The sequence below is a fragment of the Stenotrophomonas sp. YJH_SMC_91 genome, from assembly GCF_059368495.1.
This window is the reverse complement of sequence record NZ_JCAFRT010000019.1, coordinates 1-57,671: the sequence shown is the minus strand read 5'-3', so window position 1 is coordinate 57,671 and position 57,671 is coordinate 1. Positions and strand designations below refer to the sequence as shown.

Genomic DNA, 57,671 nt, shown 5'->3' with positions numbered 1-57,671 from the left:
TGATTTCGACGTGCGAAATTCTTGCATCGCACTGCCGCATCCGCCATTGCACCGTGGTACAGCGCGGCTATACGCAGGTATCGTCCTGTCCGGTATCTTCAGATACCCGATTCCAGATTGGCAGGAGCCTTGATGACCCGCTGGACCACCTGGAAAGCAATAGCCAGCGTTGGCATGATGTTGCTTTCGTGCATGGAAACTGCGCTATCGCACGACAGAGTTGAAGTGCGTTCCCCACAGCGTCTGGATGCCCTGATCGACGCGCTCGTCACCACGCCGTCGCCGATCAGCCCGGCCCAGTTGCATGAGCTGGGCATCATCGCGCCGTTTTCATTTGAGAAGGATGCAGGACCGCGCATCTACCGGTCACAGCCGATGCTGACCGCCGATGGCTTTGCCATCGATAACGTGGAGTATCGCGTTATACGCGGCGAGGACGATGAAATCCGCCTTCTGTTCGTCACGTTCGTGGATACGCCATGCTTCCCACTGGAGCGGTTGGCTAAGCGTTACACCCTGCAGCCATTCATCTATCCACCCAGCCATGGTGCGCCATTGATCGCGCGGAACCACGAGCAGCACCATTCGCTCACCGTAGGAGCGCAGGAGATCATCGTCCGCAGCCAGCGCGATGCTCCGCACTGCGTGCTGGGCCTGAGGCGCTGAGCGCCGCTTGGCGCCTCAACGCAATACGTAGGCCTCAATGGCGCGCGCCACGCCGTCATCAGCATTGCTGCTGGTCTCAAACCGCGCCACCGCCTTCACTGCATCAATGGCATTGCCCATCGCCACGCTGGTACCGGCGTACTGCAGCATGGTCAGATCGTTTTCCTGGTCGCCGATGGCCATCACGTTGGCGCGGTCGATGCCCAGATGCTCGGCCAGCTGCTGCAGGCTCGGGCCCTTGCCTGCGCGGTGGTCGAACACTTCCAGGAAGTACGGCGCGCTCTTCAATACCGCGAAGCGCTCGGTCAGCGCGCTGGGCAGGCGCGCGATGGCGGCATCCAGTACCTCGGGCTCGTCGATCATCATCAGCTTGATGAAGGACATCGACGGGTCCATGTCTTCCACGCGGCGATAGGACAGCGGCATCCGCGAGAGATGCGAATCGGCCACGGTGTAGTAGCTGATGTCCTGGTTGGGTGTGTACATGCGCTGGCTGTCGAGCGCCTGGAAGTGCACGCCCACTTCGCGGGCCACCTGCTCGCAGAACAGGAAATCGTCGAAGCTGAGCGGATACTCGACCACGGTTTCGCGCGTGCCGACGCGCTGCACCAGCCCGCCATTGCAGGCGATGCAGTAGTCGTCGTTGCCGGTGATGCCGAGCTCGTGCAGGTACGGCGCCAGGCCCGGAACCGGGCGGCCACTGGTCAGCACGATGTGCACGCCCAGCGCCCGCGCCTGCGCGATGGCCTTCCTGGCGCGGGGGGTGAGCTGGTGCGACGGGTCCAGCAGGGTGCCATCCATGTCGATGGCGACCAGTTCGATGGTCGATTGCCTGCGGCCCATGTCCATTGCGTTCAACTCGTGCGGGGCACGCCAGTTTACCCCCTCATGGCCGGTTCACCTCTCTGCCCACGTTGGCCGGGATACTGCAGGAGCCTGTGCGTTCCCCACCGCAGGACGGCCCATTGACCGCCCTTCCCTGGAGAAGCTTGCGACGCATGACCTACCGTGCCCCCGAAACCGACGACAGCGCCCCCCTGGCCCAGCAGATCGAGCAGATGATCGACGAGCTGCCCGGCGACCAGGTGAGGGTCGGCACCCTGCTCAGTGCGCTGGGCGATGAAGGCCTGTTGCTGATCGTGATCCTGCTCTCGGCCATCTTCATCATTCCGGTGTCGATTCCGGGGCTGAGTACCGTGTTTGGCGCCTCGATCCTGCTGATCGGCCTGAGCCGGGTGCGCAACCGCCCGCTGTGGGTACCGCAGAAACTGGCGCGCCGCGAGATCGCCACCGACAAGCTGAAGGCCAACCTCGGCCGTGCGCTGAAGTGGGTGCACCGCATGGAGCGGTTGTCGCGGCCGATGCGGCTGGCGGTGATGGTGCGCTCGAAGAAGATGATGCGCCTGAACAACCTGATGCTGGTGTTCGCCACCTTGCTGCTGATGGCGCCGGCCGGACCGATTCCCTTCAGCAACACGCTGCCGGCATTGGCGCTGATGTCCTTTGCGATTGGCTTCATCCAGCGCGATGGTGCGGCGGTAGTGGCCGGTTATGGCTTCTTGGTGGCCACGGTGGTGTATTTCGGCGTGCTGCTGGGTGGCGTGGGGTTTGCTGCCGAGTCGGTGTTCAGCGGGTTCCGGGCACGCTGAACCCGGTGGCAGAACCGGCAGGGCGGAGTCGACAGGGTAGTGTCGACTGCCCTTCGCTGCTTACCGGGGAAGCACGCGCTGCGCGCTCGAGTCGACTGACAGTCGACTCTACCGGATGTTCTTCGGCCATGGCTCGACGCTACACAGCTACTTGGCCGACACCCGCCACACCACGTCGCCTACGTCGTCGGCCACCAGCAGCGCGCCTTCGGCGTCCATCGCCATGCCCACCGGCGCACCCATCAGCTTCTTCTCGTCCTTCGAGGCGAAGCCGCTGACCACGGTCTGCGGCCGCCCGGTCGGCTTGCCGTCCTTGAACGGTACGTAGACCACTTCGTAGCCGCTCAGTGGTGAACGATCCCAGCTGCCGTGCTCGCCGATGAAGGCGCCGCCGTGGTACTGCGCCGGCAATGCCTGGCCGGTGTAGAACAACAGGCCCAGCGGTGCCACGTGCGAGCCGATGGCGTAGTCCGGTGTGATCGCCTTGGCCACCAGGTCCGGCCGCTGCGGCTGCACGCGCTCGTCCACGTGCTGGCCGTAGTAGCTGTAGGGCCAGCCGTAGAAGCCATCCTCCTTCACCGAGGTGAGGTAATCCGGCACCAGGTCGGCACCGATCTCGTCGCGTTCGTTCGCCACCGCCCACAACGTGCCAGTGCTCGGCTCCCAGTCCAGGCCGGTCGGGTTGCGGATGCCCGACGCAAAGATACGGCTGCCACGGGTGGCTACGTCCACTTCCAGCACCACTGCGCGGCGGTACTCGACGGCCAGACCATTTTCGGTGATGTTGCTGTTGGAGCCCACGCCAACGTACAGCTTGCGGCCATCGCGGCTGGCCAGCAGTTCCTTGGTCCAGTGGTGGTTGATGGTGCTGGGCAGGTCGGTGAACTCGCGGCCCTTGTCGGACATGCGGGTTTCACCAGGCACGTAGTGGTACTGCACGATGTTGCCGGTGTTGGCCACGTACAGCGTGTCGCCGATCAGCTGGATGCCGAACGGCGAATGCAGGCCTTCGATGTAGACATGCTGGGTCCAGGTGTTCGTCCCCGGCGTGCGGCGCAGCAGGGTGACCCGGTTGCCGCCCTTGCCGGCCTTGCCCGAGCGCGCCTTCACCTTGCCGGCGATCCACTGCTTGGGCGTGGTGACCGGTTGTTCGCCGGGGCCGTTGCCTTCCACCACCAGTACATCGCCGTTGGGCAGGGTCAGCAGCCGCCGCGGATGCTGCAGGTTGGCGGCGATGCGCTCGATCTTCAGGCCCTCGGCCACCGTGGGGGTCTGTCCATCAGCCCAGCCAACGCCCTTGGGCACCTGCATCGGCGGCATCAGGAAGTTGGCCGGCTTGGGCAGCGGCGGCTGCGGGCCCGACTGGTCGGCCGGATGGTACTCGGCCTTGCCGGCGCAGGCCGACAGGGCGGCGGCCAATGCCAAGGCGGCGACGGTGGGCAGGATGTGCTTAGCCATGACGACCTCCCTGCAGCACCGGCGGCTGCAGTGACAGCAGGATCAGGCCCAGCGCGATCAGGGCCACGGTCAGCGCCGACAGGATCGTGCCCGGCACTGCAACGGCATACGCATCGCGGCTGTGCACGAAGGCGTTCCAGATGGCCAGCACCACCGCGACCAGGTTGAGGAAGAAGTCGATGCGGTCGATACGGGTGGCCGTGCCGTTGCGGCGCCAGACCGCGAACAGGTTGATCAGGCGCGGAAGGATGGCGATCAGCAGGCCGAAGGTTATCAGCCAGGCGGCGGCCTTTCCCCACATCACCTCGGCGCTGTTGAGGTAGATCGCGTCGAAGATCAGTGCACCGACGAAGAAGCCGAAGGGTATCGGGTTCAACAGGCTGAACAGCGTGGTGCCGAGGCCGCGATGGGCCTGGGCGAGCGGATTGACCATCATCGTGCTCCGATGCGGAAGGGTGCACGGGCTGTAGTAACACAGCGCGATGTGAGGGCGCGCGATGATACCCGGCGGGGCTGCCACACCCACCGCGCAGGCACCCCGCTACGCGGATTCGTCCTCGCGCACCTCGTGGAAGGGCAGCATCGTCTCGAAGCCGAATTCGTGTTCCATGCTGGTGCGGACCAGGCCGCCGATGGCGTAGCGGCTGGTGTTGGCATGCACGTCTATGCCACCGAGCCGCCACTCGGTGCGCAGATGCAGCGTCTCTGCGCGGCGCATGACGATCCGTTCCTCCTGCAGCAGCGCGCGTCGGTGCCTCTTCATCAACAGCCGCAGCGGTTTCACCGTGGTGATGCCGAAGGCGGCCAGCTCGGGCAGCAACTCGGCGATATCGGCATCGTCGCCATAGTCGTGGCTGCGCGTATGCACGGACAGCACCACCTTGCGGATGGCGGCAACCGAGAGCGGGGTCTGGTCTGCGCGCGCACGTGCACGCTGGCGTCCATTCTTCATGCGTGTCTTCATCTGCATGTGATTACCACGTTTCCGGCCCTCGAAGCAGACGCGCGAAGATGGCGTGAAGGCATTCGAATGCCCTGTCATAACCTGACGTACTAAGCGTTTGTGACGCAATTGGCACATTCGCAGATTGTTTGTGTGAAGAGGTAGGGGGTTGTTCGTTGTGTCGCGTTTGGCTCGTTGCGATGGGGCAGTTCCGCCCCGCCGTCCTGCCATGCCGATTCACAACAGAAGGATTCGTGTATGAAGCGACACACGCAACGCTCCGCGCCACCGCGCTCTGCGCGCCTGGCCCTCGCCACTGCCCTGGTGCTGGGCAGCCTGGCCGTCACCGCCCAGGCCCAACAGGCCGATCCGCTGGCGGGTATCCAGTGGCACCTGCTCAATACCGGGCAGACGGTCCCGGCCGACACGCTGCCGGTAGCCGGCAACGATCTGAACGTGGATGGCCTGTTCCGCAATGGCATCCGCGGCCAGGGCGTCACCATCGCCATCGTCGACGATGGCCTGCAGATCGCGCATCCGGACCTGGCGGCCAACGTGGCCGCGGTGGCCGGCAAGAACTTCACCAATGGCTCGAACAACCCCACCCCGACCAACCCGGATGTCGACAACCACGGCACCATGGTCGGTGGCATCGCCGGTGCGGTGGGCGCCAACAACCTGGGCGTGCGCGGTGTGGCCCCGGCGGCGACGCTGAAGGGCTTCAACCCGATTTCGCGCTCAGCTCTGGGCAACCAGCAGAGCAACATCGAGTACGCCTGGTGGGACGGCGCGGAGTCGGCCGACGTGCAGGTGTTCAACAACAGCTGGGGCGCCGGCCCGGGCAATCCGAACCTGCCGTTGGCGTACAGCGAAAACACGATTCGTTCGTATGAGCAGGCCCTGTCGGGGACGCGCGGTGGCCGTGGCGGCATCTACGTGAAGTCGGCCGGCAACAACTTCAACAATGCCTCGATCAGCCAGACCCAGGATGTCTGCACCACCGACACCAAGAACCGCAACACCGGCTGCGTGCCGGCTGGCCGCGACCCGCGCAACAACCTGTTCAACGTCATCACCGTAGGCGCGGTGCGCGCCGATGGCGTGCGCTCGTCGTATTCCTCCACCGGCTCGGCGCTGTGGGTGTCGGCCTTTGGCGGCGAGTACGGCCTGCAGGCGCAGTACGCCCCGGGCCTGGTGGCACGCGCCTACGACCCGGCCATCGTCACCACCGACGTGACCGGGTGCGCGCAGGGCAGCAACAAGAACACCAACCGCCAGAACAAGCTGGACAGCAACCTGTCGGCCATCGACAGCACCTGCAACTACACCGCCAAGATGAACGGCACGTCCGCGTCGGCACCGATGGTGTCGGGCGTGGCCGCACTGGTGCTGGAAGCCAATCCGAACCTGTCCTATCGCGATGTGAAGTACATCCTGGCCACCACCGCCACCCGCAACCACCCGAACCAGCCGGCGGTGACACTGGCCGACGGGCGCACGCTGGTGCCGGGCTGGACGGTGAATGCTGCCGGCCGTGCCTACAGCAACTGGTATGGCTTCGGCGTAGTCAACGCTGCACGTGCAGTGCAGGTCGCCGAGAACTTCCAGTCGCTCGGTGCGCTGGTCGACAGCGGCTGGCGCAACACCACGCGTACCGTGGCCATCGGCAACACCTCGGCTGCCGCCGCACGCCTGACCTTCCAGTTGGCCAACGGCGCGCGCAACATCGAAAGCGTGCAGCTGGGCTTCCGGGTCAACCACCGCAACACGCGCCAGCTGCAGTTCGTGCTGGTGTCGCCCAGCGGCACCCGCAGCGTGGTGCAACCGGCGTTCACCGCGATCGGTTCGGGCACGGGTGGCGCGCAGAGCAACTTCACCAGCTGGGACCTGCTGTCCAGCAATGCCTTCCTGGATGAGAGTGCCAGCGGCACCTGGACGCTGGAAGTGACCGACATGGGGCAGGCCGCGACCGCTGCATCGCGTGGCAACCTCGAATTCTTCAAGATCCGCGTTCTGGGGCACTGATGATGAAGACCACCATTCTGTTGAGCACGCTCGCCTTCGCGGCGATGACCTCCCCTGCCTGGGCACAGAGCTCGGGGCAGACCCCTCCAGCCAGGACCCTGTCGACCGTGGATGCGCAGGAACTGAAGGCGTCCGCCACCGGCCGCTCGTTCGATGTGGGCGGCACGCGCTTCCAGCTGTCTCCCTCGACCACCGTGAAGCAGGCCAGCGGCGGTCAGTTCACGATCACCCCGCAGGCGGCGGCGACCACCAGTTCGCGTACCAAGCGTTCGCTGGATGGCGCAGCGGCCGCGCCTGCTGATGCCGGTGCCGGCAAGTTCGCGGCGGCGGTCTCCCGTGACGGGGCGCCGGTGGTGGCGACCTCGCGGGTCAAGGTGTTCTTCACCGATGCGGCCTCGGCCCAGCGCGCGGCTACGGCCACCGGTGGCACCGTGGTGAAGGTGTCGAAGGCTTCGGGCCAGGCCATCGTGGAGTATCCGTCGGTGAACGCGGCACTGGATGCGACCACCAGGCTGCTGTCCACCGCCGGTATCCGCGCCACCGAGCCGGACGTGGTGCAGTGGGAAGAGACCAAGTAAGGCGTTGAGTGGTGCCCCGGCCGGCTGGCTCTCCTGGCCGGCCGGGGATTGGTGTGGGGGTGTGCCGACCAACGGTCGGCACCCACCGCGGTGGAGGTGACGTCAGCGCGCGGCGAGTGTGCCGCTGTGCTTGCGGCTGCAGCTGGCCAGTGCGTCGTTGCCGGCGGCGGGATGAGCGGGCTCCAGCAGCAGGCGCTGCACGTCGGAAAACAGCTTGTCCACCGGCATGCCATAGGGCGCGAACAGGCGCAGTCGCCCCTGGCGGTCGAACACGTAGCCACCGGCAATGTGGCTCATCGTGTAGGTATCCGGTACCTGACCGGGTTCCTTTTCGTAGAACGCCTTGAAGTCGCTGGCCATCGCCGCCAGCTGCGCTTCGTTGCCGACCAGTGCGATTGCCTTGGGGTCGAACGCTTCCACGTAGGTCCGCGCAACCTCCGGGGTGTCGCGGGCCGGGTCAACGCTGACGAACACCACCTGCAGCTGGTCGGCATCCTTGCCCATCAGGTGCTTGACCTGGCTCAGCTCGACCATGGTGGTCGGGCACACGTCCGGGCAACTGGTGAAACCGAAGAACAGATAGGTCACCTGCCCCTGCAGGTCCTTCGGGCCGCGCACGGTGCCGTGGCTGTCGGGCATCGACCACTGCTGGCCGAGCTCTTCGCAGGCGATGTCCTTGGAGTAGAAGTCCATGCGCGACTGCGCACTGCAGCCGGCCAGCAGGCCGAGCAGCAGGCCTGCGGCCAGCCGCAGGCCACGTTGGGGGAACGCAATGCCTCTCACGGTTCGCAGGCTCAGTTGATCATCATGTGGTAGTGCATGCTCCAGATGATCCAGACCGACAACGCGACGATGATGAACAGGATCACCAGGGTGAACACGAAGCTGGCCAGGTTCCAGCCACCTTCGGACTTGCGGTCCATGTGCAGGAAATAGACCAGCTGCACCAGGATCTGCGCCACCGCGAAGCCGACCAGCAGGAACAGCGTGAGCGGCCGCGACAGCACCGGGTTCATCACCAGTGCGAACGGCACCACGGTCAGCAGCGCGCACAGCACGAAGCCGATCAGGTAGGACTTGGTGGAGCCGTGCGCATTGCCGGCGCGCGAAGTTTCGACGTGGGCCATGTCAGAAGGCTCCAATCAGATAGACGAAGGTGAAGACGCAGATCCACACCAGGTCCAGGAAGTGCCAGAACAGGCTCAGGCACGACACACGGGTGATGTTGGTCGGGGTCAGGCCACGGCGGTAGACCTGGTGCATGACCACCGCCATCCAGATCAGGCCGCTGGCCACGTGCAGGCCGTGGGTGGCGACCAGCGCAAAGAACGCCGACAGGTAGGCACTGGTGCTGGGGCCTGCGCCTTCGTGGATCAGGTGCGAGAACTCGTAGATCTCCATGCCGATGAACGAGGCACCGAGCACGAAGGTCACGCCCAGCCAGCGCAGCACCGCCGAGGTGTCGTGGCGATGCATCGCCAGTACGGCCTGGCCGTAGGTGATGCTGGAGACCAGCAGCAGGAAGGTCTCGGCCATCACGAACGGCAGCGAGAACAGCTCCTTGCCGGTGGGGCCGCCGGCGTAGGCGGTGCTGAGCACCGCGTACGAGGCGAACAGCGAACCGAACAGCACCAGGTCGGACATGAGGTAGACCCACATGCCGAACACCTTCATGCCGCCCTGTTCGTGGCCATGGTCGTGCTCGTGGTGGTCCTCGCGCGCCTGCGTGTCGCTTGCCAGCTCGGGGCGGGTCAACAGGTTCATGCGCGTACCTCCTTCAGCTTGGCAAGGTTGGCCGCTTCGGTGCGCGCCACCTCTTCGGAACTGACGTAGTAGTCCACGTCCTCGTCGTAGGACCGGACGATCAGGGTGACGATCATCGCGATGAAGCTGGCCGCGGCCATCCACCAGATGTGCCAGACCAGGGCGAAGCACAGCACCAGGATCCAGATGTTGAGGATCAGCGGCACGCCGGTGTTCTTCGGCATGTGGATCGGTGCGTACTTCTTCGGCGGCGGCGGCAGGCCGCGCTTCTTCGCTTCGTGGAAGGCGTCCAGCTCATCGGCCTTGGGCACCACGGCGAAGTTGTAGAACGGCGGCGGCGACGGCGTGGCCCATTCCAGCGTGCGTGCATTCCACGGGTCGCCGGTCAGGTCCAGGTTGCGCTTGCGGTCGCGCACGCTCACGTAGATCTGCACCAGCATCAGGATGATGCCCGCGAACACGAACAGCGCGCCGATGAAGGCGGCGATCAGGTACGGCGTCCACGCCGGGTTGTCATACTGGTTCATGCGGCGGGTCATGCCCATGAAGCCCAGCATGTACAGCGGCATGAAGGCCAGGTAGAAGCCGATCACCCAGCAGGCGAACGACCACTTGCCCAGGCGCTCGTTGAGGGTGAAGCCGAACACCTTCGGGAACCAGTAGGCGAAGCCGGCCAGGTAGCCGAACAGCGCGCCGCCGATGATGGTGTTGTGGAAGTGCGCGACCAGGAACAGGCTGTTGTGCAGCAGGAAGTCGGCGCCCGGGATGGCCAGCAGCACGCCGGTCATGCCACCGATGGTGAAGGTGACCAGGAACGCGATGGTCCACAGCATCGGCACGCTGAATTCGACGCGGCCACCGTACATGGTGAACAGCCAGGTGAAGATCTTCACGCCGGTGGGGATGGCGATGATCATCGTCATGATGCCGAAGAAGGCATTGACGCTGGCACCGGAGCCCATGGTGAAGAAGTGGTGCAGCCAGACGATGAACGACAGGATGCCGATCGCCAGCGTGGCACCGACCATCGACTTGTAGCCGAACAGCTTCTTGCGCGCGAACGTGGCGGTCACTTCGGAGAAGATGCCGAACGCCGGCAGCACCAGGATGTACACCTCCGGATGGCCCCAGGCCCACACCAGGTTCACGTACATCATCGGGTTGCCACCCAATGTGTTGGTGTAGAAGTTGAAGTCCAGGTAGCGGTCCAGGGTGAGCGCACCCAGCGCCACGGTCAGGATCGGGAAGGCGGCGATGATGATCACGCTGGTGACCAGCACGGTCCAGGTGAACACCGGCATCTTCATCAGGGTCATGCCCGGCGCACGCATGCGCAGGATGGTGATGAACAGGTTGACGCCGGTCAGCAAGGTGCCGACACCGGACGCCTGCAATGCCCAGATGTAGTAGTCCACGCCGACGCCTGGACTGAACTCGATGCCCGACAGCGGCGGATAGGCGACCCAACCGGTCATGGCGAATTCGCCAACGCCCAGCGAGATCATCATCAACGCTGCGCCGACCACGAAGATCCAGAAGCTGAAGGCGTTGAGGAACGGGAACGCCATGTCGCGCGCACCGATCTGCAGCGGCACGATGATGTTCATCAGGCCGACCACGAACGGGGTGGCCACGAAGAAGATCATGATCACGCCGTGCGCGGTGAAGATCTGGTCGTAGTGCTCCGGTGGCAGGAAGCCGTCACTGCCCGGCCCGGCCGCCGCCAGCTGCGCGCGCATCATCAGCGCATCGGCAAAGCCACGCACCAGCATGACCAGCGCCACCACCACGTACATGATGCCGATCTTCTTGTGGTCCACGGTGGTGAACCAGTCACGCCAGAGCGGACCCCACAGCTTGAAGTACGTCACCGCGCCGAGCAGCGCGAGGCCGCCCAGCACCATGGCCGCCAATGTGACCACGACGATCGGCTCGTGCAGTGGCACGGCCTCCCACGTCAATTTACCCAACATGTTCGTTACTCCTGGGAAACCTGGGCACCGCCGGCAGCGCCCGCCGGGGTAGCAGCAGCGGTGTTCTCACCGACGCCGATGAACTGGTCGATGACCTTCTTGAACAGCAGCGGTTCAACACTGGAGAAGTGCTGCACCGGTACGTTCTTCGACGGTGCGGCCAGCGCCTTGAACTGCGTGAAGCTGAGCGCGTCCGGCGCGCTGCGCACCTCGGCCACCCAGCGATCGAAGTCTTCGTTGCTGCTGGCAGTGGCGATGAACTTCATGTTCGAGAAGCCATGCCCGCTGTAGTTGCCGGACATGCCACGGAACTGGCCGGGCTCGTTGGCGATCAGGTGCAGCTGCGTGCGCATGCCGGCCATCGCGTAGATCTGCCCTCCCAGCTGCGGGATGAAAAAGGTATTCATCGTCGAGTTGGAGGTGATGTTGAACGCCAGCGGGCGGTTGGCCGGGAAGTTGAGCTGGTTGACCGTGGCGATGCCCAGATCCGGATACACGAACACCCATTTCCAGTCGGTGGCGATCACGTCCACGTGCAGCGGCTCACCGGCCACGTCCAGCGGCTTGTACGGGTCCAGCTCGTGGGTCGACTTCCACACGATCACCGCCAGCACCGCGATGATGATCAGCGGCACGCCCCAGACCACGATCTCCACCTTGGTGGAGTGCGACCAGTCAGGCATGTATTTGGCTTTGGTGTTGCCGGCGCGGTAGCGCCACGCGAACACGAAGGTCAGCACGATGGCCGGTATCACCACGATCAGCATCAGGCCGATGCAGATCAGGATCAGGTCGCGCTGGGCGAGCCCGACCATGCCCTTCGAATCCAGCAGCACCCAGTCACAGCCCGACAGGCCGACGCAGGCCAGGGCGACCAGCGCCAGGCGGATGCGGTTCCAGCAGATATTCATTGGAGGTCAACCCTGTTGAAGAAGCGCGCTTGACCGGCTCGCCTGCGCGCAGCGCCCGGGCGTGGAGCGGCTACACTGTGGGTACGAGGTCGCCTACAAGCAGGCGAACCACTCCAATCAAGCCCATACAAGATACAGCATTGTATGGACTTGTGCATCTGCACGTATGGAAAAAACTGACCGATGACGCCACCTGCCGCCGGCCGCCGCCTGAAACACCCCAATCGCACCTGGGTTCGCCCCTTCCGCGAGGGCGCCGGCCCGCTGTACCTGCAGATTGCCCAGCAGGTACGCGAGGCGGTGGATGACGGCGTGCTGCGCCCGGGCGACCGGCTGCCGCCGCAGCGCGACCTGGCCCAGCAGGTGGGCGTGGACCTGACCACCGTCACCCGTGCCTTCGCTGAGCTGCGCCAGGCCGGCCTGCTCGACGCGCAGGGCGCCGGGGGCACCTTCATCGCGCTGTCGGCCGGCAACCGCAGCACCTCGGTGGACCTGAGCATGAACATCCCGCCGCTGCTGGGCAGCGCGCCGTTCGCACAGGGCATGGAGGCCGGTTTCCAGCACGTGGGCCAGCAGCTGGGCCAGGGCGAGCTGATGAGCTATCACGTCGGCGCCGGCACCCGCGAGGACCGCGCCGCCGCCGTGCAGTGGCTGGCGCCGATGCTGGGCACGGTGGGTGCCGACCAGGTGGTGATCTGTCCCGGCGCGCAGACCGCGCTGTGTGCGCTGATCCTGGCCCGCACCCAGCCGGGCGAGCTGATCGCCGCCGAGCAGCTGACCTACCCGGGCCTGCTGGCCGCCGCGCGCGTGCTGCAGCGGGGCGTGGTGCCGGTGGCGATGGACGCCGAGGGCATGCTGCCGGACGCGCTGGAGGAGGCCTGCCAGCTACGCCGCCCGCGCCTGCTGTACCTGGTGCCGACCATCCAGAACCCGACCACGGCAACGATGTCGGCACAGCGCCGGCAGGCCCTGCTGGCGGTGGCCAAGCGCCACGATCTGACCGTGATCGAAGACGATCCCTACTGGTTGCTGGCCGGTGACGCCGCGCCGCCGCTGGCCGCCCACCGCGACGCCGGCTGCCCGGTGTATTACATCTCCACCCTGTCCAAGTGCCTGGCCCCGGGCCTGCGCACCGCCTACCTGGTGGTGCCGGCCGGCGAGCCGATGGAACCGGTGCTGGATGCGCTGCGTGCGATCGCACTGATGCCGACCCAGTCGATGGTGGCGGTGGCGTCGCAGTGGATCCGCAGCGGCCAGGCCCAGGACATGGTGCAGCGCTTCCAGCAGGAACTGCGCGAGCGCCAGGCGATTGCCGCGCAGTACCTGCCGTCCCGTGCCCAGGCGCATCCGGCCGGCCTGCATGTGTGGCTGCCGCTGCCGCCACGGCTGGACCAGTACCGGTTGATCCAGGCCGCACAGGAACAGGGCCTGGGCATCGCCAGCTCGGATGCCTTCAGCGTGGAAGAGCCGCCGCCGGGCAACGCGATCCGCCTGTCGCTGGGAGGCGCAGTCGACCAGGGCGCGCTGGCCGGGGCGCTGGCCAAGCTGAACGAGATCCTGTCCGAAGCCCCCGAGGCCCGGCACAACGCCATCGTCTGAACCGGGTGCATGGCGCTTAATCCATACAAGATGATATTTTGTATGCAATGTATGGATGAAGGGACGTGCATCGATGCGCGCCGAGAAACTGAAGTTCCACCTGGTGATGGCCGGGTGCGGTGGCTTTGTGGTGTTGATGCTGGCCGCGCTGGCCTGGGTCTGCCTGCAGCCGCAGACCGTGGACGTGCAGGCCGCCGAGCGCCACGCCATCGAGCAGTGCGTGCAGCGCAGCGAGGATCCCTCGCGTAGCGAGATCCAGCGTCGCGCGCAGGCCGACTCCTGCCGCGAGATGCGCAAGCAGTACGTGCACAAGTTCGGCGGGGAAGCGTCCTGATGGGCGCAGCCGCGCCGCGTCGCCGCTGGCTGCTGCCGACGATGATCGCCCTCGCCTGCCTGTTCATGGCCGGCGTGGCGGCTGCGCTGTGGCAGTACTTCGGCTACAGCGCGCAGTCCACCTTCACCGAACAGGCCATCGTCTTCGACGACTCGCAACTGCGCCTGCCGGCCGATCTGGCCGGTGATACCGGCCGCATCCGCGTGGTGCATTTCTGGGACCCGGCCTGCGGCGTGTGCAACCGCGAGACCGGTGCGCACCTGAGCTACCTGATCAGCATGTACCGCCGCGCCGGCATCGACTTCTATGCCATCCGCCGCCCGGGTACGCAGGGCGAGCTTCCTGAGCCGCTGCGCAACAAGGTGATCAACCTGCCGACCATCGACGGTATCGAACACATCCCGGCCAGCCCCGCCGTAGCCATCTGGGATCGCCAGGGCCACCTCGCCTACGCGGGGCCGTACAGCATCGGCATGGTCTGCAATTCGGCCAACAGCTTTGTCGAACCGCTGCTGGACAGACTGGTGCGCGGCGAGACCGTGCGCCCGAAAGGACTGCTTGCCGTGGGCTGCTACTGCCCCTGGCAGGCCAAGCGCTGAGGACGCGCAATGACATCACTGACGCTGGCCGGTGTGGCCGCCGCAAACAACAACGGCGGTCACCTGTCCGAACCGACCGATGGTTATGGACAGGCTCCCGCCGTTGGAAGCAACGATACGCCCCGACATGCTCCGTACATGCCGCGACCGGATGTCGCAGCCCGCGAATGGGTGCAGGACGTGCTCGCGCACAACGGGCCAATCTACCTGCGCATCGTCAATTCGCTGGAACGCACGGTGCGCCGTGGCGGCCTCGCACCCGGACAGCGCCTGCCCTCGCAGCGCGCGTTGGCGCAGCAGCTCGGCATCGACCTGACCACGGTCACCCGCGCCTTCGATGAAGCACGCAAGCGCGGCCTGATCGAAGCACGCGGGCCACAAGGCAGTTTCATCGCACCGCCCAAGGCCGGCTTCGACCAGGTGGTGGACCTGAGCATGAACGTGCCGCCGGTGCCCGACGCCGATGCGCTGGCCGAGACGCTGCGCCGCGGTGCCGCCGCCGTGCTTGCACGCAGCAACGCGCCCAACCTGATGACCTATCACCTGGGCGGCGGCAACCCGACCGACCGCCACGCAGCGGCGCGCTGGCTGCAACCGATGCTGGGAAAGGTGGACGACGCCTGCCTGTTGCTGACCGAAGGCGCCCAGGTGGCGCTGGCCGCGATCCTGGTCAGCCAGGGCCGCGACAATGATGCGATCCTCTGCGATGCGCTGGTCTATCCGGGCCTGCTGCAGGCCGCCGCCGCACTGGGCCGGCGGCTGGTGCCGGTGGACAGCGACGAACACGGCATGTGCCCCGATGCGCTGGCCCGGCTGGCACGCGAAAGCGGCGCGCGGTTGGTCTATCTCAACCCCACCTGCCAGAACCCGACCGCGCTGACCCTGCCGCTGCAGCGGCGCGAGGCGCTGGCACGTGTACTGGAAGGCGAAGGCCTGCTGGCGATCGAAGACGATCCTTACTGGCACCTCGCCGAGGATGCACCTACACCGCTGGCGGCACTTGCACCGCGTCATGTGTTCTACGTGGCGACGCTGTCGAAGGTGATCAGCCCCGGCCTGCGCACTGCGTTCGTGCAGTGCCCAAGCGCTGCGCACGCGGAGGCGATGACGGCTGCATTGCGGGCGACGCGGCTGATGGGTCATCCGCTGGTCTCGGCGTTGGCCAGCCAGCTGCTGCTGGATGGTTCGGCGCAGTCGCTGCTGGCCCTGGTGCGCACCGAGGCACGCGAGCGCATGCGCATGGCGCGCTACCTGCTGGCGCCATCGCTGCTGCAGCGCGCGGAAGGGCTGCATGCCTGGTGCCGGGTACCAGCGCCGTGGACCGACGCCACACTGGTGCGTACCGCACAGCTGCAGGGGCTGGCGATTGCGCCATCTTCGGCGTTCTGTCCGCCAGGGGTTTCGCACCAGAGCGGCGTGCGTTTGTCGCTGGGGCTGGCGACGGACCGCCGACAGCTGGAGAGTGCGCTGCGACGGATTGATCGGTTGTTGTTGTCCGATGCGTTGCCGACGATCGAGCGGTAGCCCTGGAATGGGATGTGCCGACCAACGGTCGGCACCCACCCGACCGGTAGTGCCGGCCGCTGGCCGGCGGAAGACTCCTCAGCATGGTTGGAATGTGCCAACCAACAGTTGGCACCCACCCGACCGGTAGCGCCGGCCGCTGGCCGGCGGAAGATTCCCCGGCACGGTTGGAATGTGCCAACCAAGGTTGGCACCCACCCGACCGGTAGTGCCGGCCGCTGGCCGGCGGAAGACTCCCCGGCACGGTTGGAATGTGCCAACCAAGGTGGGCACCCACCCGACCGGTAGTGCCGGCCGCTGGCCGGCGGAAGATTCCCCGGCACGGTTGGAATGTGCCAACCAAGGTTGGCACCCACCCGACCGGTAGTGCCGGCCGCTGGCCAGCGGAAGATTCCCCGGCACGGTTGGAATGTGCCAACCAACAGTTGGCACCCACCCGACCGGTAGCGCCGGCCGCTGGCCGGCGGAAGATTCCCCGGCACGGTTGGAATGTGCCAACCAAGGTTGGCACCCACCAGATCGGAGGTAGATCGTGGAATGGGATGTGCCGACCAACAGTCGGCACCCACCCGACCGGTAGCGCCGGCCGCTGGCCGGCGGAAGATTCCCCGGCACGGTTGGAATGTGCCAACCAAGGTTGGCACCCACCAAAGCAGGGTCAGGCCAAGGCGGAGAGGGCCTTCACCAGCGCATCCATCTGCTCCGGCCGGGTGAACACCGATGGCGTCACGCGTACACAGGCACCCGAGTCCAGGCCATCGCGATACGTGGTGAAAATCCGATGCTCATCCAGCAGGCGCTTCTGCAGCGCGAGGTTGTCAGCCACGCTGGTGCGCCCGCGCAGGCGGAAGCTGGCCAGCGCACTGGCCAGCGCCGGGTTCGGCGAAGACAGCACTTCGATGTGCGCCATCTTCCGCGCTGGCACGGTCCAGCGCTCGCGCAGGTAGCGCAGCCGCGCCTGCTTGTTGGCCACACCTACGCGCTGATGCAGGGCAATCGCCTCCGGCAGTGCCAGGTAGGCGGCGAAGTTGACCGTACCGGTGTGCACGCGGCTGCCGACACGGCCATCATCGGTCTCGCCCATGTACGGGTCCAGGTCCGCCACGCGCCCCTTGCGCACGTACATCGCGCCGACACCGACCGGCGCGCCGATCCATTTGTGCAGATTGATGCCCACGAAGTCAGCTTTCAGATCCGGCACGGCGTAGTCGATCTGACCGAAACCATGGGCAGCATCAACGATCACATCGATACCGCGTGCCCGCGCACGCTCGGCGATCTCGGCCACCGGCAGCACCAGCCCATGGCGATGGCTGACCTGGGTCAGCAGCACCAGTTTCAGGCGCGGCAACCGCGCGAACGCGGCCTCGTAGGCCTGCAGGATCTGCGCGTGGTCGGGCACGGCCGGTAGCGCGATACGCTCGACCTGCACGCCGCGACGCTGCTGCAGCCAGCGCATCGCGCCGATCATGCTGTCGTAGTCGATGTCGGCATACAACACCTGGTCGCCGGGCTGCAGGCGGTTGTAGCCACCGATCAGCGCCAGCATCGCCTCGGTGGCCCCCCGCGTCAGTGCGATCTCATCAGCACCCACACCCAGCAGTTCGGCTACCTCTCGCTGCACCGCCATGTATTGCGCCGGAAACGCGCGGCGCCCATACCAAGCGTTGCCACGATTCACTTCAGCGGTGTGGCGCTGGTAGCTGGCCAGCGTCTCACGACCCATCGCGCCCCAGTAGCCGTTCTCCAGGTGGTTCACTTCATCGGTGATGTCGAAGTGGCTGGCCACGGCGGCCCAATAGCCTTCATCGTGGGCCAGCACGTCCGGCGCCACGGTCGTCGAGGGAATCTCCATCGGCGAAGCGTAGCGCGCAGCGGCGCTGGCAGGCAGTGAAGACAGCGCAGCTGCAGCCGGCAGCAGGGTGCCGGCACGCAGCAGGGAACGACGACGAGCGTCCATCAGAAGGTCAGCCGGTACTGCGCGTACAGGTTGGCACCGTCGGTGTCGTACGGCGCGTTGCGCGAGTAGACCAGGCCACGGCTGGCCTGGAACGTGGCCTCATCCGGGTAGCGATCGAACACATTGTCGGCGCCCACGCGCAGGCTGTGGTGCTCGTTGATGCGATAGCCCACGGCCAGGTCGAGGAAGCTCATCGCACCGAAGCGCTGGTAGATGTCGCCCACCGCGTTGCCGCTGGAATCGGTCCAGGCGCCGTAGTAGCGCATGCGCGCCATCAGCGACCAGGCACCGATGTCCCAGCTGCCGGTCAGACTGCCCTTGTGCTCGGGCAGCCGGTCTTCGAACAGCACGCGCTGGGTTTCGTTGGTGGCCACCGAGGTGCTGCCGTTGTCCACGTGGGTGCGGTTGTAGTTGTAGGCCAGGGTCAACGTCATACGGCCGGCGCCGAGGTCGCGCAGGTAGTTGCCGACCACGTCCACGCCGGTGGTGGTGGTGTCGAAGTCGTTGGTGAAGTAGTTCACCGAGGTGTAGCCCAGTGGATTGGGCGTACCGGCCGGAATGGCGAAGCTGGCCGACTGGCTGAAGCGGTCGGTGAGCTTGATCTGGTAGACATCCACCGAGCCGGACAGGCCCAGGTCGGTGCGCCAGGTCAGGCCCAGCGAGGCGGTGCGCGATTCCTCCGGCTTCAACGGCTTGGCTCCAAGCAGCTGCGCCAGCGGATCGTTCGGCGACAGGCGGCCACTGGTGAAGATCTGCAGCGTGCGCGTGTCCAGGCCCTGGGTGGTGCTGGTGGTGTTGAGCTGCGCCGGCGTCGGTGCGCGGAAGCCGCTGGACACGGTGCCGCGCAGGGCCACGTCCGGGGTGATCGCAAAGCGCGCCGACAGCTTGCCATCCAGTGTGCTGCCGAAGCTGGAGAAGTCCTCGTAACGGCTGGCCGCGCCGATGCTCCAGCGCTCGCCCAGCGGCACTTCCATGTCCACGTAGGCGGCCTTGCTGCGCTGGCTCCACTGCCCGGCCTGGCTGGCCGAGAAGCCCGGCGCGCCATTGGAATTGGCTTCCAGGCCCGCGGCCGCGCCCGGACCCACCGCGTACGACGCCGGGTCACCGGCGCGCACCTGGTAGGTCTCCTGGCGGAACTCGCCACCGAAGGCGACGTTGATCGGCTTGGACAGCGCGCCCACCTCCCACTCGTAGTTGAAGTCGGCGTTGGCGTTCTTCTCGGTCTGGGTCAGGCGGCCGAGATCGAAGTCGGTCGGGCTGGCCGGGCCGAGCGAGGCATTGATCGAGTTCTTCAAGCTGTAGTCGATGGCGTTGCGGCCATACGAGGCGCTGACATCCCAGCGCAGCTTCGGCGTGATCTCGCCGCGCAGGCCACCGACCAGCTGCAGGTCGTTCTGGACGTTGCCGTACTGCGGGCTGAAGCCGACCGGATACAGCGAGCGCAGGTTCCAGCCGGGGAAGATGGAGGTGGTGCGGTACGCGCCGGTGGTGGTGTCCGGGTTGCGCCAGTTGAAATCACTGACGCCATCGCTGTGGCTGTACAGGCCGAAGGCATAGAGCTCCAGCGTCTCGCTGGCATTGGCCTTCACGTTGAAGCCGACGCGGCGGCTTTCCAGTTCCGGCTGGCCCCAGCGCTGCACCGGATTGGGCACGTCCAGCTCCGGATGTGCAGCCTGGAAGGCGATCGCGTCCGGGCGCTGGCGCGTGCGCGAGGTGGCGTCGGAGTTGGACGATTCGGCGAACAGCACCAGGCTGCCGTAGTCGCCCAGCGACCAGCCGGTGCGCGCACTGAAATCGCGGGAGGCACCGTCGCCCTGCGCGTACTGCGAATAGCCGGCGGTGATCTCAGTGCCAGGGCCATCCTCGAGAATGATGTTGATGACACCGGCGATGGCGTCCGAGCCGTACTGTGCCGACGCACCATCGCGCAGCACTTCGATGCGCTTGATCGCACTGGTTGGAATCTGTGCCAGGTCGGCCGCCTGCGCGCCACGGTTGCCGAGCAGCGCGCTGCGGTGGAAGCGACGACCGTTGACCAGCACCAATGTCTGATCCGGCGACAAGCCACGCAGGGTGGCCGGGCGCACGAACACCTGGCCGTCCGCCATCGGCAGGCGCTGCACCACAAACGACGGCACCAGCTGCGCCAGCACGTCCTTCAGGTCGGTGGATTCCACCGACTTGATGTCTTCCTTGGTGAAAACGTCCACCGGCGCCATCGTTTCGAACTGGGTGCGGTTGGAGGCGCGGGTGCCGGTGACCAGCATCGCGTCGAGCTGGGTGGGTGCCGCACGGCTGCCCGCCATGGCATCGACCGCATCGGCCTCCGCTGCGATCGCGCCTCCTGCGCTGGCCATGGAAAGGGCAAGGAGGATGGAACGCGAAAGCTTCGAACGATGCACGGCAGGGCTCCGGGAGGACGCGACAGGGCCAGCACCTGTTCGGAAACAACAGGGCTGGACAAGGCGCGCAGTCTCGGCGCGATCTGTGAAGGAGCCATGACGTCAGTGCGACAGCTTGATGCGCCAACCAAGATTGGCCCCTGCCAAGGCTCATCCGTAGATCCACGCCATGCATGGATGGGCAATGCAGACCCACGCCCCATCCCCGCACACAGCGGCTAGCCGTTGGCGTCGTCGCCAAAGCCAAAACGGGCCGGCCGTGCCGTTCGCAGCGGAACGAACATCATCGCAGCGAACACCACCAAGGCGGGGGTGGACATGATCCAGATGCCCCTGTTGCGAATCCCGATCCCCATGAAGTCGACCTGCAGATCGCCGATCCACTGCAGCTGCGTCAGTATCATCACCAGCCCGCCGATAGTCGCGCACGGCAACCCACCGTGACCGGCCCCCAACAACGTCGGTGTCAGAAACCCGCCCAGCAACGCGAAGCCGACACGGTACACCCAGGGATTGCCGCGCCACCGTGGCGCGCCGAACAACATCAGCAGCATCAGCGCCAGGGTCAACAGACTGGGAAGTACCCAGAGGGCAAGCAGCATTTCGATCATCTCGATCATCGGCCGGGCTCCGCTGGCCTGGCATCCCACGTCGTCGATCGCATCTCCCTGCCCCTCATCACGTCCATGAAGCACGCATTGTTGCCGGTACGCGGGCAGACGCAAAGCCCCGGCAGCGCAAGAACTGCTAAACGCCGCGCCTGCCGATCCGCTACTGTGCCCGGCATCGGATTCAAGGAACGGCAGGATGAGCGCGGCAGGCAAGGCGTTGTGGTACATCGAAACCCATGCGGATCGACCGCTGGCACTGGCCGACGTCGCCGCTGCGGCGGGGCTGTCGCCGTTCCATCTGTCACGCCTGTTCCAGGCCCGCACTGGCACCTCGGTGGTGCGCTACCTGCGGGGACGGCGCCTGACCGCTGCGGCGCAGCGGTTGGCCGCCGGCGCAGGCGACATCCTGCAGGTGGCACTAGGTGCGGGCTACACCACCCATGCAGCGTTCACCCGTGCCTTCAGCGAACAGTTCGGACAGACACCAGAGCGGGTACGCGAACAGGGCACCGACGGACTGGCACTGGTGCAGGCGATCCGCGTGGACGAGGCGCCTGTACCCTGCGATGAGGCACCGCGCCTGCTCGACACGCCCGCCTTCCAGCTGGCGGGTATCGGCATGCGGCATACCCGCGACAGCAGCGGCGCGATTCCGGGCCAATGGGCCCAGCTCAACCGCGAGTGGCCGACGCCGGCACCGGTCAGCTTCGGCGTGTGCTGCAACAGTGATGACGATGGTGGCTTCGACTACATTGCGGCACTACCGGCAAGCACGGTGCCGAGCGTGCCTGCGCACTGGCGACGCGTGGACATCCCGGCGCGCCGCTACCTGGTGGCTTGGCACGGCGGACACATCTCGGCCATCCGCTCGACCTGGTTCTGGTTGCTGGATCATTATCTCCCTGCGTCCAACCTGAGCCTTGCCGATGCGCCGGACCTGGAACGCTACGACACCCGCTTTGATGAGCACACTGGCAACGGCGGCGTGGAGATCTGGCTGCCAGTCGACGAACGTCCCAACTGACAAGGAACTGAAGATGCGCATGATGGCCGCTGTGCTGGGAATGATCCTCATGGTCTCCACTGCCATTGCCGAGGGCAGCGAGACGCAGGCGGCCGGCGAGCGCCACGGCGCCACCACGGTGGCCAGCGCGGCTGTACGCGATGCGCAGCACCACGACGCGCTGCGCTACACGGTCTGGTACCCAGCGCTGGCCGGCAGCCGGGAAACCGCCCTGACCATCGGCCCGCCCGACGCACCGCTGTTCGAGGTCGGACGCGCAGCGGTGGATGCTCCCGTCGCGGGGGCTCGCCTGCCGACGCTGCTGCTGTCGCACGGTAACGGCGGCAGCGCACGCATGATGGGCTGGTTGGGCACGGCGCTGGCGCGGGACGGTTATCTGGTGATCGCGGTCGATCATCCCGGCAACAACGGTGCCGACGAGATGACGCTGGCCGGCAGCATGCTGAGCTGGCTGCGCGCGGATGATCTGCGCGCTGCGTTGGCCGCCGTGCAGGCCGATCCGATCCTGGGCCCGCATGTCGATCCAGAGCGGCTGGGCGTGGTCGGCTTCTCGGCCGGTGGCTACACCGCGCTGCTGGCAGCCGGTGCACGGCCCAGCCTGCAGCGACTGCTGGCCTTCTGCGCCGCGCACCCGGATGACGGCGTCTGCCAACCGCAACAGGAGGCGGCCACGCACACGACGCAGGCGCGCCGGGCCGCTGCGGCTTCGCCCGCGCTTGCCCCCTGGATCGCCGAGGCTGACGCACAGCGCGCGATTCCCGGCGTGCGTGCCGTGTTCCTGCTGGCACCCGCCATCGTGCAGGCGTTCGCGCCCGCGCAGCTGTCCGCGTTGCGGCAGCCGGTATCGATCATGTTGGGGGCCGCAGACACCGTCGCGCCACCGGAGACCAATGGTGAGGCCGCACAGGCGCAGATTCCGCGCGCAACGCTGCAACGCCTGCCGGAAGTGGGTCACTACGACTTCCTGGCGGCCTGTACCGCTGTCGGCGGGCAGAGGCTGCCCGGACTGTGCAACACGTCGGTTCCCAGGGCGAAAACCCACCGGCAGGCGGTGGATGCAGCCACGCGATTCTTCGCCGACGCACTGCGCTAGTGGCCGCCGGGTGCGGCCCGGCGCTACAGTGGTCGCGTCCACGGAGGAACGATCATGCGTCTGCTGCACCTCACCCTGCCGGTCTCCGATGTCGGTGCCGTGGCCAGCTACTTCCACGATGTCCTGCAGCAACGCGTGATCGGCCCCCATGTGCACATCGGCTGGAGCACGATCGAACTGCAGCCCGCTGAAGGACGTCCGCTCGGAGGCGTGCACCTGGCCTTCAACGTACCGGACAACCGCTTCGGCGAGGCAATGACCTGGCTGCGCGAACGCACGCCACTGCAACGCAATCCAGCAGGGCTGGATTACTTCGCGCTGGAAAGCAGCTGGCAATCGCAGTCGGTGTACTTCACTGGCCCCGATGGCTTGATCCTGGAACTGATCGGCCGCCGCCGCTTGCCCGACAGTACGCATCAGGGCGCCTTCCACGGCAGCGAACTGACCTGCCTGAGCGAGGTCGGCCTGCCCAGCCACGATGTCGATGCCGTGCGCGAACAGTCCAGTCTGCGGTTTGGCCTGCAACCGATCAGCCCGCCTTCGCCGCAGTTCGCGTCGATGGGCGACGACGAAGGGCTGCTGATCGTGGTCGCTGCGGACCGGCGCTGGTTCCCCGAGCAGAAGGACCTGCCCAATGCGCAGGGGCTGTTGCTGCAGGTCGGCGACGTGGCCGGCCCGGGCGTTGTGGAGGACGCTGCACTCGGCTGGCGTGTGCAGGCGACCTGATCTACCAGCTGCCCGACGCGCCGCCTCCGCCGCTGCGGCCGCCGCCTCCGGACCAACTGCTGGAGCTGCTCGACGACGAACTGCTGGATGACGAACTGGACGCGCTGCGGTGGCCGCCGGATGATCTGCGGCTGCCGCGAGCCTTCTCACCTGGCAGCATGGTGAAGATCCAGGTGAAGTACAGCACGAGCGTGCCGGCACTCCACCCGATCGTCGTGGCGAGGCGCGCAACCGGGCCGGCGCGATCGATGGCCAGCAGTGCGAAGAGCACGTAGCCAGCGGTCAGCAGCAACAGCACTGCGCACCTCACCCCGAAGCTGCTGCGGTCCTTGTGCCAGCGCGCGCGGCACGCCTGTACGAGGAAAAACACCAGCATGGCCATGATGCCTACCGCCAGGTCCAGCGACGTGTGCAAGGCCAGACTGGGTGGCAACTGGCCACGCACCACCATCACCACGAAGAACCCCGAACTGACCCCGAGCATGCCGAGCAGCACCACGCGCACACCGCGGCTACGGCGCCAGCACCAGCCAAGCAGGCTCGCCACCGGTACGCACAACGCCAACACGATGCAGAGCGCTGCCAGTGCCTGGCGTGGCGCCCACATGGCCGCCGCCAGCAGGCCCGCGGCCACCACGGCCGTCACCAGCAGCGGACGGGCCCAGGCCGGCAATCGCTCCGGGTGCGCCTGCGCCGAGGGCGGCGAGCGCCACAGACCCGCAAGGAAGCCGGCCAGCAGCGTCAGTGCAACCACCGAGTCTGCGCTGCGCCAATCGGCCGGCAGCACGTTGCGCATCGATGGTTCTTCCCATGCCGGTAGGTCCTCGCCATCGATCAGCGCCACTATGATCTTCGTTCCGTCCAGCACGCCCTGGTCAAGGTCGCCATCGCGGAAGCGCGGCACGATCGCCTTGTCGATGATGCGGGCGGCATAGGCATCGGGTATCGCGCCCTCCAGGCCGTAGCCGGTCTGGATGCGTACACGGCGGTCCTGCACGGCCACAAGCAGCAGCACGCCATCGTCAACGCCTTCGCGGCCCAGCTGCCACTGGTCGAACACCCGCTGTGCGTTAGCTTCGATGCCTTCGTCGCCAACATGGTTGACTACCATCACCTGCAGCTGCGCGCCGGTGCGCGCCTGCAACTGGAATGCCTGCGTGCGCAGTTTGTCGCGGGTATCCGCCGAAAGTGCGTTGGCGGCGTCCACCACCGGATCATCCAGCGCAGGGACTGCAGCACCGGCCATCACCACCCTCGGCAACAGGCACAACAGCATCAACAGCCATGCCGTGGCCCAGGTGCACGTCATCCTGCGCAGCATCCTCACGTACCCCGCCCTGCCTCGATCCGCGCATGCAGCGCCTGCAGCTGTGCCGCCGTCTGGTTGAACACCTGGAGATCGGCATCCACCAGGGCCGCCCAGTCAGGCGCGTGCCCCAGCAGTTGCGCCACCTGCTCGTTCGGCGCGCGATCGAAGCCCTCGCCAAGCACGGCAAGATAGCGCGCACGGAACCCCTCGGGGTCGCGCTGGTCCTGCACATACAACTGCACGGCCAGCAGACCCGCATACAGGTAGTTCACCAGATAGTTCGGGTCTTCATACATCAGGCGCTTGCCGATCCAGGCGTTGCGCAGCTGCGGGTAGCGCTCCGGTTGCTGGCCGAAGCGTGCGAGCACCCGCCCGGTCAGCGCGTCCAGGTCATCGGCGGTGCCCAGCGTGCCGGCGGCAACGCCCTGGTAGATCGACTGCTCCAGCTGCGCTTCCTCGGATGAGGTGAACAGCTGCAGCACCATGTCGTCCAGCAGCGATTTCAGGTAGTAGGCCTTGGCACGCGGGTCCTGTGCCTGCTGGTACAGCTGGTCGCGGAAGCGCAGCTCGTTGTAGATCGCGAACGCCTCGGTCAGCCACTGGCTGCCATTGCGCTGCAGCGGCGACGCATGACCCCGCTGCATCCACTCGCCGTGCAGGGCATGGCCAGCTTCATGGGCGATCTCGACATCGCTTTCCAGGTCCCCGCTGCGGACACCAACGAACAGCATTGCCGGCACACCGGGAGCGCTCACGGAGAACGCGTCCTGGCTGCGGTCACCGCGTTCGGTGGCCAGATCCATGCGGTGGCTGGCCGGATCGAGCAGCGCGCGCAGTTCAGCGACGTACGCCGGGCCCAGGTGCTGCATGGCATCGGCGGCGTTGTCGCGCAGCTGCGCCAGCGTCAGCATCGGTGGCGTGTAGCCGGCATCGGGCACCGTGGTATCCCAGATCTGCGGCGCGTCGATGCCCGATCGCGCAGCGTGGTGCAGCAGCATCTCCTGGTAGGCGCGGCGGTCTTCCGCATGCTGTTCGATCGCCACCAGCGTTGCATCCACTGCAGCAGTATCCAGGCCCATGCGCTGATAGCCATGTGCCGGCGCCGAGCCGTCACCCTGCAGGCGTGCCGCGGCGTCATTCACCTGCACCAGCCCCAGCAGCACCGACGCCATCGGCTCACGGCGCGATTGCAGACCTTGCCAGTAGCCCTTCCAGCCCGCCTCGCGCAGGGCGCGGTCGGGCTGCCGGGCCAGTGCCTGCCTGTCGCGCCCCGTGTCCCAGTGCCGGCCGCCGTGCTCGATCTGCGGGTACTCGGCGCTGCGCAGGATCTGCCCACGCAGGCGCGCGAAGCTGTCCAGCGCCGGATCGGCCAGTGCCTCCACGGCCTCATCCAGCGCGGCGTTGGCCGGGGCGGCGGCCTCCTTCAACGCGCGTGCGCGCAGGAAGCCATAGGGTGCTGCCCATGGTGCATCCGCGGACGCCTCGCGCAGAGCGGCGCGGCCGCTGCGGGCAATGCGGCTGCACAGCCCCATCACCTGGTCCAGCGCCTGGGCCGGACGCTGATCACGCGCATTGCGGGCGGCCTGCAGGTGCAGGTAGCTGTGATGGCGCAGGCACTGCGCCTCCAGTACCTCGGCCTGCCGGAAGCGTTCCGCGGGTGCAACGGTGGACGCCTGCTGCAGAGCCTCGACGCGCTTGCCCAGTGCGTCACGCGCGGCCTGTTCGGCGGTGGCATTGGCGAAGTAGGCGCGGTCATCGGCATGCACCGACTGTGCCTGGGCGCCGCTGAGGGAGGCTATCGCCAGCACAGCTGCGATGGCGGTGGTGGTGGCGTGCTTCCTGAAAGCCTGCATCGGCGTCTCCCTGCCTGGACCAGGGATCGAGCCTAGCAGTCACTGGCCCGCCGCGCCTGTGCCGGATCAGGTTTCAGATCGACTCGTCCTCACGCTTGACCAGTGTCCAACACGGCGTCTGCGCAAAGGTGTAGGTCTGCTGGTCGCTGCTGTCCGGCATACGGATCTGCACCTGCCGCTGCCCATCGGCCAGGGGGCTGATCTGTATTTCGCGGCCCTGGCCGGCCAACGCGGCAGGATCGGGCATCACCGGCCACTCCACATCGGCCAGCGCCAACCGGCTCTCCACCTTGCGCGGTTCCGGCTCGGCCTCCGCATCGATGTAGCTGTCCAGCAGCGGGTCGGCAGTGGCCTTTTCCTGCAGCGCGATCTCATTGCCGAAATGCTTCAGGAATGCATCGAATTCCGGGTGGGGGCATTCACTGCGTGCAGCCACAGGTGTGGGCTCGGCGGCAGTGATCGCCGGCGCCGCTGCGGCAGGCCCGGCTTCGCCCGCTGTCTGCTGCGGCTGCGGCGCAGGCGTGCAGGCAACCAGCACCACGCCACAGGCGAGCATCAGCAGTGCGGCAGAACGGTATCGACACATGGGCTCATCCTGAATCCGGTCCGGTCGCTCCATGCTACCGCGCGCCCTACAATTCCGGCATTCCGCCTGTCCGAGAGTCCTCATGCATCGCCTCCTGCTCCTGATCGGCCTGCTGCTGCCCGCCCTGTGGCCAGCGGTGGCGATGGCCGTCGATGTCCACGAAGGCGATCTGCTGTTTGTCACCGCCGGCCGCAGCGGCCTCAGTGCCGCCATTGACGATGCCACCGGCAAGCAGGGCGCGCCCAGCTTCGATCACGTCGCCCTGGTCGCTTCCACGCCGAAGGGCTGGGAGGTATTGCATGCGGACGAGAAAGGATCGCGCCGGCAATCGCTGGTCGAGTTCCGCCAGGAGGCGCGCGCCAAGCAGCGGCAGATCGTGGTCTATCGCCTGCATGCGCCGCAGCAGGCGGCCATCAAGGATGCGGTCGCCACCGCGCGCACGATGCTGGGCAAGCCGTACAACACGTCGTATGTGTTGAACGAGGACAGCTACTACTGCTCGGACTTCATCGAACGCGTCTTCCGTGCGCACCACGTGTTCGCATTGCAGCCGATGAACTTCCGCAACCCGCAGACCGGGGAGATCGCCCAGCACTGGGTGGATCTGTACCGCGGCATGGGCATGGACGTACCGCAGGATCAGCCCGGCACCAATCCGAACGACATGTCGGCAGCGCCGGTGCTGCAGCGTCTCGGCGTGCTGGAATAAGCAAAGCCCCGCACGGGGCGGGGCTTTGCATCACCGGAGCTGGTGGCGAGGTCACTCTTCCTCGTCCTGCCCACCCTGCTGCTGGTTGCGCTGGTTGCGCTGCTGCTGTTCCTGCTGCTGTTGCTGCTGCTGGTCGCGTCCACGACCCTGCTGCTGATCCTGCTGGTTCTGCTGGCCCTGCTGCTTCTGGTTCGGGTTCTGGTTCTGCTGTGCCATGTCCGATCTCCAAAGCCACTCGCGGAATGCGGTGGACGTGGCCATCGTCTGCAGCGAATGGTTAATCACGCGTGGGTGCGCGGCTACATCTGCGTGTACGCCTGTGAATGAACGCGCAGAAGCCCTTGTGGCACAAGCGGCTGAAGAATTCATGCGGGTTCGGCATGTGCTCATGCAGTGGTCAGCATGGCGCGCATTCATGGCGTTCTCAGCCGGAAACACGCGCGGAAGGAGGCTGGCTTCCCAACTCACGCAGGCAAGCCAGCCCAGCATTCAGGGCATCACCGGCGGCACATAGGCCAGGGTCATGCCCAGCAGCCACAGCAGGCCCAGCACCAGCGGGATGTGCACCAGCAGCTGGATGAAGGTGAAGCCCACGATGTCGCGTGCCTTCAGGCCCAGTACGCCCAGCAGCGGCAGCATCCAGAACGGATTGATCAGGTTCGGCAGCGCTTCGGCCGCGTTGTAGACCTGCACCGCCCAGCCCAGGTGTGCCTTCAGTTCGTTGGCGGCCTGCATCACGTACGGCGCCTCGATGATCCACTTGCCACCACCGGAGGGCACGAAGAAGCCGAGCACCGCCGAATAAACGCCCATCACCAGCGCGAAGGTATCGGTGCTGGCCACGTGCACGAACAGGCTCGACAGCCGGTGCGCCAGTGTCTGCCCGTCGCCACCGGCAGCGTGGGTGAGGATCATCGCGATGCCACCGTACAGCGGGAACTGGATCAGCACGCCGGTGGTGCTGGGCACCGCCTTGGCCACCGCGTTGAGGAAGCTGCGCGGCCGCCAGTGCAGCAGCAGGCCCAGCGAAATGAACAGGAAGTTGTAGGTGTTGAGGTTGGCGATGGCGGTGACCACCGGCTTGTTGGCGAACTCGTTGAACAGCCAGCCGAACGCCAGCAGCGAGAGCAGCACGGTCAGCAGCGGGCTGTACTCCAGCCATTCGCCCGGGCGCGTGCGGCGCTGCAACGGCTCCGGCTCGGCCTGCGCGGCGCCGGGGAAGTCTTCAGCGGTACGGGCACTGCCGGCGGCCGGGGCGGTCAACCAGGCGATCAGCAGCGAGACCAGGATCAGCACCGCGGTCAGTGCGATCGACTGCCACAGGAAGATGGTTTCGGTGAACGGCAGGACGCCGGTGATCTCGACCAGGCCCGGCGGCATGCTGGCCGGATTGGCCTGCAGCTGTGCGGCCGAGGAACTCAACCCCATCGCCCACACCGCCCCCAGGCCGAGATACGCCGACGCACCGGCCGCGCGGTAGTCCATGCGCAGTTCGGTACGGCGGGCCAGCGCGCGCACCAGCAGGCCACCGAACACCAGCGAGAAGCCCCAGCTGAGCAGCGAAGCGAGCATGCTGACCAGGCCCACGTACACCACCGCACCGCGGCCGGTACGCGGCACCCGGGCGAGGAAATCGATGAAGCGTGCGACCACCGGCGCGGTGGCCACGGCGTAGCCACCGATGACCACGAAGGCCATCTGCATGGTGAAGGGAATCAGGCTCCAGAAACCGTCACCGAAGGCGCTGGCGGTGGCCTGCGGGGTCGAGCCGAAGCCCATCGCGGCCAGCGCGACGATGACCACGCCCAGAACCGCGAACACGTACGCATCGGGGAACCACTTTTCCGCCCAGGCGGCCGAGCGCAGCGCTGCGCGCGCCATCCAGCCGTCCTGTACTGCTGCCGTCGAGGCCATCGCCTACCCTCCCAGGTTCGATGGATCGATTCTGGGCGGTGGGGTGCGGCCTGTCAGCCACCTATTGGTCGTAGGTCGCGGAGGAGGGTAGTGCCGGCCGCTGGCCGGCAACCTTGGGATCGTGCACGGGTGCAGCCGGCCAGCGGCCGGCTCTACCAGATCCAAGCATCATCGCAGGTGGTGGAAGGCGGTAACGCCGGCCGCTGGCCGGCAATTTCCCAATTGGGTTGGTCGTGCAGCCGGCCAGCGGCCGGCTCTACCAGACCCGGGGACGGTCGCAGGTGGTGGGTGGTGGTAGTGCCGGCCGCTGGCCGGCAATCTCGCGATCGCGCACGGGTGCAGCCGGCCAGCGGCCGGCTCTACCTCACCTTGGGCTCAACGCAGTGCCAGATCCACGGCGATGCCGGCAAACAGCGCGGCACCCACCCAGTTGTTGTGCAGGAACGCCTTGAAGCAGGGGCCGCGCTCGCGGTTGCGGCAGATCCAGAACTCGTACACCACCAGCGCGGTAGCCACGGCCACACCGGCCAGGTAGTACCCACCCAACCCTCCACGCACGCCGACCAGCGCCATGGTGGCCAGGAACAGCGCGTACAGCACGCCCTGGATGACCAGGTCGAGGTCGCCGAACAGGATCGCGGTGGAGTGCGAGCCCATCTTCAGGTCGTCCTCGCGGTCGACCATGGCGTACCAGGTGTCGTAGGCGGTGGACCACAGGATGTTGCCGGCGTACAGCAGCCAACCCAGCATCGGCACCTCGCCCTGCACGGCGGCGAAGGCCATCGGGATGCCCCAGCCGAACGACATGCCCAGGTAGACCTGTGGCAGATGGGTGTAGCGCTTCAGGTACGGGTAGCTGGCGGCCAGGAACACGCCGATGAAACTCAGGCCGATGGTCAGCCCGTTCAGGGTCAGCACCAGGCCGAAGGCCACCAGCATCAGCACGGCGAACAACGCCAGCGCGGCGCGTCCGCTGATCGCGCCGGTGGCCAGCGGACGCGCCTTGGTCCGCTCCACGTGCGGGTCGAGCCAGCGGTCGGCGTAGTCGTTGATGACGCAACCGGCCGAGCGGGTCAGCCACACGCCGGCGGTGAACACGAACAGCGTCCACAGCGGCGGCAGGCCGCCGGCAGCCAGCCACAACGCCCACCAGGTGGGCCACAGCAGCAGCAACGTGCCGATCGGGCGATCAGCACGCATCAGACTCCAGTAATGCCGCCAACGCGGCGTCGCCGGCGACTGCGGCGAAGTGAGGGGGGTATCAGCCATGGCGATAGGATACTCCTGCCCCTCCGGCAGGGCTTTGCCGGTGGGGGGAGATTTGTTCGACGAAACTGGATAGAATGCCGGTCCCGCACCGCTTCATGGCGCTGCGATGCCCGCCCCGGCACTGGCCGACGGCGCGGCGGTTCTACAACGCGCCCGTAGCTCAGCCGGATAGAGTAGTGGCTTCCGAAGCCATTGGTCGGGGGTTCGAATCCCTCCGGGCGCGCCATTTTTCCTTCATTGCCTGTACGCAGCGTCCCAACCGGGCGATGCTGCGAAGTCGCAAGGAATCCGGCTCGCCGCCAGGAATGTCAGGGAATGAACGTTGCCGAGCGATGTTCGCAACCGGCAGCGTCCTGTACCACGATGGAGTAATTCGCGCCCGCGCTGGATGCGCCGGGCAGGAACAGGCCATCACCATCGAACAGAACGCTCTGCTGTTCATCCTGCCCGATCGACACCCCGATCGCTCCCGGTGTGATTTCCTCAAGGATCACGTTGTAAGGCCGCCAGGCATCTTCGCCTGTGCGCCTCATCTCTGCGCGAGCGGTCCTTGAGTTCAACCTGCGTCTCTCATCCACCCACAGCTGAAGCGGCTGACCAGCGTTGTGGCTGACCTGGAAGCGCCCATAGGTCAGCCCGTCGATGCTCTCGGTGCCGATGTAAGTGAATTGGGCCGGCTGACACTTCGTCGTGCGGTTCGGATGCGCCGCACAGGATGTCAGTGCGGCCGCGAGGCAAAAGGCAGTCAGGCGCTTCATGGGTTCGAGGCCTGATGTGGGTGGTTGTCGCGGCGGAATGCGGCGGTGAGGGCAACCAGCACTACGCCCCAGAGCGGCGTGAGCAGCACGACGCTGATCACCGTCAGCGAAACCGGTACGTGCCAGAGCAGCGATGGCCTGAATCCGCTGAATCTGTAGGCTTCCAGTACAAGTACCACGACCTGGGCCAGAAGGCCCGCGAGCAGCCCCAAGCCAGCCCCCTTGGCAAGCCGCCTGAACGTCAGGCGGCCAGCGGCGGGAACCCGTGCGCCAATTCCCAGCAACAGAAGGCTGACGGCATACAGCCAGAAGAAAACCTGATGTGAGTCGAAGGCGTAAAGCGCCCTGCCCACAAAGTGCAGGAATAGCCAGAGTGCTCCACACGACACCGCGTAGGCCAGCCCGTACCGAAGAATCTGCCTCGCTTTCATCTTGTACCTCTCCGAGGCGTGCAGGCCGATCGCGTTCTGTTGTGGAGGAGCGCGGGAGCTCATGCACCTTGCCTCCTGCTTGGCGGCCTACTCACGCAGCCCATCGCGCAGCGCTCGAGAGTACCTGCCTGCCCGAGTCACTGTCGACACCGAACCGGGAAAGCAGTTCGCTGAGTACAAGATCCATGATGTTCATCTAGCTGCACGCACGGTAGAGCCCATTGCGTTGGCCCGATGGTGATCCGTCCTGTAATCCATCCCTGCGTCAGCTCCCTGCCGGCCTACATGCCCCGCAACCTGCCCCAGCTCAAGCCAAGCGGTGCGTGCGCCGTGGGGTGATGCCCTCAATCGATCAATGCGCCACAACGGCCAATCGCTCCGCACCCACCATGGATTCGCATGAAAAAGAACAGCCCGTCCCCATCTGGTCTAGCGGTCTACTGTTACGCCTGTGATCGATAGCTCGATCGTCCCGGGAAGCTCTGCTCAAGAGTCATGATTTGACAGGAATCAACCGGCCTTCCCAAGCGCCCTCTACTAGAAGTGCAATCTTCTGCGCCGACAGAGGCCTCAATGAAGACCACGGTGTCGCCAAGCCGCTCAACAGCTGCAATCTATGCCCCCGCCCGCAAACACACCAACAGAGCGCTCGCAAATTAAATTCCCACTTCCCTATTCCCACCTCAGACCCACACACATAAGAATCTTCAAAGCGCTCCTGAACACCCTCCGAAGACCTTGGCAGGCCTCTTACTCAGGCTCACAGCAACCACTCGATGCACTTGCTCCCCACAACTTCCCATTACCCCGTACAAGATGAGAATTCCATTGTCATTTATGTAGCCGACAAAACTCCCGCCTCCTGCACCCCAGGCCGCTCTGACGAGATAAACAGTCTCCCCCTCTGCCGGCACTAACCCATTCAACTGTAGTGGCGCGAATTTCTCAGCCGCATCCGATGCTTGGATGATGCTCAAGTTCTGATCGAGCATCCACTGAGCAATCGATTTTTCGCTCTGCGGATTCAAGGTGGCCAAGCGGTCACTTCGAAGTGTCGTCGAGTTCCCAGGAATGATCTCATCCGATGAAACGTCCACCCAATCTGAGTTCCATTCAATGTGTTTGATCTGGCTAGTGCCACAGCCTCCGAGCAATGGAAGAAGGAGCGCAGCCACGCGTAGACTCACCATCATTTGCACCCCAACCGCTTCTTGATAGCATCCCGAACCCTATCGTCTGGAACGCCAAGATGCTCTGCCATGATGTTTCCCTCCCACCCCGGAACGGGCTTGGTAGAACGAGATGGCGCCTGCGACACCACATCGTACATATCAAAACGACCATCGTACTTGAATTTCATCAAATGCCCTGCTTCGTGCGCAGCCGTCCACTCAGTGTTTCCTGCATACCATTTACCGACACTGCCTCCAGTTACGGTCGCCCCCTCCCCAGCGGAACCTCAACACGGTTTAACCGACCTTTCTCCGGCTGGCTAGCAGTCACTGTAAATCCGGGCGCAGACCAGGTCGATTCAATTGCATTTATCATTTTTCTCAAAGTCTCAGGAGTAGCTCCCTCACCACTGAAGCGAATAGGGATGTCGATATGAACTCCACCGTCCACGCAAGTGCAATTGGCCAGCAGTCCGAGCGGATCAACCGCCTGCACTGGATCAGCTGATACATAGGAGAAGGTAGATACCCCTCCGTCGAATCCCATCGGATCACTCTGCGAATAGCGCCCCGCTGCCGGGTCATACTCCCGCTGGTAGTTGTAGAACAACCCACTCGCATCCGTGGCCTGCTGGCCCGGGAATCGTAGCGCCAGCTCGAACGCCCCACCATCCCCATCCGGATCAGCGTTCGGAATCTGGTTGCCGAACACCTCGCTCTTGTTGTTCCACTCCCAGATCGCCGCATCGCGCATCGGATCGATCACCACGCGCGGCGTACTCAGATGATCCGGCTGCACGTAGGCCAGCTGCGGAACACCGGTACTCGGCACATTGATCAGCGCCACCGGATAGTTGTCCAACCAGATGGCCTGCAACTGCGCCTGGCCCGTGGCCGAGTAGTTGCCCAGCCACTGCCCTGCTTCGTTATACAGGGTGATCTGAGCTGCGCCACCGGCTGGAGTACGCAGCACGCGCTCGCCGCGATGGTTGTAGGCGTAGCTCTCCAGTACAGCATCGCCCTGCTTCACCGCGTTCATGCGGTTGGCATCGTTGTAGGTGAACGTCTTGCTGCCGATGCTGCTGGTATTGCCCGCTGCGTCATGGGTACGCGCCTCGCCATCCACCGCAGTCAGGCGATGGCTGCTTGCGGGATAGGTGTAGCTGGCGGTGCTTGCCGACGTGGTCAGCGCGGTACGATTGCCGGTGGCGTCATACGCATAGGTTTCAATCGGCGTGCCGGTCGTGCCGTCCTGGGTCTGGGTCAGGCGGCCCAGAGCGTCGTAGGCGTACTTGGCCAGCACCGTCGAGCATGTGCCGTTCTTCAGTTCAGAGGTCGTTGCGGCCGATTGAGTCCAAGGATGGCAATTCTACGATTCCGTACCCGCGCAACGCACCGCGTTTTTGGCGTGAATTACCATGGCAGGAGCGAGGACCAAGAGTGCAAACACTATTACAACTGTCAGGGCCAGCCACCATTTATTGCCTGTAACCGCAAGCACGAAGGTAATGCAGCGATGACGGCCAGTACATGAGCATAGAGTAGAAGAAGCACATATCTGTACAGACTCGACGCCGAATCCGCAACGCCCGCAATACTTCCGCACCGACCTGTTAAGTGAATTGAATGTAGAGAAGCTCTGTTCACGTGCCCCGCAGAAGGAGCACGTGAATGAAAGTATCGACCTCACCGGCAAACCTCCTCACCAACTATTGCCGCCGCTGCGACAGCATCAGGATGCTGATAGGTAACTCTAAAGGATGAACATAGACAGCGAGCCGGATACCGGGATCCTTACCGCTGGTGAAAATATATAACTGACACCGAAACCCGAGGCAGCGCGGCTCAGTAGTTGTACGGGATACTTGGATGCTACTGCACTGACTGCCGTCGCGGTCTGACCAGGGGGCGAGGATACCTGGGAGAGCACGGCGTTCAGTTGAGTATGGGTACTGATTGCTTCCTGTTGAGTCCCTTGGCCCCACCAGTGTTCTCGTCCAGTGAGAGCTGCCGCACGCCACACGCCCCCCGTGATCTAGTCGGATACCGAGCTGGTGGGCGGACCGGGTGGCTGCGCTGTGGCCTGCTGATTAAAGCAGGCCCGATGCGGATGTTATGGAACACACGCCGCACATGCGGCGTGTGCTACCGAACAATGGCGATCATGGAGGTAGCGTTCGAGAAGAATCAGCTCGGGTCCGACGCACGGGATGCTAGGGCAGACGGAGCAAACGTAGAGACCCGATGTGGATGGGGCTAGTTCTCCCATAGATGTGTCTTCTTGACCCGCCATACTCCTTCCTCTTTTCTCAAGAACACATCTGCGTTCTTTCCTGTCGGAGGGAATCCGATTTCCATGAAAGCAGCATCGTCATCAAAGTACAACTTCTCAATGGCAATGAATGGCGAAGTGCGATCATATGACGACGACTTTACGAACTGAAATCTCCCGCCGTTGGCTTCGCACAACGGCAATGAAGATGACGATTCATCGCCATCCCATAGAACGTTTATCCGTGAAGATCCCCATCCATCTCCTCCGTATGCAGAAAGCGCTGAATCCGAGGATGCCGCCTGGATGATTGCCACCGGATCATGACTACACGGAGCACCTCTTTCACTGGATGACTTTGCGCATCCAAATAGGGTAAATGCAATTATCAAGCACAAGCCAACGCGAAAGAGGTTAGTGTGAAGCAGGCCTTCTGATCCCATAGACATACTCTTCATAGCTCCAACCCTCCTCGCCCTTGTACTGATTTTTGTTCCAGAAATACTCCGAGAAGTGAACCAACTCGTGCTCCAGTGTTCTTTCCAGCTTCTGCAGGAGTTCTGGGCTTCGGTCACCCGATTCGAAGCGGTCAAAATAGGTCTCATGAATAAATATCTCACCCGAGCCAGGCGCGTAACTACCATCGTCATGCCTCATGTATTTTGGCGTAATGACTGGCCCATCGCATTTCGATAGAAGCTGATCAAGATGCCCCTGTCCGATGTTTCCGTATCGCTGGAATCCATCATATTTGCGACTGGTCATTCGATCTTTCGTTCCATTCAAGAATTCCGTCGTCGCGGGGTACTTCTTGCTGACCCACGAGTGATAGCGGAGAAGTCCTAATGGATCGACAAAGTCTAACGGATCATTTCCTGTGTACGAGTAGATTGAAGCTCCGCCTCTCAAACCGATCGGATCACTCTGCGAATACCGCCCCACCGCCGGGTCGTATTCCCGCTGGTAGTTGTAGAACAACCCACTCGCATCCGTGGCCTGCTGGCCCGGGAATCGCAGCGCCAGCTCGAACGCCACACCATCGCCATCGGGATCGGCACTCGGAATCTGGTTGCCGAACACCTCGCTCCTGTTGTTCCACTCCCAGATCGCGACATCACTCACCGGATCAATCACCACGCGCGGTGTGCCCAGATGATCTGGTTGGACGTAGGCAAGTTCCGGCACGCCGGTGCCCGGCACGTTGATCAGCGCCACCGGGTAGTTATCCAGCCAGATGGCCTGCTGTTGCGCCTGCCCCGTGGCCGAGTAGTTGCCCAGCCACTGCCCGGCCTCATCGTACAGCGTGATCTGAGCTGCGCCACCGGCTGGAGTACGCAGCACGCGCTCGCCGCGATGGTTGTAACCGTAGCTTTCCAGCACGGCATCGCCCTGCTTCACCGCGTTCATGCGGTTGGCATCGCTGTAGGTGAAGGTCTTGCTGCCGATGCTGGTGGTATTGCCCGCTGCGTCATGGGTGCGCGCTTCGCCATCCACCGCAGTCAGGCGATGGCTGGTTGCGGGGTAGGTGTAGCTGGCGGTGCCTGCCGAGGTGGTCAGCGCGGTGCGATTGCCGGTGGCGTCGTAGGCATAGGTTTCAATCGGCGTGCCGGTCGCGCCGTCTTGGGTCTGGGTCAGGCGGCCCAGCGTGTCGTAGGCGTACTTGGCCAGCACCGTCGGACCTGCGCCGTTCTTCAGCTCGGTGATCGAACCGACCGGGTCGTAGCCGTAGCCCAGCGACAGACCGCCCGCAGCCGGGTCGTGCACCGCCTGCGGGCGATAGTCCAAGTCCAGCGGACGCTGCAGCTGCCGCCCATTGCCATAGGCCCAGCCGGTGGCCGGGCCGAAGGCCGCATAGGTCACGTTGTTCACCACGATCTGGCGCGCCTGGCCGGGGCGGGTGAGGCCGATCTGGCTGATGCGGCCCTGGGTATCGCGCACGTAGTCGGCCACGCTGCCGTCGGGGTAGGTCAACGCGGTCAAGCGACCCGACTTGCTGTAGGCATAGCGCAGAGTGGTGGCCACACCATTGACGGTCTGCACCTTGCGGGTGACCTGGCCGAAACGGTCATGGCAGTACTGGGTGCTGCCATTTGCGTGCAGCACCTGCCCCAGGCGGCCCTTGGCGAAGCGCTCGTCGGCGGCACAGGCGGCCGGCGCCACGTCATAGCTGTAGCCCACGTCCAGATTGGGGTCCGGATAGGCGATGCCGATCAGGCGGTTGAGCGCATCGTAGTGATAGGTGGCGGTGACGCCGCGCGCATCGGTGGCGGTCTTGCGGTTGCCGGCGGCGTCCACGGTGAAGCTGCTGGCGCCACTGTCCGGGCTGACCTGGCCGGTCAGATCACCGAAACCGTTGTAGGCGTAGGTGGTATGCAGGCCCTTCGGGTCGGTGACCCGGGTGACCTGGTCCAGCGCGTTGTACTGACTGCGGATCTCCGCCGCGACGCCGCCGACGTCCTGCAGGGTCTGCGCCAGGCGGTTGAGCGGGTCGTACTGCTGGCTGGTCACGCGCTGCAGTGCGTCGGTGATCGTCTGCGGGTTGCCGTTGGCATCGTAGGCAAAGCCGGTGGCGTGGTTGCCCGCATCCTTCAGCGCGGTCAGCTGGCCAAGCGTGTTGAACGTCCGCGCCAGGGTGCGACGCAGCGTGCCGCCAGTATCCAGCGTGTCTTCCTTGAGGCGGTTGCCGGCGTTGTCCAGCGTGTAGTGAATGGTGTTGCCGGCGTTGTCGGCGATATCCGTCAGCCGCTGGGCGGCGTCGTAGACATAGGTAACGCTGCTGCCGTCAGGCTCGGTGACCTGTTGCACCTGGCCGGTCGGCCAGTAGCTGATCTGGGTCACCCGATCCTCGGTCGTGGTCGCGCCGCGCACGGTGATGGAGGTCGGCCAGCCGCGGGGATGGTAGGTGTAATCAGTCACCACGCCGTTGGCGTCCTTGACCGACAATGGCCGCCCGAACGCGTCGTAGGCCAGAGTCTCGACCGTCTGGCCCAGCGCATTGGTCACGCTGCGCAGGTCGCCCTTGCGATAGGTGCAGGCACCATTGGCCGCGCACCCCGCGTCATCCGCGGTGTAGTAGGCATAGGTGGAGACATCCGCCACATCACTACGCGGGCCATCCACGCTACGCAGCAGTCCCATCAGCGGGCACTCCGGGCCCTCTGCCTCACAGTAGGTCTGCGTGGTGACGCGGGTGTCACCGGTCACCATGTCGCGCACGGCGATGGTGGTCGGCTGGAGGCGTGCATTGCGCACGATGCGGATCTCACGGTTGCCGACGGTCTGTTGCACCAGCCGATTGCTGTCCAGAGCCACTCGCGTTTCGCTGACGCGTTGGTCCGGAGTACCGGCCGCTTCAGTGGTGGTGGTCACGCTGATGGCGCCTGCGGCAGCATCGCTGGCCTCGGAATAGGCATACTGGGTGACAACGCCTCGGCGATCGGTCACCGACTGCAGCCGGCGCCGGAAATCAGTGCCCTCGGGCAGATAGGTGCGACTGATGCTGCCGTTGCTCTCGGTGACGCCGTTGACCTTGCGCGGAAGGCCACTGGCGCCGCTGGCGGTCAATGCGTAGGTACTCTGCTTGCCCAGTGCGTCGGTGACGATCGTGGTGCCTGCCAGGGTGTACTCCAGGCGCACGCCATCAATGCCCACGTCGGCCTGACTGCAATCGCCGGAATGGCGGCTGCAGGTGACCCGCCCCTTGGCGTCGTAGCCGTACCAGCTGTAACGCTGGTTGCCCTCGGCGGTAATGCCGGTCAGGTAGCCCGGGAAGCGGGCGTCCTCATAGTGATACGTGCGGCTGGCACCGTCTGCGTAGGTCGCACTGATCAATTCCCCGGCCGGGGAATAGGCGTAGCTCACCACGGGCTGGCCGGCGATCACCAGGGCCGAGATCAGCGAATCGTCACCCGGCGCGAGATACTGGACGTCCACGCGCCGGCCGGTTGAATGGGTGATGCTGAGCAGGCGGCCACGGCTGTCGTGTGCATAGGTTAGCGAGGTTCCGTCTTCGAAATCGCGGCGCTGCATCAGGCCGCCGGCATCGAACTGAATGCGCTCCTGAGCCCGCGACAACAACCATAGGCTCCCCTGTTGAGCCACGCGGTCCCCACTGCCATCCATTGCCTCATACACCGCTCCCACCTTCTTGAAGGCGAGCTGGCCACCCTCAGCGTCAATCAAACCCACCTGGACTTCCGAACTCGGTGGAAAGTCCGTGTCGTCAACGCCGAGCGTCAGGCGAATGTTGTGCGAGTGCGTCCATCCTTGGCCCATGGCTCCGCCGCTGGTGCCGGTCAAGGAATGATACTGGCGATCGAAGCGGACCCACCCGAGATCAAGGTCCGCTTCCGGCTGAGACTTGTCGCCGGTGGTGGGGTCGCACGGATTACCGACTTTGCACTCCTGCGGCGGCAAAGGAGAAGTCCAGTACGCCAGCAGCATTGCCATGTTTGGGTCGTCCTGCTGGATCAGGGCACACATGCCCAGGTTCTCGTCCCACATCATCGTGGGGTGATTCATGCATTTTGCGGTTCTACTCCGATAGGCGTGTTCCCAAAAGACCAGCTCCGAGCAGGCCTTGGTCCCCTCGTAGTAACTGTTTTTGACGAATTTATAGCGTTTGCTCTCGTTGATGACGCTGCCGTCATCTCCCACTCCAAGCCCGCCAACCTCCTCCCAGGCCTCTTCAGTCATGACGGTGGCAGCGCACCGCGGATCGCTCGCATTCTTCGACAGGAACATGCTGCGGACGGCATCCTCCGTGGCGTACTTCTGATGGTTCTGCTCATACACCCAATCCGTGGTGACGATCTTCTCGGGCTTGACGCGATAGTCATAGATCGTCTTGTTAGGAAGGGCCCTCTGGCGCTTGACCTCCCAAACGAAAGGCTTATCGACCTCATACTCGGCGAAGAAGGCCCGTATGTCTTTCTGGACAGCCGCCTCCGTGGAACGGGGCTCTCCCATCGAGAAGTAGCTTTCCCATCTCTTCTCGATCTCCTGCGCCTGCACGCTGGACGTCGAGCACGCCAGCACGAACAGCGCCAGACTGATGAGCGAAGTGCCAGAGTTTGCCTTCAACATCCCTGTTCTCCTTCCTGGACGGACACAGCGCCGGCGGGAACGAGAACGTGGGGCAGCAGCCTCCTCACGTCATGCTTCGGATCGTCCCTGGTCCGGAATGCGGCGTGGCCGCTTGGGGACGTTATCTCCGATGTGGTTTACACATTCAAGTCAAAAACTGTGGAATGGGTCGAATTTCAGAACTTTCTGATGCAGGGGGGGGCGTGTCGGAAATGCAGCCGAGCGTGGGCTCGGCTCTACATGGCGAATGCCCCAGAAACAGACACGCCGGGCATCGCCCGGCGTTTCCGTCACCGCATGGAAGGGGTAAATCTCAGTACTTCCCATCAAACGCAAAGATCGGCTTGCGCTGCTTCCACGCGCCGGCAGTAAAGTCCGGGAACTCCAGGGTCTGGAAGCTGTTGGCGATCGACTGCTCGCTCAGCGGGGTGATCGCGCTCCAGGTCACTGCGTCGTAGATGTCGATCGGCATCGGCGCCTTGGCCTTCAGCGCTTCAACAAAGGCATGGATGACGAACCAGTCCATACCACCATGCCCTGCACTCGCGGCGGTGTCGGCGTTCTGCTTCCACAGCGGGTGCTCGTACTCGTCCTGGTACTTCTTGAACTCTTCCCACTGGTGCGGCGGGCTGCGGCCTTCGATGTGGATCGAATGGTTCACGTCCATCCACAGGCCCTTGGTGCCCTGCACGCGGAAGCCCATCGAGTACGGGCGCGGCAGCGAAGTGTCGTGCTGCAGCAGGATGGTCTCGCCGTTCTCGCAGGCCAGCGTGGTGGTGACGATGTCGCCCAGCTTGAACTTCACCTTGGTGCTGGGGTGGGTGGTGCCACCACTCTTGGCAACGGTGTACTCATGCAGGCCACGCGCCTTGGTCGCGAAGGCGTTGATGTGGGTGAAGCGGTTGCCACGGTTGATGCCGGTGTACATCGCGCACGGGCCGATGCCGTGGCTGGGGTACAGCTCGCCGTTGCGCTGCACCGAATGCTCGGTGCGCCAGCGTGCTTCGCTCCAGCCCTTGGGGCCGAACTCCACGCCGCTGTCATACGGCTGGTTCGGATCGCCGGAATTGAACTTCACCCCACGCAGGTCGTGCTGGTAGCCGGCCTGCAGATGCACCAGCTCGCCGAACAGGCCCTGGCGCACCATCTGCAGCGCGGCCATCACGTCGCGGCGGTAGCAGACGTTCTCCAGCAGCATGTAAGGGGTACCGGTGCTCAGCTGGGTCTTCAGCACGTCCCAGTGGTCCTGCAGGGTGATGCCGGCCACCACTTCGCAGCCCACGGCTACACCGGCCTGCATCGCGGCAATCGCCATCGGTGCATGGTATTCCCACGGCGTGGCGATGATCACGCCATCGATGCCCTTCTGTTCCAGCAGTCGCTTCCAGGCATGGGTGTCGCGGTCCTGGCCGTAGGTCTTCGGGGCCGGCTTGCCGGCCTTGGCCACCATGTCCATGGCGCGACCGAGCATGATCGGTTCGATGTCGCACAGCGCGACCACCTCGACATCGTCGCGGCGCACCAGCTCCTTCAGCAGCACAAGGCCACGCATGCCGGTGCCGATCATGGCCAGGCGCACCTTGCGCCCGCGTGCCCACGCCGGGGTCTGCGGCAGCAGGCTGCTGGCGGCGACAGCGGCACTGGCCGCGATGAATTCCCTACGCTTCATGGCAAACATCTCTCCTCTTGGCAGCGAGCCGGCCGTAGCCGGCCCGCCGGGTCACGCAAACGGAATTACTTGAAACGGTAGCCGATGGTCACACTGTAACCACGACCGAAGATGGTGGCGTAGTCACTGGAGTCACCCAGGAAGCTGTTCGGATCGTAGAACGGCAGGCGGTTGAACAGGTTCTTGACGGTGAAGCTCAGGTTCCACGCGTCATCCGGGCGCCAGGTGACGCTCATGTTGGCAGTCCACCACGACGGCGCACCATCGCACTTGCTCTTCTGCAGGGCCAGGTAGCCGCCGGTGCAGGTTTCCTTGTTGTTGCTCACCTCATCAACCTGGTCGGTGGCCCACTTGGTGCCGCCCACGTAGTTGACGAACATGCTGGTGGTGACCTGCTTGTAGGTCCAGTCGGCATTGAGCGTGGCACGCAGGCGCGGGTTGTTGTAGTAGCCGACCACGTCGCCGTAGTACCAGCCGTTCTCCGCGTCCATGTAGAAGCGGTTGCGGTTGGCGATGGTGGCGGCCAGGCCGATATTCAGGTTGCCCCAGTCGCCCAGCGAGAAGCGGCTGCGCGCATCGATGTCGAAGCCGTCGATCAGGGTCTTGCCCCGGTTCTTGTACTGGCCCACCACGCTGGCCACGTTGCCGGCCGAATAGCCCGGCAGCACCGACGGGCAGCTCACGCCACTGGCCGGGTCGGCACACATGGCCGCCAGCTGCGCCAGGTTGGCGCGGTCGCTGTCGGTGATCGGCGAGCGCGACATCGAGATGATGTCTTCCATGCGGCGATAGTCCGGCGCGACGATTTCGTTGTTGCGGTAGATGAACCAGTAGTCGGCCGACACCGACAGCCAGCTCGCCGGCTCGTAGACGAAGCCGAGGGTGGCGATCTTCGCCTTCTCCGGCTTCAGGTCCTTGTTCGGCTGGGTCATGCGCGCAACGGTGCGGCTGCAGTCGACGTTCAGCATGTTCTTGCCGAGGTCGACATCACCCGGCCGCTGCGACTTCAGCAACAGGTTGGCGATGGCGTTGGTCTCGTTGCAGCGCAGCTCGTCGCGGAAGCCGCCCAGCTGGGCGAACACGCCGCCATTGCCGGACTCGGCCAGGCTCGGTGCACGGAAGCCGGTGGAGTAGGTACCGCGCAGCATCAGCTGGTCGAACGCCTGGTACTTGAAGCCGATCTTCGGTGCTACGTTGGCACTGAAGTTCGGGTACTTGTCCACGCGCACCGCCGCATCCAGTTCCAGCTTGTCGGTGATCGGCGCCACGGTTTCGGCAAACAGCGCGTAGGTGTTGCGCTTGCCGTCAAACCAGGAACCGCCCTGCTGGGTGATCAGACCGTTGGCGGCGTCGGCGTTGCCCGGAGTGTAGAAGGTTTCGCGGCTGGCGTTGAAGCCGAATGCCGCACGCATCTCGCCGGCCGGCAGCTGGAACAGCGGGCCTTCGATCTTGCCGTCGAGGGTGTGCAGGCGGGTCCACGACTGGATGTCGAAGGTCGGGAACGCTTCACGGATCAGCGCGGCGTTGGCTTCGCTGATCTCGCCGAACTTGTACGCCGGATGGTCGGAGATGATCACGCGGCCGGTGCCTGGATCGATCGTGTACGGGCCGAAGGCCTTCTCGAAGCCCTTGGTGTTGACGTTGATCGTCTGGTAGGTGGTGGAGTGGGTGCCGGCGCTGGCGAACGCGGTTTCCCAGTTCCAGTCGCCCCGGTTGCCACGCGCACCGGCCAGCACGCGGTAGCTCTTGTCGGTATTGCGCTGGCCGAAATAGTTCGGGCCGGCATCCTGCAGCAGGTAGTTCAGGCCGACCACACCGCCCATCATCGCCTTCATCTGCGGGCTGGCGTGGTTGTATTCGTTGTTCGGGCCCAGGAACGGGTACAGGAACTGGTTGACGGTGTTGCCGGTATTGCGCGAGAACCAGCTGGTCGGGTTGCCGGTGGTGGTGCCGTAGGTGCGCGGCGTGCCGCCGTTGGCGCGCAGGTCGATGTCGGTGTAGGTCGCCTCGGCGAAGATCTCGGTGCTGTCACCGACCAGGAAGGTGCCGTTGAGGTAGGCGGTGTTGCGCTCGGACTTGGCACCGGCGTCGATCTCGTTGTTCATCCAGGTTTCCCAGACGCAACGCGGACCGGCCGCTTCACTGGTCAGCACGTTCCTGCAACCCGGCGCAGCTTCCTGCACACGGCGGCCGGTGACTGGATCGAAGGCGAAGTAAGTGCCCGGATTGAATTCACCCGGCTTGCTGCCCACGCCCAGGCGCAGGTTGTTGAGGTAGTTCGGATTGTTGACGTAGTACTGGTTGGGCCGCTTGTCGTAGAAATCGCTCAGCGGGATCGCGTCGCGGCGGTACATGTTCACCGCGCCGTAGATGTTGAAGCGGTTCTCGGCCAGGTCACCGAAGCCGGCGGTGATGCTGGCCTGGCGTTCGCCGTAGGAGTCGATGCGCGAAGAGGTGTCGTTGGTGAAGCTGACCTCGGCCCCCTGGAAGTTGCGCTTGGTGATCACGTTGATCACGCCGGCCACCGCGTCGGTGCCGTACACCGCCGAGGCGCCGTCGGTCAGCACTTCCATGCGCTCGATGGCCGCGGCCGGAATCGCATCGATGTTGACGAACTGGGTCTGGAAGCCGGCCGGTGCACCGTAGTACGACAGGCGGCGACCGTTCAGCAGCACCAGCGTGCCCTGGGCACCGAGGCCACGCAGATTGGCCTGCGAGGCACCATCGGAACCGGTGAACAGCGAACGCGCGTCCTGCTGCGCCGGGCGGGCGGCCGGCAGGTTGTCGAGCACCTGCAGCAGCGTGCGCGCACCCATGTTCTGGATGTCCTGCTTGCTGATCACCTGCACCGGCGAGGCGGTTTCCACGTCGGTGCGGCGGATGTTGGAACCGGTGACCTCGATGCGGGCCAGGTCGGTGGCCTTGTCCTTGCTCTCCTGGGCGAAGGCAGGAACGGCGACCGACAGCAGCACGCCGGCGATGGCCAGCGACAGCGGAGCGATCGAACGACAGGGGGGGCGGTGGTGGCGGGCGGGCAACATCGGGGTTCTCTCCTGGCAGGGGTGCAGCGCAATAAGTGAGCGCGTGGGCGTTCGGCGGGCAAAACGCTCCCGGGCCACGGCCACGAGGGCCGTAGTCGGAATGGGCGGGGGGAGGAGCGGTGTTACGAGGGGATCATGGGGCGACGATGCTGGCGGAGTCGCCCTCCTGGCCGATCAGTACGGCATTGGCCCAGTTGGCGCAGACCTGGGCGGGTTGACTGCCCTGCGCACCCAGCGTGCGCAGGCTCAGGATGGAAAGGCCTCGGATGTCCAGCTCCGGCTTGACCACGCCGGGTGCCTTCACCAGGCCGCTGTCATACAACAGGCGGTTGTCACCCCAGACCTGGAACTGCAGGCCACCGGCGGTGCGGCAGGCGTCGTCGATGCCGAGGTCGGCACGCAGCAGGTGCCAGCCGCCCTGCAGGCGCAGGTCGATGCGGCTGTTGGCGCCGACGCCCAGGCCACGGCGGAACTGCAGGCCGTTCATGCGCATGCCGGCGTCGCCACGGAAGGACTGGTCGGTGCGCACCTGGCTGGCCAGCGCGGCCGGCACCGGCAGCTCGGAGAGATAGCGCTGCCGGGCCGGTCGCTCCGGTTCCTGGTGTTCGAGGATGTGGAAGGTGGACAAGGCGATCGGGCCGACGTCGCGTGGCTGCAGTGCATCGAATGCGCGGGCGCTGCCCTGTGCGGCGGTGACCATCGGGTCGGTGCTGCTGGCGCCGTCGCCTTCGGGGTTCTGCACGCTCAGCACGCGGAAGCGCAGCAGGCGCCCGGCATGGGCCGGGAACGCGATGCGCTGCACGCCCTCCTTCAACTGCAGGCGGCCACGTGCGATCGGCTCGCCCCACTCGCCATTGCTATCGCCCAGGTACACCTCGTAGTCGCGCACCTGGCCGTGCTTCCAGTTCTTGTCGTTGCGCGGCGCGATGTCGATGCCGTCGATCATCCTGCGCTCGCCGAAGCCGATCACCCACTCATGCGCACCGGTGCGCACGGCCTGGTTGCGCACACTGCGGAACCAGGTGGCCGGATCGTCGTCGAAGGCATTTTCCAGCGCATGGCCAGGCTCTTCGGCCGGGCGGTTGACCACCAGCAGGCTGTCGGCCGGCAGTTCGCGGCCCAGCACCGGCGCAGCCGGATAGGCATCGTCGGCGGCCGCAGCGGCCACCGCGAAGTCCAGCTGCAGTTGCAGCGGCTGGCGGATGTCCTGGGTAGCGGTACGCACGTGCAGCGTGCCACGGCGCTCCTTGGCATCGAAGTACCAGCCTTCAGCCGCACCGTTGAACGCCGCCGCATCGGCCAGCGCCGGCAACGCGCGGCCACCGGCCTGCACCGCACGCGGCGCCTGGCGGCTGAGCACGCGCAGGCCATAACGGCGCTGCGCCAGCTGGCCATTGTACTGCCCCTGCACCGGATCGATCTGCACCTGCACCGGGCCACTGCCCTGCACCGGCGCCTGCACTCGGATCTGCTGCGTGCTCGACTCACCCTGCTGGTAGCGGCGCGTGTTGCCATCGTCTTCGTACAGCGTGTACTGCGACTCGCCCTGCGGGTACAGGTCGAACGTCACTTCATCCAGCGGCTTCTCGCCGTCGAACAGCATCGACGGGTACATCGGCAGGATCGCACCGGCACGCACGAACACCGGCAACGTGGCCAGGTCCACCTGCCGGTCGAGCTGGCGGCCGTCGGCGCCGGCCTGCACGCGGCGGCCATCCCAGTAGTCGATCCAGCCGCCGGCCGGCAGGTGGATGTCGCGGCGCCAGCCACGGCTGGCGGCCTGGCTGCGGTACACCGGCGCCACCAGCAGGTCGCGGCCAAGCAGGAACTGGTACTTGTAGGTTTCATCCTGCGCATGCGGGTCGCGCGGGTTGTCCCACATCAGGCCGCGCACCGGCGGTGCACCGGTCTGCGCGGCCTCGTGCACCAGCCCGTACATGTACGGGGTCAGGCGCATCTTCAACTTCAGGTAATCGCGGTTGATGCTGCGATAGGGCTCGTCGTACCACCACGGGTGCTTGCGTGCGTTCGACGACCAGCCGCTCATGCCCATCAGCACCGGGGTGAAGGCTTTCCACTGCAGGTCGCGGGTGAAGGTTTCGGCGCTGCCGCCGAAGATCGCATCCACATCGCCACTGGCGTAGGCCATGCCGGACAGGCCCGAACCGACCAGGGTCGGCACGTGCCAGCGGATGTAATCCCAGCTGCTGCTCTGGTCGCCGGTCCACGCTACGGCGTAGCGCTGGATCCCGGCCCAGCCCATCACCGTCCACAGGAACGGGCGCGAATCGGAATTGTCGAGGATGCCGTTGAACGCCTGGCGGTTGGCGTCCATCGCGAACTGGTAGCCCTTGCCGGTCCAGGCCACGTCCAGCTTCTGCACGCGGCTGCCGGCCTTGCCCACTTCCCAGGCGATCTTGTCGACGCCGTTCTCGGTCCACAGGCCGGTGCGGAAGCCGTACTTGGCCAAGCCCTGCACGGTTTCCGGCAGCTTCTTGTAACCGCAGCCGTAGCCATCGTTGGGCAGGATCCAGCCACCGGGCATGTCGTGGGCGCGGTACTGCTTGGCCACCGAGTCGATCACATCCGGAGTGGTGCCGGTCGGGCCGTCACTCCAGCCTTCGGGCACGGTGCCGGGCTTCTTGGCATTGTCACCGTCGTTGTAGCAATCGGCATCGCCGTAGGACAGCGCCCAGCGCGCGACCATGTTCGGGCGGCCGGTCAGCTGGGTGTAGCGCTCGATCAGTTTAGGCAGGTCGGCGCCGACGAAGTAATAGGCATCGAAGCGGTCTTCGCGGTGCAGCAGCGTGGCCTGGTCGGCCTCGCGCAGATCGTAGCTGCCATCGCTCCAGGTGTTGCGCAGCATGCCCCAGCCACGGCTGCTCAGCAGCATCGGTGCAGGGCTGGGGCGGTCGCCCTCTTCCCAGCCGCCGGAGTAGGACACGTCCAGCTCGCGGCCCTTGAACTGGTAACGGCCGTTCTGCTGGCCGCCACCGAAGTAGCCCTCATCGGCCTGCGAGGACAGCACCTGCACGCTCTGCGTGGCATCCAGGTCCAGCGGCTGCAGTTCCTGCCACAGCGCGGTGGGCTGGCCGTTGTCCAGGCGTTCCAGGCGCATGCGCAGCGGCTGCCGCTGTACATGCAGGACCAGTGCATCGGTGCGCACGCGGATTTCCTGTGCGTCTTCTTCCAGCTGCGCCTTCACGTTCGCCTTGGGCTGCGGCAGCACGATCGGTGCGGCCTTGTCGCCGGCACCGGTCAGCGTGCCGTTGCGGCCGGCCTGCACGCGGATGATGTCGGTGGCCGGCAGTTCGATGCGGATGCGCGCGCCCTTGTCGGTCTGCAGGTCCCAGCCCTGCACGCCGTCGCCGCTGGCGCTGGCGGCAACCGAACGCAGGTTGCCGACCGGCTCGGCCTGGGCCGGCATGGACGCCAGCATCAATGCCGGCAACAGGGCCAGCATCAGCGGCGAGCGACGAACGCAGTTTTCCACGCGGACTCCCAACCCGTTCACCGGGCGTTTCGAAAGCGATTGGGCCGACTCTAGGGCAGCGATTCGAAAGATGTCAACAAATTGAAAGTAAAAAGGAAGATATATTCCATTGAAACGAAAGTTGTTGCGCCGCAATACTTTGTGTAATCGCTTGCAGACGCCTGTTAAGCATTGTGCGATACGGCATTTGGCGAATTCTTGCGTTTTCCGACGTGCTCTGGGCAGAGCGAAGTCGGCGTCACATTTTCTTTCTTTTTGCTTTCGCTATTTGACATTTCGAAAGAAAACACAGATGGTGCGCTGGCCCAACTGGAACCTCCGAATGGACGTCACCCTGCTTTCCGATGTGTCCGCCTGGCAGCGCCTTGGCGGAGCCGATACCGCTACCGAAATCGCCCAGCAGCCTGCGCTGTGGGAAGCCCTCGCACAGGACCTGTCGCGTGCCCGCGACCGCCTGCAGGCCTTCCTCGGCGACAGCCTCAACGATCCCAACCAGCGCGTGCTGTTCACCGGCGCCGGCAGCTCCGGCTTCATCGCCGAAATGGTGGCCGACGCGATCAACGCGCAGTGGCCAGCCGATGTGCGCGTGGTGCACACCACCAGCCTGCTGACCCACCCGGCGCTGTACCTGCAGCGCGACCGCCCGACCCTGCTGGTCTCGTTCGGCCGCAGCGGGTCCAGCCCGGAAAGCGTGGCGGCGGTTGACCGCGTGCGCAGCGACGTGGATGACGCGCGCTTCCTCGACATCACCTGCAACGCCGATGGCGAACTGGCCCGCCGTGGGGCCGGCCGTGCCGATACCTGCACCCTGCTGATGCCGTCGGCCAGCTGCGACCGCGCCTTCGCCATGACCAGCAGCCTGACCTGCATGCTGCTGGCCGCGCTGACCGTGTTCGATCGTTCGCCGTGGGATGCGCGCGTGGCGCGCCTGAAGCAGATCGCCGCGCTGGCCCGCGAAGGCCAGGCGCAGTGGGACGCACCGGTGGCGGCGCTGGCGCAGCGCCCGTTCAACCGCATCATCTACCTCGGCAGCGGCCCACTGGAAGCGCTGGCACGCGAGTGCGCGCTGAAGGTGCTGGAACTGACCGCCGGCCGCGTGCTGGCGCTGGCCAACACCCCGCTGGGCTTCCGTCATGGGCCGAAGTCGACGCTGGATGGCAACACCCTGGTGGTGGTGCTGCGCAGCGTGCAGCCGCTGGCGCGCCGCTACGAACAGGACCTGCTGGAAGAACTGCGCCGCGACGGCGTGGCCGGCCAGGTGCTGGCGATCGGCCCGCATTCGGACATCGGCGCCGATGACGAATACACCCTCACCGTGCCGGCACTGGACGACCCGTGGCTGGCGCCGGTGTGGCTGGGCTTCGCGCAGCTGTTCGCGCTGCAGCGCTCGGCCGCGCTTGGCCTGACCCCGGACAACCCGTTCCCGGATGGCACCGTCAACCGCGTCGTCAAGGGCGTCACCATCCACCATGGCTGAGCTGATCGCCCACGCCTGCTACGGCATCGACATCGGCGGCACCAAGATCGAGCTGGTGGCGTGCGATGCGGCGATGCAGGTCACCTGGCGCCGCCGCGTGGCCACCCCACAGGGTGACTACGACGGCTTCCTGCAGGCGGTGGTGGCGCTGGTGGCCGAGGCGGACGCCGCCCTCGGCCGCAGCGATGCGGCCATCGGCATCGCCCTGCCCGGCGTGCGTGACCGCCGCAGCGGCCGCCAGCTCAGCGCGAACGTGCCTGCACTGACCGGCCAATGCGTGGCGCAGGATCTGCAGGCACGCCTGCAGCGCCCGCTCCACTTCGGCAACGATCTGCAGTGCTTTGCCCTGTCTGAAGCGCACGGCGGCGCGGCTGACGGCTACCCCAGCATGTTCGGCGCCATCCTCGGCACTGGTGCCGGCGGCGGCTTCTGCCTGCACGGCCGGCTGCTGTCCGGCTTCAACGGCCTGGCCGGCGAATGGGGCCACTGGAGCGTGCCCGGCCACCTGCTGCAGCGCCACGGCCTGCCGCTGCTGGACTGCGGCTGCGGCCTGCAGGGCTGCGTGGAGCGCTATGTGTCCGGCAGCGGTGTGGCGATGATCGAGCGGCACCTCGGTGGCAGCGCCGCCGACGCCAGCGCCGTGATCGCCCTGGCCGAAGCCGGCGATGCACGTGCGCGCAAGGCGTTGGACATCCACCGCGATCTGCTTGGCCACAGCCTGGCCGCGCTGGTGCTGGCGCTGGACCCGCACGTGATCGTGCTCGGCGGTGGTCTCTCGCAGTACGCGCCGCTGTACCAGCAGCTGCCGTCGGCCATCGCTGCCCATCTGTTCAACGGCGTGCAGGTGCCGCCGATCGTGCCGCCGCGCTTCGGCGATGCCGGTGGCGCACGTGGTGCCGCCCTGCTCGCCTGCCAACCCTCGTTTTCCTGATGTCCGGAGCCTGACCATGTCCCCGTTGCAGACCCTGCTTGCCTCCCACCGCGCCGGTGCCAACGTCGGCCTGTACAGCGTCTGCTGCAGCAACGAGCAGGTGCTGCGCGCGGCCATGCACGTGGCGCTGGCGCATGGCACCGTGCTGCTGATCGAGGCGACCTCCAACCAGGTCGACCAGTTCGGCGGCTACACCGGCATGACCCCGCCGCAGTACCGCGATTACGTCGGCACGCTGGCCGATGAGGAAGGCTTCCCGCGCGAGCGGCTGATCCTGGGCGGTGACCACCTCGGCCCGAATGCCTGGCAGAAGCGCCCGGCTGCCGAAGCGATGACCCACGCGCGCGTGCTGATCGAAGCCTACGTCGCCGCCGGTTTCCACAAGATCCATCTCGACTGCAGCATGTCCTGCGCCGATGACCCGGTGCCGCTGCCCGATGCCATCGTTGCCGCACGCTCGGCCGAGCTGGCCGAGATCGCCGAACGCACCGCCGCCGAACACGGCCTGCCGCCGCCGGTCTACGTGATCGGTACCGAGGTGCCGATTCCCGGTGGAGAAGCCTCGCTTGCCGAGGGACTGCAGGTGACCACGCCGGCCGCCGCCGCGCAGACCCTGGCCATCCACCAGCAGGCGTTCGACACGCCGCAGCTGCGTGATGCGTGGCAGCGCGTGATCGCGATGGTGGTGCAGCCGGGCGTCGACTTCGACCACAGCAGCGTGCACGAGTACGACCCGGCCGCCGCCAGCACGCTGGCCGACTTCCTGGAACAGCAGCCACGCATCGTGTTCGAGGCGCACTCCACCGACTACCAGCGCGAAAGCGGCCTGCACGCGCTGGTGCGCGACCACTTCGCCATCCTCAAGGTCGGCCCGGCGGCGACCTTCGCCTACCGCGAAGCGCTGTTCGCGCTGGCCGCGATCGAGGCCGAACTGCTGCCGGCCGCACAATGCTCGCGCCTGCCGCAGGTACTGGACGAGGTGATGGTGGCGCAGCCGAAGTACTGGCAGTCCTACTACCAGGGCGATGAGGCAGCGCTGCGCCTGCTGCGCAGTTACTCCTTCAGCGACCGCTGCCGCTACTACTGGGGCGAGCCGGCGCTGGTACAGGCGGTGCAGACCCTGTTCGCCAACCTGGAACAGCACGCGCCGCCGCTGGTGCTGCTCAGCCAGTACCTGCCGGAACAGTACCGCGCCGTGCGCGAAGGCGCCCTGGCCAACACCCCCACCGCACTGGTGCAGCACCGTATCGGCCTGTGTCTGGGCGAGTACGCCCGTGCCTGCAGCGCTAACCAGGCCGGAACCCGCACTCACCACGCAGGTTCGGCTGCCGCCGTTGCTGCGAACGGCTAATCTCTACCTTTCCCCGCGACACCGAGAATGGCCATGCGCAACACCCGCTCCCGCCGGCAACAGATCCTGCAGCTGCTGATCGAGCACGGCTCGGTGCAGGTGGCCGATCTGGTCGAGCGCTTCGGCGTGTCGGCGGTGACCATCCGTGCCGACCTGACCCATTTCGAATCGCAGGGCCTGGCCAACCGTACCCACGGTGGCGCCACGCTGGTGCGCACGCCGCCGCAGGAACAGGACATCCACGAAAAGGACGCACTGAACCTGCCGCTGAAGGAATCGATCGGCGCGTGTGCCGCGCGCCTGGTACGGCCTGGTGACAACATCATCATCGACTCCGGCTCGACCACGATGACCCTGGCCCGCCACCTGCGCACGCAGCGCGACGTGACGGTGATGACCAACGGGCTGAACATCGCCTGGGAACTGGCCAACGCGGCCGGCATCAACGTGCTGCTGACCGGCGGCCTGTTGCGCCAGCAGTCGCTGTCGCTGCAGGGCAGCCAGGCCGAAGCCAGCCTCAACTCCTACAGCTTCGACACGCTGTTCCTGGGCGTGGATGGCCTGGACCTGCAGTTCGGGTTGACCACCCATGACGAAGCCGAAGCCCGCCTCAACCATCGCATGGTCGAGCGTGCACGCCGTATCGTGGTGCTGACCGACGCCTCCAAGTTCGGGCGCGTCAGCCTGCACCGCATCGCCCTGCTGGATCAGATCCACACCATCATCACCGATGCCGGCATCGACGACGCAACCCGCGAGGGACTGCAGCGGCTGGGTATCGAGGTGATCATCGCCGAGCCCACCGCATGAGCGACACCCGTTCCCTGCATGGCCGCATCCTCACCCCGCTGGGTTGGCGGCGTGGCCACGTCCACTTCGATTCCCACGTGCGCCAGCTGCAGGTGGACGACCACAGCGGCGCTGACGATCTGCAGCTGCCGGTGATCCTGCCCGGCTTCATCGACCTGCATGTGCACGGCGCTGCAGGGGTGGACCTGATGCAGGGCGGCGACGTGGCGCGCACCATCGCCCGCACCCATCTGCGCTTCGGTACCACCACGCTGCTGGCGACCACCATGACCGCCGGCCTGGATGAGATCGAGCACGCGCTGCACGGCGTGGCCGCCACCATGGCCGCACCCGATGCAGACGCCGCCAGCATCGTCGGCGTACATCTGGAAGGGCCGTTCATCAGCCCGCAGCGGCTGGGCGCGCAGCCCAACCGCACCATCGAGGCGACGCTGGCGCTGGTACAGCGGCTGCACGCGCTGGCGCCGATCCGTGTGATGACGCTGGCGCCGGAGATCGGCGAGCACACCGCGCTGATTCCCGCGCTTTCGGCAATGGGCATCCGCGTGCAGCTCGGCCACAGCGCCGGTACCTACGAAGAAGGTGTTGCTGCGCTGCAGGCCGGTGCCTCCGGCTTCACCCATCTGTTCAACGGCATGACCGGCGTCGATCACTATCGCCCGGGCATCGCGGCGGCGGCACTCGCGCATGCGCAGTACGCCGAGATCATTCCCGATCTGCAGCACATCCATCCCGGCGTGATCCGCCTGGCCGCGCGCGCGATCCCGCGCCTGTACGCAGTGACCGACGCGACTGCCGCCACCGGCATGCCCGACGGCGAGTACGCACTGGGCGAGCAGCGCGTGCACAAGTGCGGCGGCTGCGTGCGCCTGGCCACGGGTTCGCTGGCCGGCAGCGCGCTGACCATGGACCAGGCGCTGCGCAACCTGGTGCAGGTGGGACTGGAGCTGGCCGATGCCTCGCAACGTGTCTCCACCTTCCCGGCCGACTACCTGGGCCTGGGCGATCGCGGCCGCATCGCGCCCGACGCCCGCGCCGACCTGGTGGTGCTGGACGCCGAACTGCGCCTGCAGCAGGTGGTGGTGGGTGGGCGCGTGGTCGATTTGAACGCAACACCAGCCTGACGCACCGTGCCTTCGTAGAGTCGAGCCATGCTCGACTGCTCTGCCGCGCCATGCGCGGTCAGTCGAGCACGGCTCGACTCTACAGAAAGCAATCCGCACCGAAACATCTCCTGGGATATGCCGATGACTGCACGCACCGCTCCGCGCTGGCCCGTACGCTACCTGCTCTTCATCGGCGGCCTGGGTGGCCTGCTGTACGGCATCGACATCGGCATCATCGCCGGCGCCCTGCCCTATCTCGAAGCAACTGCCAGCCACGCCTGGCAGCTCAGCAGCCAGCAGCTCGGCTTCGTGGTGGCAGCGGTGCTGCTGGGCAGCGTGCTGTCCTCGCTGTTCGCCGGCATGGTTGCCGACCTGATCGGCCGTCGCGGCGCGATGCTGCTGGCCGGCCTGCTGTTCACCGCCTCGATTCCGATCATGGCACTGGCCTCCGGCTACACGCCGCTGCTGCTGGGGCGCCTGCTGCAGGGCATCAGTGGCGGTTTGATCGGCGTAGTGATTCCACTGTACCTGGCCGAAGTGCTCAGCCCCGAGCGACGTGGGCGCGGTGCGGCGATGTTCCAGCTGCTGCTGACCGTTGGCCTGGTGCTGGCAGCCCTGATCGGCCTGTACCACGCTCACGCCGTGGATGCCGCCGCCGAAGCCGTGCGTTCGCTGCCGGTCGCGCAGCAGGCGCAGGAACTGTTCACAGTGAAGGACCACGCCTGGCGCACCATCTTCTGGACCTGCCTGGCGCCAGGCCTGCTGTTCTGCGCCGGCATCTTCTGGCTGTCCGAATCGCCACGCTGGCTGGTACGCCGCGGCCGCATCGATGAAGCCCGCCGCAGCCTCCAGCGCGTCCTGCCCGCCGCAGATGTCGAGCCCACGCTGGCCCAGATCCAGGCGCCGGAATCGAGCAGCAGCGACGGCAAGCGCGATCCACTGCTCAGCCGCCGCTACGTGGTGCCGTTCCTGCTCGCCTGCGTGGTGCTGGCCTGCACCCAGGCTACCGGCATCAACTCGGTGCTGGCCTACGCGGTGAACATCCTCAACCAGGCCGGCCTGTCCGGTTCAGTGGCCAACGGCGCCGACGTGGCGATCAAGCTGCTCAATGCGGTGATGACCGTGGTCGCGTTGCTGCTGGTCGACCGCAAGGGCCGCAAGTTCCTGCTGATGCTCGGCAGTGGTGGCATCTGCGTGGCGCTGCTGGCCGCGGCCACGCTGTTCTTCCAGGCCGAGCGCGGCCGTGCCGATGTGCAGCCGCAGCTGCAGGCGGCGGTCAGCGGCGACGGCCTGCAGCTGGTGCTGGATGATGCGCAGTGGCAGCGCCTGGGCGCGGGGATCGACCGCGAAGGGCGGCCGATGCAGCTGACCGTCTCCTATGCCTACGGTGATTTCACCAACGTGCGCGCCCTGCGCAGCGACAACCTGACCGATCGCGAGCTGCGCATCGAGCGCGCCGGCACTGTGCAGCCCGACAGTGTGATTGGTGCGTTCTTCCGCAAGCTGCATCTGAACCCGTTCGCCGACCCGGCCAGTGCCGCGCAGGCGCCGCTGCGCATCGAACAGGCGCGCATCGGCCCGGTGCCGCCACCGGCACACGGCTGGGCCGTGGCCGCCTGCATCCTGGTGTTCGTCGCGTTCTTCGCGGTCGGCCCCGGCGTGTGCGTGTGGCTGGCACTGTCGGAGCTGATGCCGAACCGCATCCGTTCCAATGGCATGAGCATCGCGCTGCTGATCAACCAGTTCGTGTCGACCACCATCGCCGCCATCTTCCTGCCCACGGTGGGCCACTACGGCTACGCCAGCATGTTCGTGTTCTGGGCGGCGTGCACCTTCGTGTTCTTCCTGGTAGCCGCGTTCTGGCTGCCGGAGACCAAGGGCAAGTCACTGGAGGAGATCGAGGCACGGTTCGCGGGAAAGCGGGGCTGACAGCGCCTGCACCTGGCGTCGGCCATACCCCATGACATGCCAACGGGGTATGGCCCGCCGATGACGGTATGGCACGCCGATGGGTGCGGCACGCAGACCGGGTAGAGTCGACTGTTAGTCGACTGCTCTTCGCTCCAACACCAGGAACGCCGCGCTACGCGCGTGAGTCGACTAACAGTCGACTCTACCGCTGCCATCACTTCCCGGTGATATGCCTGGCCAACGCCTGCGCCTCAGGTCGCTGAGGCTGTGGCACGCCGATGGGTACGGTACGCAGACCGGGTAGAGTCGACTGTTAGTCGACTGCTCTTCGCTCCAACACCAGGAACGCCGCGCTACGCGCGTGAGTCCACTAACAGTCGACTCTACCGCTGCCATCACTTCCCGGTGATATGCCTGGCCAACGCCTGCGCCTCAGGTCGCTGGGCTGTGGCACGCCGATGGGTACGGTACGCAGACCGGGTAGAGTCGACTGTTAGTCGACTGATCTTCGCTCCAACACCAGGAACGCCGCGCTACGCGCGTGAGTCGACTAACTGTGATCTCTCTGTACGTTGTTCATCCGGGACATCTTTGGAAAATGGTGGTTACCACACCTCTCCAGACCCCAAAGAGCCCGGATGAACCACCATAAAAATGCCCGTTTGACCGTCCATAGTCGAGCACT

At 65.6% G+C, this 57,671-nt stretch carries 44 protein-coding genes, 1 tRNA gene and 1 pseudogene; 19 read left to right on the top strand and 27 right to left on the bottom strand.

The genetic code is table 11. From position 1 onward, the window contains the following. The first annotated feature begins 132 nt into the window (after positions 1-132). Positions 133-666: a hypothetical protein gene (locus tag AC5P5X_RS18310; RefSeq protein ID WP_133050235.1), complete on the top strand. Its 534-nt coding sequence runs from the start codon at positions 133-135 to the stop codon at positions 664-666. A 15-nt stretch (positions 667-681) separates the two neighbouring features. Here AC5P5X_RS18310 and yidA read toward each other — a convergent pair whose 3' ends face one another. Beyond that, entirely contained in the window at positions 682-1,515 is an 834-nt protein-coding gene (yidA, locus tag AC5P5X_RS18305) for a sugar-phosphatase (RefSeq protein ID WP_076739465.1), read from the bottom strand. Positions 1,516-1,664: 149 nt separating this feature from the next. On the opposite strand from yidA, the gene AC5P5X_RS18300 reads away from it, so the two are divergent. Beyond that, a complete protein-coding gene (locus tag AC5P5X_RS18300) occupies positions 1,665-2,315 on the top strand; it encodes an exopolysaccharide biosynthesis protein (protein ID WP_033833724.1) in 651 nt (216 codons plus the stop codon). Between the two features lie 147 nt (positions 2,316-2,462). Here the strand turns inward: AC5P5X_RS18300 and AC5P5X_RS18295 are convergent, their stop codons facing one another. The 3 genes from AC5P5X_RS18295 to AC5P5X_RS18285 all read right to left on the bottom strand — a co-directional run bounded on the left by AC5P5X_RS18295 (position 2,463) and on the right by AC5P5X_RS18285 (position 4,725). After that, positions 2,463-3,773, bottom strand: a complete 1,311-nt coding sequence (locus AC5P5X_RS18295; RefSeq protein WP_495216020.1) for a PQQ-dependent sugar dehydrogenase — start codon at positions 3,771-3,773, stop codon at positions 2,463-2,465. Next, positions 3,766-4,206: a DUF2231 domain-containing protein gene (locus AC5P5X_RS18290; protein WP_005411469.1), complete on the bottom strand. Its 441-nt coding sequence runs from the start codon at positions 4,204-4,206 to the stop codon at positions 3,766-3,768. The genes AC5P5X_RS18295 and AC5P5X_RS18290 overlap by 8 nt, the downstream gene beginning before the upstream one ends. A gap of 108 nt (positions 4,207-4,314) precedes the next feature. After that, positions 4,315-4,725, bottom strand: a complete 411-nt coding sequence (locus AC5P5X_RS18285) for a hypothetical protein (protein ID WP_224481904.1) — start codon at positions 4,723-4,725, stop codon at positions 4,315-4,317. Between the two features lie 249 nt (positions 4,726-4,974). Between AC5P5X_RS18285 and AC5P5X_RS18280 the strand changes: the two genes are divergently transcribed. Together AC5P5X_RS18280 and AC5P5X_RS18275 are read left to right on the top strand one after the other, a co-directional pair. After that, entirely contained in the window at positions 4,975-6,741 is a 1,767-nt protein-coding gene (locus AC5P5X_RS18280; protein WP_099523840.1) for a S8 family serine peptidase, read from the top strand. Beyond that, complete coding sequence (locus tag AC5P5X_RS18275; protein ID WP_005414757.1) at positions 6,741-7,319, top strand: hypothetical protein; 579 nt, start codon at positions 6,741-6,743, stop codon at positions 7,317-7,319. Before AC5P5X_RS18280 ends, AC5P5X_RS18275 begins: the two co-directional genes overlap by 1 nt. Positions 7,320-7,421: 102 nt before the next feature. Here AC5P5X_RS18275 and AC5P5X_RS18270 read toward each other — a convergent pair whose 3' ends face one another. Genes AC5P5X_RS18270 through cyoA form a run of 5 tightly spaced genes read right to left on the bottom strand, consistent with a single transcriptional unit; the run spans position 7,422 to position 11,967 of the window. Beyond that, positions 7,422-8,102 (bottom strand): SCO family protein, encoded by a 681-nt coding sequence (locus AC5P5X_RS18270; protein WP_076739468.1) that lies wholly within the window; start codon positions 8,100-8,102, stop codon positions 7,422-7,424. An 11-nt stretch (positions 8,103-8,113) separates the two neighbouring features. After that, a complete protein-coding gene (gene cyoD / locus AC5P5X_RS18265) occupies positions 8,114-8,446 on the bottom strand; it encodes a cytochrome o ubiquinol oxidase subunit IV (RefSeq protein WP_005411473.1) in 333 nt (110 codons plus the stop codon). Between the two features lies 1 nt (position 8,447). Next, a complete protein-coding gene (gene cyoC / locus AC5P5X_RS18260) occupies positions 8,448-9,083 on the bottom strand; it encodes a cytochrome o ubiquinol oxidase subunit III (protein ID WP_012481498.1) in 636 nt (211 codons plus the stop codon). Next, positions 9,080-11,056, bottom strand: a complete 1,977-nt coding sequence (gene cyoB / locus AC5P5X_RS18255) for a cytochrome o ubiquinol oxidase subunit I (RefSeq protein WP_012481499.1) — start codon at positions 11,054-11,056, stop codon at positions 9,080-9,082. Before cyoB ends, cyoC begins: the two co-directional genes overlap by 4 nt. Before the next feature lie 5 nt (positions 11,057-11,061). After that, positions 11,062-11,967: a ubiquinol oxidase subunit II gene (gene cyoA / locus AC5P5X_RS18250; protein ID WP_099472679.1), complete on the bottom strand. Its 906-nt coding sequence runs from the start codon at positions 11,965-11,967 to the stop codon at positions 11,062-11,064. A gap of 183 nt (positions 11,968-12,150) precedes the next feature. Here cyoA and AC5P5X_RS18245 point away from each other — a divergent pair, with 183 nt between their 5' ends. Genes AC5P5X_RS18245 through AC5P5X_RS18230 form a run of 4 tightly spaced genes read left to right on the top strand, consistent with a single transcriptional unit; the run spans position 12,151 to position 16,023 of the window. Continuing rightward, positions 12,151-13,566, top strand: coding sequence for an aminotransferase-like domain-containing protein (locus AC5P5X_RS18245; RefSeq protein ID WP_076739470.1), 1,416 nt, complete (start codon positions 12,151-12,153; stop codon positions 13,564-13,566). A 55-nt stretch (positions 13,567-13,621) separates the two neighbouring features. After that, a complete protein-coding gene (locus AC5P5X_RS18240) occupies positions 13,622-13,900 on the top strand; it encodes a hypothetical protein (RefSeq protein ID WP_012481502.1) in 279 nt (92 codons plus the stop codon). After that, positions 13,900-14,499 carry a DUF6436 domain-containing protein gene (locus tag AC5P5X_RS18235; RefSeq protein WP_012481503.1) on the top strand — a complete coding sequence of 200 codons (600 nt, stop codon included), beginning with the start codon at positions 13,900-13,902 and terminating at the stop codon, positions 14,497-14,499. The genes AC5P5X_RS18240 and AC5P5X_RS18235 overlap by 1 nt, the downstream gene beginning before the upstream one ends. A gap of 9 nt (positions 14,500-14,508) precedes the next feature. Next, on the top strand, positions 14,509-16,023 hold the full coding sequence (locus AC5P5X_RS18230; RefSeq protein ID WP_076739471.1) for an aminotransferase-like domain-containing protein: 1,515 nt from the start codon (positions 14,509-14,511) through the stop codon (positions 16,021-16,023). A 658-nt stretch (positions 16,024-16,681) separates the two neighbouring features. On the opposite strand, the gene AC5P5X_RS18225 is transcribed toward AC5P5X_RS18230, so the two are convergent. The 3 genes from AC5P5X_RS18225 to AC5P5X_RS18215 all read right to left on the bottom strand — a co-directional run bounded on the left by AC5P5X_RS18225 (position 16,682) and on the right by AC5P5X_RS18215 (position 21,224). Next, complete coding sequence (locus AC5P5X_RS18225; RefSeq protein WP_099523838.1) at positions 16,682-17,983, bottom strand: aminotransferase class V-fold PLP-dependent enzyme; 1,302 nt, start codon at positions 17,981-17,983, stop codon at positions 16,682-16,684. Next, positions 17,983-20,385, bottom strand: coding sequence for a TonB-dependent receptor plug domain-containing protein (locus tag AC5P5X_RS18220; RefSeq protein ID WP_111189165.1), 2,403 nt, complete (start codon positions 20,383-20,385; stop codon positions 17,983-17,985). The genes AC5P5X_RS18225 and AC5P5X_RS18220 overlap by 1 nt, the downstream gene beginning before the upstream one ends. 218 nt (positions 20,386-20,603) lie before the next feature. Further along, positions 20,604-21,224: a hypothetical protein gene (locus tag AC5P5X_RS18215; RefSeq protein WP_227860230.1), complete on the bottom strand. Its 621-nt coding sequence runs from the start codon at positions 21,222-21,224 to the stop codon at positions 20,604-20,606. Here AC5P5X_RS18215 and AC5P5X_RS18210 point away from each other — a divergent pair. The 3 genes from AC5P5X_RS18210 to AC5P5X_RS18200 are packed head-to-tail and all read left to right on the top strand — an operon-like array spanning position 21,193 to position 23,839. Then, positions 21,193-22,020 carry an AraC family transcriptional regulator gene (locus AC5P5X_RS18210; protein ID WP_005411484.1) on the top strand — a complete coding sequence of 276 codons (828 nt, stop codon included), beginning with the start codon at positions 21,193-21,195 and terminating at the stop codon, positions 22,018-22,020. The genes AC5P5X_RS18215 and AC5P5X_RS18210 overlap by 32 nt on opposite strands. A gap of 13 nt (positions 22,021-22,033) precedes the next feature. Beyond that, positions 22,034-23,113 (top strand): alpha/beta hydrolase family protein, encoded by a 1,080-nt coding sequence (locus AC5P5X_RS18205; RefSeq protein ID WP_099530816.1) that lies wholly within the window; start codon positions 22,034-22,036, stop codon positions 23,111-23,113. A 54-nt stretch (positions 23,114-23,167) separates the two neighbouring features. Next, a complete protein-coding gene (locus AC5P5X_RS18200) occupies positions 23,168-23,839 on the top strand; it encodes a VOC family protein (protein ID WP_099530814.1) in 672 nt (223 codons plus the stop codon). 1 nt (position 23,840) lies between these two features. Here the strand turns inward: AC5P5X_RS18200 and AC5P5X_RS18195 are convergent, their stop codons facing one another. From AC5P5X_RS18195 to AC5P5X_RS18185, 3 genes are all read right to left on the bottom strand, one after another. Then, the gene (locus AC5P5X_RS18195; RefSeq protein WP_111189164.1) at positions 23,841-25,160 is read right to left on the bottom strand and encodes a TPM domain-containing protein; all 1,320 of its coding nucleotides are present in this window, start codon (positions 25,158-25,160) and stop codon (positions 23,841-23,843) included. A 2-nt stretch (positions 25,161-25,162) separates the two neighbouring features. Then, positions 25,163-27,001, bottom strand: coding sequence for a M3 family metallopeptidase (locus tag AC5P5X_RS18190; protein ID WP_111189163.1), 1,839 nt, complete (start codon positions 26,999-27,001; stop codon positions 25,163-25,165). A 73-nt stretch (positions 27,002-27,074) separates the two neighbouring features. After that, entirely contained in the window at positions 27,075-27,587 is a 513-nt protein-coding gene (locus AC5P5X_RS18185; RefSeq protein ID WP_111117764.1) for a hypothetical protein, read from the bottom strand. Positions 27,588-27,669: 82 nt separating this feature from the next. Between AC5P5X_RS18185 and AC5P5X_RS18180 the strand changes: the two genes are divergently transcribed. Next, a complete protein-coding gene (locus AC5P5X_RS18180; protein WP_099484241.1) occupies positions 27,670-28,296 on the top strand; it encodes a YiiX/YebB-like N1pC/P60 family cysteine hydrolase in 627 nt (208 codons plus the stop codon). 51 nt (positions 28,297-28,347) lie between these two features. Here AC5P5X_RS18180 and AC5P5X_RS18175 read toward each other — a convergent pair whose 3' ends face one another. The 3 genes from AC5P5X_RS18175 to ubiA all read right to left on the bottom strand — a co-directional run bounded on the left by AC5P5X_RS18175 (position 28,348) and on the right by ubiA (position 31,479). Further along, a complete protein-coding gene (locus tag AC5P5X_RS18175) occupies positions 28,348-28,512 on the bottom strand; it encodes a hypothetical protein (protein WP_005414774.1) in 165 nt (54 codons plus the stop codon). A 273-nt stretch (positions 28,513-28,785) separates the two neighbouring features. Next, the gene (locus AC5P5X_RS18170; RefSeq protein ID WP_005411492.1) at positions 28,786-30,210 is read right to left on the bottom strand and encodes a short-chain fatty acid transporter; all 1,425 of its coding nucleotides are present in this window, start codon (positions 30,208-30,210) and stop codon (positions 28,786-28,788) included. 375 nt (positions 30,211-30,585) lie between these two features. After that, on the bottom strand, positions 30,586-31,479 hold the full coding sequence (gene ubiA, locus AC5P5X_RS18165; protein WP_005411493.1) for a 4-hydroxybenzoate octaprenyltransferase: 894 nt from the start codon (positions 31,477-31,479) through the stop codon (positions 30,586-30,588). Between the two features lie 149 nt (positions 31,480-31,628). On the opposite strand from ubiA, the gene AC5P5X_RS18160 reads away from it, so the two are divergent. Beyond that, positions 31,629-31,705 (top strand) — tRNA-Arg (locus AC5P5X_RS18160). An 82-nt stretch (positions 31,706-31,787) separates the two neighbouring features. On the opposite strand, the gene AC5P5X_RS18155 is transcribed toward AC5P5X_RS18160, so the two are convergent. From AC5P5X_RS18155 to AC5P5X_RS18115, 9 genes and pseudogenes are all read right to left on the bottom strand, one after another. Beyond that, the gene (locus AC5P5X_RS18155) at positions 31,788-32,237 is read right to left on the bottom strand and encodes a hypothetical protein (protein ID WP_043034236.1); all 450 of its coding nucleotides are present in this window, start codon (positions 32,235-32,237) and stop codon (positions 31,788-31,790) included. Next, positions 32,234-32,731 (bottom strand): hypothetical protein, encoded by a 498-nt coding sequence (locus tag AC5P5X_RS18150; RefSeq protein WP_223846447.1) that lies wholly within the window; start codon positions 32,729-32,731, stop codon positions 32,234-32,236. Before AC5P5X_RS18150 ends, AC5P5X_RS18155 begins: the two co-directional genes overlap by 4 nt. Before the next feature lie 644 nt (positions 32,732-33,375). Continuing rightward, entirely contained in the window at positions 33,376-33,843 is a 468-nt protein-coding gene (locus tag AC5P5X_RS18145) for a hypothetical protein (protein WP_223846448.1), read from the bottom strand. A 14-nt stretch (positions 33,844-33,857) separates the two neighbouring features. Then, the gene (locus AC5P5X_RS18140; RefSeq protein ID WP_154329644.1) at positions 33,858-34,028 is read right to left on the bottom strand and encodes a hypothetical protein; all 171 of its coding nucleotides are present in this window, start codon (positions 34,026-34,028) and stop codon (positions 33,858-33,860) included. A gap of 281 nt (positions 34,029-34,309) precedes the next feature. After that, positions 34,310-35,173 (bottom strand): annotated as a pseudogene (locus tag AC5P5X_RS18135) (RHS repeat-associated core domain-containing protein); the annotation flags it as partial. Between the two features lie 1,353 nt (positions 35,174-36,526). After that, complete coding sequence (locus AC5P5X_RS18130; RefSeq protein WP_181453856.1) at positions 36,527-41,197, bottom strand: RHS repeat-associated core domain-containing protein; 4,671 nt, start codon at positions 41,195-41,197, stop codon at positions 36,527-36,529. Positions 41,198-41,510: 313 nt separating this feature from the next. Next, positions 41,511-42,866 (bottom strand): Gfo/Idh/MocA family protein, encoded by a 1,356-nt coding sequence (locus tag AC5P5X_RS18125; protein ID WP_049395707.1) that lies wholly within the window; start codon positions 42,864-42,866, stop codon positions 41,511-41,513. Positions 42,867-42,931: 65 nt separating this feature from the next. Further along, a complete protein-coding gene (locus AC5P5X_RS18120; protein WP_087803727.1) occupies positions 42,932-45,907 on the bottom strand; it encodes a TonB-dependent receptor in 2,976 nt (991 codons plus the stop codon). Between the two features lie 133 nt (positions 45,908-46,040). Then, positions 46,041-49,400 (bottom strand): TIM-barrel domain-containing protein, encoded by a 3,360-nt coding sequence (locus AC5P5X_RS18115; RefSeq protein WP_111189162.1) that lies wholly within the window; start codon positions 49,398-49,400, stop codon positions 46,041-46,043. A 322-nt stretch (positions 49,401-49,722) separates the two neighbouring features. Here AC5P5X_RS18115 and AC5P5X_RS18110 point away from each other — a divergent pair, with 322 nt between their 5' ends. From AC5P5X_RS18110 to AC5P5X_RS18085, 6 genes are all read left to right on the top strand, one after another. Beyond that, entirely contained in the window at positions 49,723-50,877 is a 1,155-nt protein-coding gene (locus AC5P5X_RS18110; RefSeq protein WP_005411499.1) for an SIS domain-containing protein, read from the top strand. Continuing rightward, a complete protein-coding gene (locus tag AC5P5X_RS18105; protein ID WP_024958683.1) occupies positions 50,870-51,808 on the top strand; it encodes an ROK family protein in 939 nt (312 codons plus the stop codon). The genes AC5P5X_RS18110 and AC5P5X_RS18105 overlap by 8 nt, the downstream gene beginning before the upstream one ends. A gap of 16 nt (positions 51,809-51,824) precedes the next feature. After that, positions 51,825-53,159: a D-tagatose-bisphosphate aldolase, class II, non-catalytic subunit gene (locus tag AC5P5X_RS18100; RefSeq protein WP_076739871.1), complete on the top strand. Its 1,335-nt coding sequence runs from the start codon at positions 51,825-51,827 to the stop codon at positions 53,157-53,159. Between the two features lie 33 nt (positions 53,160-53,192). Next, positions 53,193-53,969: a DeoR family transcriptional regulator gene (locus tag AC5P5X_RS18095; RefSeq protein ID WP_005414783.1), complete on the top strand. Its 777-nt coding sequence runs from the start codon at positions 53,193-53,195 to the stop codon at positions 53,967-53,969. Next, on the top strand, positions 53,966-55,093 hold the full coding sequence (gene nagA / locus AC5P5X_RS18090; RefSeq protein WP_062605440.1) for an N-acetylglucosamine-6-phosphate deacetylase: 1,128 nt from the start codon (positions 53,966-53,968) through the stop codon (positions 55,091-55,093). Before AC5P5X_RS18095 ends, nagA begins: the two co-directional genes overlap by 4 nt. A gap of 123 nt (positions 55,094-55,216) precedes the next feature. Further along, positions 55,217-57,004 (top strand): MFS transporter, encoded by a 1,788-nt coding sequence (locus AC5P5X_RS18085; RefSeq protein WP_005414785.1) that lies wholly within the window; start codon positions 55,217-55,219, stop codon positions 57,002-57,004. Positions 57,005-57,671: the final 667 nt, after the last annotated feature.

What these genes read in the sequence shown, in the direction of transcription:
- AC5P5X_RS18310 (WP_133050235.1), top strand. Translation starts at nt 133, where the DNA reads ATGACCCGCTGGACCACCTGGAAAGCAATAGCCAGCGTTGGCATGATG.
- yidA (WP_076739465.1), bottom strand. Translation starts at nt 1,515, where the DNA reads ATGGACATGGGCCGCAGGCAATCGACCATCGAACTGGTCGCCATCGAC.
- AC5P5X_RS18300 (WP_033833724.1), top strand. Translation starts at nt 1,665, where the DNA reads ATGACCTACCGTGCCCCCGAAACCGACGACAGCGCCCCCCTGGCCCAG.
- AC5P5X_RS18295 (WP_495216020.1), bottom strand. Translation starts at nt 3,773, where the DNA reads ATGGCTAAGCACATCCTGCCCACCGTCGCCGCCTTGGCATTGGCCGCC.
- AC5P5X_RS18290 (WP_005411469.1), bottom strand. Translation starts at nt 4,206, where the DNA reads ATGGTCAATCCGCTCGCCCAGGCCCATCGCGGCCTCGGCACCACGCTG.
- AC5P5X_RS18285 (WP_224481904.1), bottom strand. Translation starts at nt 4,725, where the DNA reads ATGAAGAATGGACGCCAGCGTGCACGTGCGCGCGCAGACCAGACCCCG.
- AC5P5X_RS18280 (WP_099523840.1), top strand. Translation starts at nt 4,975, where the DNA reads ATGAAGCGACACACGCAACGCTCCGCGCCACCGCGCTCTGCGCGCCTG.
- AC5P5X_RS18275 (WP_005414757.1), top strand. Translation starts at nt 6,741, where the DNA reads ATGATGAAGACCACCATTCTGTTGAGCACGCTCGCCTTCGCGGCGATG.
- cyoD (WP_005411473.1), bottom strand. Translation starts at nt 8,446, where the DNA reads ATGGCCCACGTCGAAACTTCGCGCGCCGGCAATGCGCACGGCTCCACC.
- cyoC (WP_012481498.1), bottom strand. Translation starts at nt 9,083, where the DNA reads ATGAACCTGTTGACCCGCCCCGAGCTGGCAAGCGACACGCAGGCGCGC.
- cyoB (WP_012481499.1), bottom strand. Translation starts at nt 11,056, where the DNA reads ATGTTGGGTAAATTGACGTGGGAGGCCGTGCCACTGCACGAGCCGATC.
- cyoA (WP_099472679.1), bottom strand. Translation starts at nt 11,967, where the DNA reads ATGAATATCTGCTGGAACCGCATCCGCCTGGCGCTGGTCGCCCTGGCC.
- AC5P5X_RS18245 (WP_076739470.1), top strand. Translation starts at nt 12,151, where the DNA reads ATGACGCCACCTGCCGCCGGCCGCCGCCTGAAACACCCCAATCGCACC.
- AC5P5X_RS18240 (WP_012481502.1), top strand. Translation starts at nt 13,622, where the DNA reads ATGAAGGGACGTGCATCGATGCGCGCCGAGAAACTGAAGTTCCACCTG.
- AC5P5X_RS18235 (WP_012481503.1), top strand. Translation starts at nt 13,900, where the DNA reads ATGGGCGCAGCCGCGCCGCGTCGCCGCTGGCTGCTGCCGACGATGATC.
- AC5P5X_RS18230 (WP_076739471.1), top strand. Translation starts at nt 14,509, where the DNA reads ATGACATCACTGACGCTGGCCGGTGTGGCCGCCGCAAACAACAACGGC.
- AC5P5X_RS18225 (WP_099523838.1), bottom strand. Translation starts at nt 17,983, where the DNA reads ATGGACGCTCGTCGTCGTTCCCTGCTGCGTGCCGGCACCCTGCTGCCG.
- AC5P5X_RS18210 (WP_005411484.1), top strand. Translation starts at nt 21,193, where the DNA reads ATGAGCGCGGCAGGCAAGGCGTTGTGGTACATCGAAACCCATGCGGAT.
- AC5P5X_RS18215 (WP_227860230.1), bottom strand. Translation starts at nt 21,224, where the DNA reads ATGTACCACAACGCCTTGCCTGCCGCGCTCATCCTGCCGTTCCTTGAA.
- AC5P5X_RS18205 (WP_099530816.1), top strand. Translation starts at nt 22,034, where the DNA reads ATGCGCATGATGGCCGCTGTGCTGGGAATGATCCTCATGGTCTCCACT.
- AC5P5X_RS18200 (WP_099530814.1), top strand. Translation starts at nt 23,168, where the DNA reads ATGCGTCTGCTGCACCTCACCCTGCCGGTCTCCGATGTCGGTGCCGTG.
- AC5P5X_RS18195 (WP_111189164.1), bottom strand. Translation starts at nt 25,160, where the DNA reads ATGCTGCGCAGGATGACGTGCACCTGGGCCACGGCATGGCTGTTGATG.
- AC5P5X_RS18190 (WP_111189163.1), bottom strand. Translation starts at nt 27,001, where the DNA reads ATGCAGGCTTTCAGGAAGCACGCCACCACCACCGCCATCGCAGCTGTG.
- AC5P5X_RS18185 (WP_111117764.1), bottom strand. Translation starts at nt 27,587, where the DNA reads ATGTGTCGATACCGTTCTGCCGCACTGCTGATGCTCGCCTGTGGCGTG.
- AC5P5X_RS18180 (WP_099484241.1), top strand. Translation starts at nt 27,670, where the DNA reads ATGCATCGCCTCCTGCTCCTGATCGGCCTGCTGCTGCCCGCCCTGTGG.
- AC5P5X_RS18175 (WP_005414774.1), bottom strand. Translation starts at nt 28,512, where the DNA reads ATGGCACAGCAGAACCAGAACCCGAACCAGAAGCAGCAGGGCCAGCAG.
- AC5P5X_RS18170 (WP_005411492.1), bottom strand. Translation starts at nt 30,210, where the DNA reads ATGGCCTCGACGGCAGCAGTACAGGACGGCTGGATGGCGCGCGCAGCG.
- ubiA (WP_005411493.1), bottom strand. Translation starts at nt 31,479, where the DNA reads ATGGCTGATACCCCCCTCACTTCGCCGCAGTCGCCGGCGACGCCGCGT.
- AC5P5X_RS18155 (WP_043034236.1), bottom strand. Translation starts at nt 32,237, where the DNA reads ATGAAGCGCCTGACTGCCTTTTGCCTCGCGGCCGCACTGACATCCTGT.
- AC5P5X_RS18150 (WP_223846447.1), bottom strand. Translation starts at nt 32,731, where the DNA reads ATGAGCTCCCGCGCTCCTCCACAACAGAACGCGATCGGCCTGCACGCC.
- AC5P5X_RS18140 (WP_154329644.1), bottom strand. Translation starts at nt 34,028, where the DNA reads ATGAAATTCAAGTACGATGGTCGTTTTGATATGTACGATGTGGTGTCG.
- AC5P5X_RS18130 (WP_181453856.1), bottom strand. Translation starts at nt 41,197, where the DNA reads ATGTTGAAGGCAAACTCTGGCACTTCGCTCATCAGTCTGGCGCTGTTC.
- AC5P5X_RS18125 (WP_049395707.1), bottom strand. Translation starts at nt 42,866, where the DNA reads ATGAAGCGTAGGGAATTCATCGCGGCCAGTGCCGCTGTCGCCGCCAGC.
- AC5P5X_RS18120 (WP_087803727.1), bottom strand. Translation starts at nt 45,907, where the DNA reads ATGTTGCCCGCCCGCCACCACCGCCCCCCCTGTCGTTCGATCGCTCCG.
- AC5P5X_RS18110 (WP_005411499.1), top strand. Translation starts at nt 49,723, where the DNA reads ATGGACGTCACCCTGCTTTCCGATGTGTCCGCCTGGCAGCGCCTTGGC.
- AC5P5X_RS18105 (WP_024958683.1), top strand. Translation starts at nt 50,870, where the DNA reads ATGGCTGAGCTGATCGCCCACGCCTGCTACGGCATCGACATCGGCGGC.
- AC5P5X_RS18100 (WP_076739871.1), top strand. Translation starts at nt 51,825, where the DNA reads ATGTCCCCGTTGCAGACCCTGCTTGCCTCCCACCGCGCCGGTGCCAAC.
- AC5P5X_RS18095 (WP_005414783.1), top strand. Translation starts at nt 53,193, where the DNA reads ATGCGCAACACCCGCTCCCGCCGGCAACAGATCCTGCAGCTGCTGATC.
- nagA (WP_062605440.1), top strand. Translation starts at nt 53,966, where the DNA reads ATGAGCGACACCCGTTCCCTGCATGGCCGCATCCTCACCCCGCTGGGT.
- AC5P5X_RS18085 (WP_005414785.1), top strand. Translation starts at nt 55,217, where the DNA reads ATGACTGCACGCACCGCTCCGCGCTGGCCCGTACGCTACCTGCTCTTC.